This window comes from Stenotrophomonas sp. YJH_SMC_65, assembly GCF_059369475.1.
Genome location: NZ_JCAFSR010000011.1, coordinates 55951 through 110940 on the forward strand (window position 1 = coordinate 55951; position 54990 = coordinate 110940).

At 67.8% G+C, this 54990-nt stretch carries 52 protein-coding genes (2 of these 52 cut by a window edge); 27 read left to right on the top strand and 25 right to left on the bottom strand.

Translation table 11 applies throughout. From position 1 onward, the window contains the following. The 3 genes from AC5P7A_RS18225 to AC5P7A_RS18235 form a co-directional block, all read left to right on the top strand. On the top strand, positions 1-137 hold the 3' portion of the coding sequence (locus tag AC5P7A_RS18225; protein ID WP_495220431.1) for an ESPR-type extended signal peptide-containing protein. 5329 nt of this gene lie to the left of the window's left edge; only the last 137 of its 5466 coding nucleotides appear in the window; its start codon lies off the left edge, out of view; the stop codon is at positions 135-137. Between the two features lie 61 nt (positions 138-198). Continuing rightward, positions 199-1041, top strand: coding sequence for an outer membrane protein assembly factor BamE (locus AC5P7A_RS18230; RefSeq protein WP_495220432.1), 843 nt, complete (start codon positions 199-201; stop codon positions 1039-1041). Between the two features lie 148 nt (positions 1042-1189). Next, positions 1190-1453: a DUF6959 family protein gene (locus tag AC5P7A_RS18235; protein WP_223224455.1), complete on the top strand. Its 264-nt coding sequence runs from the start codon at positions 1190-1192 to the stop codon at positions 1451-1453. An 80-nt stretch (positions 1454-1533) separates the two neighbouring features. On the opposite strand, the gene AC5P7A_RS18240 is transcribed toward AC5P7A_RS18235, so the two are convergent. Continuing rightward, entirely contained in the window at positions 1534-2361 is an 828-nt protein-coding gene (locus AC5P7A_RS18240; RefSeq protein ID WP_495220433.1) for a class I SAM-dependent methyltransferase, read from the bottom strand. Positions 2362-2424: 63 nt separating this feature from the next. Between AC5P7A_RS18240 and AC5P7A_RS18245 the strand changes: the two genes are divergently transcribed. Then, positions 2425-2832 (top strand): MerR family transcriptional regulator, encoded by a 408-nt coding sequence (locus AC5P7A_RS18245; RefSeq protein WP_495220434.1) that lies wholly within the window; start codon positions 2425-2427, stop codon positions 2830-2832. A gap of 73 nt (positions 2833-2905) precedes the next feature. Here the strand turns inward: AC5P7A_RS18245 and AC5P7A_RS18250 are convergent, their stop codons facing one another. The 3 genes from AC5P7A_RS18250 to AC5P7A_RS18260 form a co-directional block, all read right to left on the bottom strand. Continuing rightward, positions 2906-3622, bottom strand: coding sequence for an MgtC/SapB family protein (locus AC5P7A_RS18250; RefSeq protein WP_014647448.1), 717 nt, complete (start codon positions 3620-3622; stop codon positions 2906-2908). Positions 3623-3723: 101 nt separating this feature from the next. After that, positions 3724-5496, bottom strand: a complete 1773-nt coding sequence (locus AC5P7A_RS18255) for a chloride channel protein (protein ID WP_227864338.1) — start codon at positions 5494-5496, stop codon at positions 3724-3726. Between the two features lie 62 nt (positions 5497-5558). After that, positions 5559-7640, bottom strand: coding sequence for a TonB-dependent receptor family protein (locus tag AC5P7A_RS18260; RefSeq protein WP_495220435.1), 2082 nt, complete (start codon positions 7638-7640; stop codon positions 5559-5561). Between the two features lie 131 nt (positions 7641-7771). Between AC5P7A_RS18260 and AC5P7A_RS18265 the strand changes: the two genes are divergently transcribed. After that, positions 7772-8692, top strand: coding sequence for a M14 family metallopeptidase (locus AC5P7A_RS18265; protein WP_495220436.1), 921 nt, complete (start codon positions 7772-7774; stop codon positions 8690-8692). An 87-nt stretch (positions 8693-8779) separates the two neighbouring features. On the opposite strand, the gene AC5P7A_RS18270 is transcribed toward AC5P7A_RS18265, so the two are convergent. After that, positions 8780-9631 (bottom strand): LysR family transcriptional regulator, encoded by an 852-nt coding sequence (locus tag AC5P7A_RS18270; protein WP_134808994.1) that lies wholly within the window; start codon positions 9629-9631, stop codon positions 8780-8782. A gap of 162 nt (positions 9632-9793) precedes the next feature. Here AC5P7A_RS18270 and AC5P7A_RS18275 point away from each other — a divergent pair, with 162 nt between their 5' ends. The 4 genes from AC5P7A_RS18275 (at position 9794) to betT (ending at position 13111) form a co-directional block, all read left to right on the top strand. Further along, on the top strand, positions 9794-10147 hold the full coding sequence (locus tag AC5P7A_RS18275; protein ID WP_010485170.1) for an SMR family transporter: 354 nt from the start codon (positions 9794-9796) through the stop codon (positions 10145-10147). Further along, the gene (locus AC5P7A_RS18280; protein WP_014647443.1) at positions 10147-10470 is read left to right on the top strand and encodes a DMT family transporter; all 324 of its coding nucleotides are present in this window, start codon (positions 10147-10149) and stop codon (positions 10468-10470) included. The genes AC5P7A_RS18275 and AC5P7A_RS18280 overlap by 1 nt, the downstream gene beginning before the upstream one ends. A 97-nt stretch (positions 10471-10567) precedes the next feature. Further along, positions 10568-10948: a VOC family protein gene (locus tag AC5P7A_RS18285; RefSeq protein WP_046431075.1), complete on the top strand. Its 381-nt coding sequence runs from the start codon at positions 10568-10570 to the stop codon at positions 10946-10948. Between the two features lie 183 nt (positions 10949-11131). Continuing rightward, a complete protein-coding gene (gene betT, locus AC5P7A_RS18290; RefSeq protein WP_049407437.1) occupies positions 11132-13111 on the top strand; it encodes a choline BCCT transporter BetT in 1980 nt (659 codons plus the stop codon). A gap of 110 nt (positions 13112-13221) precedes the next feature. Here the strand turns inward: betT and AC5P7A_RS18295 are convergent, their stop codons facing one another. The 3 genes from AC5P7A_RS18295 to AC5P7A_RS18305 all read right to left on the bottom strand — a co-directional run bounded on the left by AC5P7A_RS18295 (position 13222) and on the right by AC5P7A_RS18305 (position 17027). Beyond that, positions 13222-14466 (bottom strand): TonB-dependent receptor domain-containing protein, encoded by a 1245-nt coding sequence (locus tag AC5P7A_RS18295; protein WP_495220437.1) that lies wholly within the window; start codon positions 14464-14466, stop codon positions 13222-13224. Next, entirely contained in the window at positions 14409-15848 is a 1440-nt protein-coding gene (locus tag AC5P7A_RS18300; protein WP_495220438.1) for a TonB-dependent receptor plug domain-containing protein, read from the bottom strand. Before AC5P7A_RS18300 ends, AC5P7A_RS18295 begins: the two co-directional genes overlap by 58 nt. Positions 15849-16049: 201 nt before the next feature. Continuing rightward, positions 16050-17027 carry a zinc-binding dehydrogenase gene (locus tag AC5P7A_RS18305; RefSeq protein ID WP_075077108.1) on the bottom strand — a complete coding sequence of 326 codons (978 nt, stop codon included), beginning with the start codon at positions 17025-17027 and terminating at the stop codon, positions 16050-16052. Between the two features lie 433 nt (positions 17028-17460). On the opposite strand from AC5P7A_RS18305, the gene AC5P7A_RS18310 reads away from it, so the two are divergent. From AC5P7A_RS18310 to AC5P7A_RS18325, 4 genes are all read left to right on the top strand, one after another. Next, positions 17461-19824, top strand: coding sequence for a ribonucleoside-diphosphate reductase subunit alpha (locus AC5P7A_RS18310; RefSeq protein ID WP_111205558.1), 2364 nt, complete (start codon positions 17461-17463; stop codon positions 19822-19824). A gap of 110 nt (positions 19825-19934) precedes the next feature. Then, a complete protein-coding gene (locus AC5P7A_RS18315) occupies positions 19935-20975 on the top strand; it encodes a ribonucleotide-diphosphate reductase subunit beta (protein WP_008267116.1) in 1041 nt (346 codons plus the stop codon). Between the two features lie 13 nt (positions 20976-20988). Further along, complete coding sequence (locus AC5P7A_RS18320; RefSeq protein ID WP_041864216.1) at positions 20989-21468, top strand: flavodoxin; 480 nt, start codon at positions 20989-20991, stop codon at positions 21466-21468. After that, a complete protein-coding gene (locus tag AC5P7A_RS18325; RefSeq protein ID WP_005409967.1) occupies positions 21440-21766 on the top strand; it encodes a thioredoxin family protein in 327 nt (108 codons plus the stop codon). The genes AC5P7A_RS18320 and AC5P7A_RS18325 overlap by 29 nt, the downstream gene beginning before the upstream one ends. A 62-nt stretch (positions 21767-21828) precedes the next feature. Here the strand turns inward: AC5P7A_RS18325 and AC5P7A_RS18330 are convergent, their stop codons facing one another. Further along, positions 21829-23160 (bottom strand): Nramp family divalent metal transporter, encoded by a 1332-nt coding sequence (locus tag AC5P7A_RS18330; protein ID WP_495220439.1) that lies wholly within the window; start codon positions 23158-23160, stop codon positions 21829-21831. Between the two features lie 117 nt (positions 23161-23277). Here AC5P7A_RS18330 and mntR point away from each other — a divergent pair, with 117 nt between their 5' ends. Next, a complete protein-coding gene (gene mntR, locus AC5P7A_RS18335) occupies positions 23278-23748 on the top strand; it encodes a manganese-binding transcriptional regulator MntR (protein WP_014647435.1) in 471 nt (156 codons plus the stop codon). Between the two features lie 114 nt (positions 23749-23862). On the opposite strand, the gene AC5P7A_RS18340 is transcribed toward mntR, so the two are convergent. The 3 genes from AC5P7A_RS18340 to fabR form a co-directional block, all read right to left on the bottom strand. Beyond that, on the bottom strand, positions 23863-24411 hold the full coding sequence (locus AC5P7A_RS18340; protein ID WP_041863553.1) for a thioredoxin-like domain-containing protein: 549 nt from the start codon (positions 24409-24411) through the stop codon (positions 23863-23865). Next, the gene (locus tag AC5P7A_RS18345) at positions 24401-26560 is read right to left on the bottom strand and encodes a TonB-dependent receptor plug domain-containing protein (protein WP_495220440.1); all 2160 of its coding nucleotides are present in this window, start codon (positions 26558-26560) and stop codon (positions 24401-24403) included. Before AC5P7A_RS18345 ends, AC5P7A_RS18340 begins: the two co-directional genes overlap by 11 nt. A gap of 268 nt (positions 26561-26828) precedes the next feature. After that, a complete protein-coding gene (fabR, locus tag AC5P7A_RS18350; protein WP_014647432.1) occupies positions 26829-27485 on the bottom strand; it encodes an HTH-type transcriptional repressor FabR in 657 nt (218 codons plus the stop codon). Between the two features lie 92 nt (positions 27486-27577). Between fabR and AC5P7A_RS18355 the strand changes: the two genes are divergently transcribed. Then, positions 27578-28648: a ferredoxin reductase gene (locus tag AC5P7A_RS18355; protein WP_046431056.1), complete on the top strand. Its 1071-nt coding sequence runs from the start codon at positions 27578-27580 to the stop codon at positions 28646-28648. 11 nt (positions 28649-28659) lie between these two features. Next, positions 28660-29808 carry a fatty acid desaturase family protein gene (locus AC5P7A_RS18360; RefSeq protein WP_014647430.1) on the top strand — a complete coding sequence of 383 codons (1149 nt, stop codon included), beginning with the start codon at positions 28660-28662 and terminating at the stop codon, positions 29806-29808. A 5-nt stretch (positions 29809-29813) separates the two neighbouring features. Here AC5P7A_RS18360 and AC5P7A_RS18365 read toward each other — a convergent pair whose 3' ends face one another. From AC5P7A_RS18365 to AC5P7A_RS18385, 5 genes are all read right to left on the bottom strand, one after another. Then, entirely contained in the window at positions 29814-30149 is a 336-nt protein-coding gene (locus AC5P7A_RS18365) for a tetratricopeptide repeat protein (RefSeq protein WP_014647429.1), read from the bottom strand. Continuing rightward, entirely contained in the window at positions 30146-30712 is a 567-nt protein-coding gene (locus AC5P7A_RS18370; protein WP_495220441.1) for a flavin reductase family protein, read from the bottom strand. Before AC5P7A_RS18370 ends, AC5P7A_RS18365 begins: the two co-directional genes overlap by 4 nt. Next, positions 30709-31338 (bottom strand): superoxide dismutase, encoded by a 630-nt coding sequence (locus tag AC5P7A_RS18375; RefSeq protein ID WP_046431053.1) that lies wholly within the window; start codon positions 31336-31338, stop codon positions 30709-30711. Before AC5P7A_RS18375 ends, AC5P7A_RS18370 begins: the two co-directional genes overlap by 4 nt. Before the next feature lie 585 nt (positions 31339-31923). Then, complete coding sequence (locus AC5P7A_RS18380) at positions 31924-33444, bottom strand: thioredoxin family protein (RefSeq protein WP_041863549.1); 1521 nt, start codon at positions 33442-33444, stop codon at positions 31924-31926. Between the two features lie 97 nt (positions 33445-33541). After that, positions 33542-33991, bottom strand: a complete 450-nt coding sequence (locus tag AC5P7A_RS18385; RefSeq protein ID WP_049439384.1) for a GNAT family N-acetyltransferase — start codon at positions 33989-33991, stop codon at positions 33542-33544. A 59-nt stretch (positions 33992-34050) separates the two neighbouring features. Here AC5P7A_RS18385 and AC5P7A_RS18390 point away from each other — a divergent pair, with 59 nt between their 5' ends. The 10 genes from AC5P7A_RS18390 (at position 34051) to AC5P7A_RS18435 (ending at position 45720) form a co-directional block, all read left to right on the top strand. Further along, the gene (locus tag AC5P7A_RS18390) at positions 34051-34986 is read left to right on the top strand and encodes a TIGR03571 family LLM class oxidoreductase (RefSeq protein WP_495220442.1); all 936 of its coding nucleotides are present in this window, start codon (positions 34051-34053) and stop codon (positions 34984-34986) included. Positions 34987-35116: 130 nt separating this feature from the next. Beyond that, positions 35117-35428 carry a DUF3817 domain-containing protein gene (locus AC5P7A_RS18395; protein WP_495220451.1) on the top strand — a complete coding sequence of 104 codons (312 nt, stop codon included), beginning with the start codon at positions 35117-35119 and terminating at the stop codon, positions 35426-35428. 151 nt (positions 35429-35579) lie between these two features. Continuing rightward, on the top strand, positions 35580-36776 hold the full coding sequence (locus AC5P7A_RS18400; protein ID WP_014647422.1) for an MFS transporter: 1197 nt from the start codon (positions 35580-35582) through the stop codon (positions 36774-36776). Beyond that, positions 36773-37966, top strand: coding sequence for an isochorismate synthase (locus tag AC5P7A_RS18405; RefSeq protein ID WP_053494489.1), 1194 nt, complete (start codon positions 36773-36775; stop codon positions 37964-37966). Before AC5P7A_RS18400 ends, AC5P7A_RS18405 begins: the two co-directional genes overlap by 4 nt. After that, a complete protein-coding gene (locus AC5P7A_RS18410) occupies positions 37963-39615 on the top strand; it encodes a (2,3-dihydroxybenzoyl)adenylate synthase (RefSeq protein WP_495220443.1) in 1653 nt (550 codons plus the stop codon). The genes AC5P7A_RS18405 and AC5P7A_RS18410 overlap by 4 nt, the downstream gene beginning before the upstream one ends. Then, positions 39615-40247 carry an isochorismatase family protein gene (locus tag AC5P7A_RS18415; RefSeq protein ID WP_024958585.1) on the top strand — a complete coding sequence of 211 codons (633 nt, stop codon included), beginning with the start codon at positions 39615-39617 and terminating at the stop codon, positions 40245-40247. The genes AC5P7A_RS18410 and AC5P7A_RS18415 overlap by 1 nt, the downstream gene beginning before the upstream one ends. After that, positions 40247-40504 carry a phosphopantetheine-binding protein gene (locus AC5P7A_RS18420; RefSeq protein ID WP_014647418.1) on the top strand — a complete coding sequence of 86 codons (258 nt, stop codon included), beginning with the start codon at positions 40247-40249 and terminating at the stop codon, positions 40502-40504. Before AC5P7A_RS18415 ends, AC5P7A_RS18420 begins: the two co-directional genes overlap by 1 nt. After that, on the top strand, positions 40501-44391 hold the full coding sequence (locus AC5P7A_RS18425) for an enterobactin synthase subunit F (protein WP_495220444.1): 3891 nt from the start codon (positions 40501-40503) through the stop codon (positions 44389-44391). The genes AC5P7A_RS18420 and AC5P7A_RS18425 overlap by 4 nt, the downstream gene beginning before the upstream one ends. Further along, on the top strand, positions 44382-45140 hold the full coding sequence (locus AC5P7A_RS18430; RefSeq protein ID WP_169410426.1) for a 2,3-dihydro-2,3-dihydroxybenzoate dehydrogenase: 759 nt from the start codon (positions 44382-44384) through the stop codon (positions 45138-45140). Before AC5P7A_RS18425 ends, AC5P7A_RS18430 begins: the two co-directional genes overlap by 10 nt. A gap of 133 nt (positions 45141-45273) precedes the next feature. Beyond that, a complete protein-coding gene (locus AC5P7A_RS18435) occupies positions 45274-45720 on the top strand; it encodes an REP-associated tyrosine transposase (protein WP_164165835.1) in 447 nt (148 codons plus the stop codon). A gap of 250 nt (positions 45721-45970) precedes the next feature. Here the strand turns inward: AC5P7A_RS18435 and AC5P7A_RS18440 are convergent, their stop codons facing one another. Genes AC5P7A_RS18440 through AC5P7A_RS18455 form a run of 4 tightly spaced genes read right to left on the bottom strand, consistent with a single transcriptional unit; the run spans position 45971 to position 49907 of the window. Further along, complete coding sequence (locus tag AC5P7A_RS18440; protein ID WP_343229550.1) at positions 45971-46426, bottom strand: DUF2894 domain-containing protein; 456 nt, start codon at positions 46424-46426, stop codon at positions 45971-45973. Beyond that, positions 46344-46982, bottom strand: coding sequence for an OmpA family protein (locus AC5P7A_RS18445; RefSeq protein ID WP_014647413.1), 639 nt, complete (start codon positions 46980-46982; stop codon positions 46344-46346). Before AC5P7A_RS18445 ends, AC5P7A_RS18440 begins: the two co-directional genes overlap by 83 nt. Continuing rightward, entirely contained in the window at positions 46979-49243 is a 2265-nt protein-coding gene (locus AC5P7A_RS18450; RefSeq protein ID WP_346601202.1) for a DUF802 domain-containing protein, read from the bottom strand. The genes AC5P7A_RS18445 and AC5P7A_RS18450 overlap by 4 nt, the downstream gene beginning before the upstream one ends. Before the next feature lie 10 nt (positions 49244-49253). Continuing rightward, positions 49254-49907, bottom strand: a complete 654-nt coding sequence (locus AC5P7A_RS18455) for a DUF3348 family protein (RefSeq protein WP_014647411.1) — start codon at positions 49905-49907, stop codon at positions 49254-49256. A gap of 146 nt (positions 49908-50053) precedes the next feature. On the opposite strand from AC5P7A_RS18455, the gene AC5P7A_RS18460 reads away from it, so the two are divergent. After that, positions 50054-50974, top strand: a complete 921-nt coding sequence (locus AC5P7A_RS18460) for a M14 family metallopeptidase (RefSeq protein WP_495220445.1) — start codon at positions 50054-50056, stop codon at positions 50972-50974. Here the strand turns inward: AC5P7A_RS18460 and AC5P7A_RS18465 are convergent. The 4 genes from AC5P7A_RS18465 to AC5P7A_RS18480 form a co-directional block, all read right to left on the bottom strand. Continuing rightward, positions 50878-52686, bottom strand: coding sequence for a phosphoethanolamine transferase (locus AC5P7A_RS18465; protein WP_495220446.1), 1809 nt, complete (start codon positions 52684-52686; stop codon positions 50878-50880). The two genes, AC5P7A_RS18460 and AC5P7A_RS18465, sit on opposite strands and share 97 nt — an antisense overlap. Before the next feature lie 73 nt (positions 52687-52759). Continuing rightward, on the bottom strand, positions 52760-53146 hold the full coding sequence (locus AC5P7A_RS18470) for a diacylglycerol kinase (RefSeq protein ID WP_014647409.1): 387 nt from the start codon (positions 53144-53146) through the stop codon (positions 52760-52762). Between the two features lie 47 nt (positions 53147-53193). After that, positions 53194-54447 (bottom strand): HAMP domain-containing sensor histidine kinase, encoded by a 1254-nt coding sequence (locus tag AC5P7A_RS18475; RefSeq protein ID WP_495220447.1) that lies wholly within the window; start codon positions 54445-54447, stop codon positions 53194-53196. Continuing rightward, positions 54444-54990, bottom strand: partial view of a response regulator transcription factor gene (locus AC5P7A_RS18480; protein ID WP_014647407.1) — the 3' portion only. 128 nt of this gene lie beyond the right edge of the window; only the last 547 of its 675 coding nucleotides appear in the window; the start codon falls outside the window, past its right edge; its stop codon occupies positions 54444-54446. The genes AC5P7A_RS18475 and AC5P7A_RS18480 overlap by 4 nt, the downstream gene beginning before the upstream one ends.

A 54990-nucleotide genomic window follows, 5' to 3' on the forward strand; every position in this document is an offset into this window, starting at 1 on the left:
GCTACAACGGCGAATCGGGCGTGGCGCTGGGCATCTCCGGTGTCTCCGAAGGCGGGCGCTGGATCTACAAGTTCAGCGGTTCGACCAACAGCCGTGGCGAGGCCGGCGTGGCCGTCGGTGCCGGCATCCAGTGGTGATCCCCGCCGCCGGGCCGCACCCGCGGCCCGGCATCGCGGAAACGTCTACAGGGGGAATGACATGAAACAGCATCGCATCGCCCGCGCCGGCCAACATGCCGCTACGCTGGGCCTGATCCTGGGGATGGGCCTGCTGGCCGCCTGCCGCAGCCATGCGCCGGCCACCGACGGTCCCGTCGAAGCCACCGCCGTGCAGTTCCCGGAGGCCTCCAGGGCCTCGTTGAAGGAAGGCATCTATCCGGACGTCGCCGACCTGCGCCGCTTCGCGCCGGGCATGAGCAAGCGGCAGTTGTACACGCTGCTGGGCACGCCGCATTTCAATGAAGGCATGTGGGCTGTGCGCGAGTGGAACTACCTGTTCAACTTCCGCACCGCGCAAGGTGCGGAGTACTTCACCTGCCAGTTCCAGGTCCGCTTTGACAGCAAGGGCATTGCCCAGGCGGGGTACTGGAAGCCGGAATCGTGCGCGGCCGTGCTGGAGCCGCCGCGGCCACCGGTCCCGCCGGCACCGGCACCGGCACCGCTGCCGGAACAGCCGCTGCGGCTGTCGGCCGACGCGTTGTTCGGCTTCGACAGCGCGGTGCTGAGCGCGGAAGGGCAGCAGGCGGTGCAGGGCATCCTGGCGCAGGTACGCGAAGCCGCACAGGTGCAGTCGATCAGGGTGACCGGCTATACCGACCGTATCGGCAGCGCCAGCTACAACCAGGCGCTGTCGCAGCGCCGCGCCGAGGCCGTGCGCAGCGCGCTGGTGCAGGGCGGCGTGCCTGCGGCCAGCATCAGCGCCGAAGGACGCGGCGCGGCTGAGCCGATCGTGCAGTGCGGGCAGCGCAACCGGCGCGAGCTGATTGCCTGCCTGGCGCCGAACCGGCGCGTGCAGATCGCCGGGATGGCACAGCCACGTTGACCCTCCTGCGCCGGGGCTGTGCCCCGGCATCCCGAGTCCCCCCTGACCGCCGGCAGGCGTGGCAACGTCTCCCCCGTCGTCCACGCCTGCCTGCGGCTCAGGTCTTCAAACGGTGCACGCGATGAATGCCCAATTCCTGCCACTCTCCATGAAGACGGAAGCTACGCTCAGCGTGTACGGCCAGCTCGGCAACCATGCCGTGGTGCGCATCCCGGGCCGGCGCCTGCCCGGCCTGATCCTGCAGGCCGATACCGTGGCAGGGTTCCTGGCCCAACTGCAGGAAGCACAGGCCTGCCTGCGCAGCGGCCGCGCACAGCGCACCGACGCCGAGCTGGACATGCTGATCGACGTGCTGCAGCAGTGGTACGCCTTGATCGAATCGCGCCTGGCCGACGCCGGCGAGGCGCTGTAAAGAAAAAGGGGACGGAGGGGATTAAGTCGTTTCCTGCACACGCGGGGCAAGAACGACTTAATCCCCTCCGTCCCCTTTTCCTACGCGCGGGCGCGGACCAGCCAGCAGGCGGCATCCACGCGTACGCGGTCGCCTTCGATGAACGGCGCGAATGCAGCCAGCGCCTGGTGGCGAAGCACGGCGGCACGGGCTTCCGGCATTGAGCGCAGGGCCAGCCCCAACGGGCCCAGCTGGCCGACATAGGTGGGCAGGTCTTCGCAGGCGATCGAGCAGGGCAGGTCCACCGCAACCACCTCCACATCCTTCCAACCAGCGGCCCGCACAAGCCGCTGTACCTGCCCGCCGTCGGCAAAGGCGAACTGTCCCGGCGCGCCGGGTACCCGGGGCGGCAGATCCAGTGCATCGCCGATGGCGCGCTCGGCCGTGGTCATGAATGGATTCTCGTCGGCACTGCGCCAGGCGATGAAGCGCAGCCCAGCGCCGGGTGTCGCGGCACGATGCAGGTTGGCGAACGCGGCCTGGCTGTCCTCGAAGAACATCACGCCCAGCCGCGACTGGATCCAGTCGAAGTGCGCGGACGGCAGAGGATGGCGCTGCGCGTCTGCCACGATGAAGTCCGCGTCCAGTCCCGCAGCCTCGGCGCGCTGGCGGGCCAGCGCCAGCATCGGCGCGGAGATGTCCAGGCCGGTGCTGTGTGTCGCTGGGCGTGCGGCGGCTGATGCCAGCAGGCTGGCACCGGTACCGCAGCCTACATCCAGCAGTTGCGTGACGGTCTCCGGAAGTTCGGCCACCAGCAGGTCGGCCATGGGCTGGAACAGGCCATCGAGAATGGCCTGCTGCGCAACCCAGACCTGGCCGCCAGGACCGTTCCACAGGGCGCTCTGATCAACGGGGGGTGTACGGGTCATGGTCTTGTCTTGCAGGGAAGTCGCCCATAGGTTGGCGCTTGAAGGTCACTTGAGGTCAAGCCCGTGCATGAACTGGATATCGGCGAAGTGGTCAAGCGCAGTGGCGTGCCGGCCTCGACCCTGCGTTACTACGAACAGCTTGGGCTGCTGCAGGCAGTGGGCCGTCGCGGCCTGCGCCGGCAGTACGACGAGCAGGTGCTGGAGCGGCTGGCACTGGTCGGCCTGGGCCAGGCGGCCGGGCTGTCGCTGCAGCAGATCGGCGCATCGCTGCCGCCGCAGCGCGGATGCCTTACGCTGGATCGTGAGGCCCTGCTGGCGCAGGCTGATGTGCTGCAGCGGCAGATCATCCAGCTGCAACGGGTGCGCCGGCACCTGCAACGTGCGGCGGCCTGCCCGCAGGCAGAGGATGCCCGGAAGTGCGGCTCGTTCCGGAAGCTGCTGCGGGCACAGCAGCGCATGGCGGGTGGGTGAGAGAAGCGTATCCACGCATGGCGTGAATCCACTGCAGCACGACCTCGGCAGATCCACGCCCTGCGTGGATGAATCAATCGCGGGTGCTGACTTCCCACGTGGCATGCAGCACCCCCGGCACGTGCTCCATCCGTGCCAGCACCAGATCCAGCTCGTCGGCACTGACCGCGGTACTGACCAGCACCGCGATCACGTCGGTAGGCGCGTCGGCATGCTCGACCACCTGCACATCGCCCACCGGATACTGCGCGGCCTCCAGCGCATCGACCAGTCGCTCGCGCACCCGCGGTACGGCTTCGGCATCCACGCTCAGACGCACTTCGTAGGTGGCTTCGGTCGCCGCCTCGTTGATCGGGATGCGGTTGATCGCATTCACCAGCGGCCGCAGCAGCGTGTTGCCGGCGATGATCAGCACGGTCAGCAGCACGCCCTCGGCCAGCATGTCCGCGCCGGTGCAGCTGCCGACCGCCGCCGAGCACCACAGGGTGGCGGCGGTGTTCAGGCCGCGCACGTTCATGCCTTCCTTCATGATCACGCCGGCGCCGAGGAAGCCGACACCGGAGACCACGTAGGAGATCACCCGTACCGCCTCGGCGCTGCCGGCGATGCGCATGCCCAGGTCGACGAAGGCGGCGGCGCCCACTGCCACCAGCACGTTGGTGCGCAGGCCGGCGGTGCGTTGCCGGTACTGGCGCTCGGCGCCGATCAGCGTGCCCAGCACGAAGGCGGCCAGCAGGCTGACCACGGTGTCGGCGAAGGGACCGGCCTGGAAGGTCTCAATGAAGCGCATGGCCGGAGTCTACCCGGTCGAGGTGACAGTAGATCCACGCCATGCGCGGATTTCGAAAGCGTCAGAAACGACTTAATCCCCTCCGTCCCCTTTTTGCGGGGTCAGTCGGTGTCGTCGACGCGCTCGCCCATCAGTTCGCGCTGGCGCTTGTCCAGTTCCTCGGCGTAGCGCTTGCGGACGAAGGCTTCAGAGACCACGCCCAGGACCTGGCCGTCGGCGGCGACCACGGCCAGTTCATCGGCCTGGGTCTGGTCGAAGCGCTGCATCACGCTGACCACGTCCGCGGCCGGTGACAGTGACACGTCCCGGTTCTCGGCCAGCTCGCCGATCATGGTCTCCGGCTTCACGCCGTCGCCGTAGACGCGCGGAATCTGCACGATGCCTGCGTAATGGCCTTCGCTGTCGATCAGGATCACCCGGCTGCCCGAACCCAGCGGGAAGCGCTGGCGGAACGTGGTGGCATCGAGATCGGCCGGCGCGGTAGCCACGCCCTTGCGCATCAGCCGGCCGGCGTTGAGGTTCTGCACCCAGCCCACGTCGCGTGCGCTCTTGATGGTCTCGCCGCGCAGGTGCATGCGCCAGGTCGAGAACGAATAACCGAACCACTGCCGTACCAGCGTGCTGGAGACCAGCACCGCACTCATCACCACGCTGGTCAGCAGGAAGTCGTGGGTGCCTTCCAGCACCAGCATGGCCATGGTCATCGGTGCGCCGACCACGGCGGCGGCCAACGCTGCCATGCCAGCCAGCGCGGCGGACGTGGCATCGATCACCGGCACACCAGTGGCCATCGCCAGCAGGCCGGCGAACAGGGCGCCGACCAGGGTGCCCATGAACAACGAGGCGAAGAACAGGCCGCCGCGGAAACCAAACCCGAGCGAGATGCCCGAGGCCAGGCACTTCAGGGTCAGCAGGCCGCCGATCCAGATCAGCGGCAGGTGCGTGGTCAGGTCCAGGTGCAGCGCGCCATGGCCGGACGACAGCACCTGCGGGCTGGCCAGGGCCAGCGGAATCAGCAGCAGGCCGCCCACCACCGGCCGACCCCAGGCAGGCAGCGGGCTGCGCTTGACCGTGCCTTCGATCGAGGCGATCAGCCGCATCACCGCGATGCCGACCATCGCGCAGCAGCAGCCAAGCAGGCCGTAAATGGCGTAGTCGGCGGCGCGGACATCAATCGTCGAGGCAGCCGGCAGCAGGTAGGGCTCGATGCCGGCCTGGTCGGCCACGAATGCACCTGCCAGCGCGGCCACCGCCACTGGCGCCAGTGCGGCCGGGGTGTAGGCGCCGATGACGATCTCGAAGGCGTAGAACGCGCCGGCCAGTGGCGCCCCGAAGGCGGCCGCGATGGCACCGGCGGCACCGGCGCCGACCAGGATGCGCACGTCGTTGCGGCGCAGGCGCATCACCCGGCCCAGCTGCGAGCCGCTGCCCGCTCCCATCTGCGTATACGAAGCCTCCAGCCCGACCGAGGCGCCGCAGCCATTGGACAGCAGGGTCTGGGTCAGCACGATGAGGTTGTCGCGCATCGACATGCGCCCGCCATGCAGGGCATTGGCTTCGACCGCATCGAGCAGGGGCCGCTTGAGCCGGGTCGCGGCCAGGCTGACCAGGCCGACCAGCAGGCCACCCAGCGGCAGCACCAGCAGTGCGGTCCAGGTCAGCGCGGGCAAGGAGCTCAGGCGCATGCCGTCGTCCAGCCCGTACAGGGTGCCCTGCAGCCAGCGTGCGATGCCGGACTGCAGCAGGGTCAGGTAGCCGGCGATCAGGCCGACCAGCAGGGCAAGCGCGATGAACCACAGGTCGCTGCCGCGCAGGCGCAGGCGCAGGCCCTGGAAGGCCAGATGCAGGCGCGATGGCGAAACAGGCAGTGACATGGTGGCGGCATGATACGCCGCCACCGTGGTCGCCGCCGTCACTGCATCGGGCGGTTACCGCGTCAGAAGCGGTAGCGGCCCTGCACGTAGAAGGTGCGTGGCGCAGCCACCATGCGGCCGGCGTTGCCATCGACGTTGCGGGTGTACCAGCGCTTGTCGGCCAGGTTGTTCACGCCCAGCGCGATCTCGCTGTCGTCCAGCCCCGGCACCTGCCAGGCCACCTGCGCGTTCCACAGGCGCACGCCCGGCACGCGGCCCACGCGCGCGTCAGCGGTTTCTTCCCAGGTGTTGGCGGCATCGGAGAACTGGCCGCTCTGGTGGGTGCTGGAGACATTGAAGGTCCAGCCGGCCAGTGCGTAGCGGGCGCCGACGCTGTCGGTGTCGCGCGAGTAGAAGGGCACGTCCAGGCCGCGGTTGTCACCGGACTGCTGGATCGCCTGGGTCCAGGTGTAGTTGGCGTACAGCTCCAGCCCGGCCAGCGCACTGTCTTGGGCGAAGTGGTACTCCAGCGCGCTCTCCACACCCTTGTGGTCGGTGGCACCGATGTTCTGGAAGGTCGGTGGGGTGATCCCCGGCACCTGCAGGATCTGGTTGTCGAAGCGCATCTTGAACACGGTCACTTCCGCGCGCAGTGCACCGTCCTGCCAGCGCGCGCCCAGTTCGGTGGTCTTGGCGATTTCCGGGTTCAGCGGGTTGCTGGCCGTCTGCGAATTGAGCTGGATGTTCTGCACCGGCCCGAACGAGGTGGTGTAGTTGCCGAACACAGTCAGCCGTGGCGTCAGCAGGTAGGCGATGTTGAGCGAGGGCAGGGCCTTGTCGTTGCGGCTGCTGAAGGTCGCCGTGCCACCGGCCTGGCGGCGGTCCATGTCGATCCATTCCATGCGCACGCCCGGGGTGATCCGCCATTGGCCGATCGCGATGCGGTCGTCGATGTAGAACGCATGGGCATCGGTCGCGTTGTCGAAACGGGTGGTGGCACTGGCCACGCCGGTGCGACGGCTGACGGTGTAGCTGCGGTCGTTGCCCCGTTCGCGCAGGAAGCGGTAGCCGGCGGTGATGTCGTGCACCGTGCTGCCCCAATGCAGGCGCTGGGTATAGCGCGGCTCGATGCCAAGCACGCGGTAATCGCGCGGCTGCACGGTCAACTGGGTATTGGCCGCGTTGATCAGCGAGCTGGCGCGGCTGCTTTCGTTGTAATAGGCCAGCACCTCGAATTCGCTGTTGGCCGACAGCGTGTTGGTGTAGCCCAGGTCGATGCCGGTGCGGTGGCCCTTCCAGAAATCGGTGGAGCGGGTGTTCTGGAACGGGTCGGCCTCGTATTGCGCGCTGGTCAGGCCGCCCGGGGTCAGCGAGCGCACATCGTAGTACGACAGCTTGGCACGCAGTTCCTGCTGCGCGTCGATGGCATAGGCGAACTTCAGCGCCAGGTCGTTGAAGCGGTCATCGCTGCCCTGGCGCCAGCCACGCCCGTCCTGGCCGGAGTACAGCAGGGCGGCGCCCAGCCCGTTGTCGCCGGTACCGCCGAGGAAGGCGTTGTACTGGGTGCTGTCACCGCCGCCATGGTCGTAGGCGGTGTAGCGCACGCCCGCTTCGCCGTGCAGGCCTGCCTCGGTGGGAACGGCGCGGGTGCTGAAGTTGATGATGCCGCCCACGTTCTGCGGGCCGTAGCGCACCGCGCCGCCGCCGCGCACCACGTCGATCGATTCGATGTTGGACAGGCTGGTCGGTGCGAACGACAGCTGCGGCTGGCCATACGGCGCTACCGCCAGCGGCACGCCGTCCAGCAGTACGGTCGAGCGTGGCGAGTAGCGCCCGGTCAGGCCGCGCACGCCGATGTTCAGCGAGACCGAGCTGCCGGCCGTACCGGAGTTGTCGGTGACCTGCACGCCGGGGATGCGGCGCATGGCATCGCCGATGCTGGCCGCGCCGCTGGCCTCGATGCGCTGGCGGTCGACCACCGTGCGCGCGCCGGCGAAGCGCTTCACGCTGTCATGCAGGCCGGTACCCAGCCAGCTGCCAGAGACCTGGATGCTGTCGAGCGTGGTAGCGCCGTCCTGGGCGAAGACGCTGGCGGCCGGAAGCAGGCACAGGGTGAGGGCGGCGGCCAGGGGCAGGCGGGCCGGTTGCAGGGCGTGGATGGGCATCGGCGCAGGTTGTGGAAGGTCGTAAATGAGAATTATTGCTGATTCCATTCGCCAATGGAATGCGCGTCGGGTTCATGCCGTTGCCCCGGTGGTAGAGTGGGCGATTGCTTCCTGACTCGCCGAGATCCGCCATGTCCCAAGCCGCCTTCTACCCCGTCGGAACCCCTGGCCAGCCGTGGGGAGCGGCGGAACGGGAGCTGTGGCGTGGTCGCCAGCAGCGCCTGCGTCGCTATGACCAGGAGGTGCTGCCGCGCATCGAAGCGCTGGCCTCGCGTTTCGACAAGGTGGCCTATGGCCAGCTCGACTACGCTGGCGAGACCTATACGTTGTTCGCCCTGCGCAGCCGCGACTGGAACCCGGCGCTGCCCGCCGCGCTGGTTACCGGTGGCGTGCACGGCTATGAGACCAGTGGCGTGATGGGCGCGCTGGAGTTCCTCGAAAAGCACGCCGCCGACTATGCCGGCAAGGCCAATCTGCTGGTGGCGCCGTGCGTGAATCCGTGGGGCTTCGAGCGCATCAACCGCTGGAACTTCGATGCGATCGACCCGAACCGCAACTTCCGCGCCGGTGGCCCGGCCCGCGAGTCGACCGCGCTGATCGAGCTGGTTGCACCGATCAAGGGCCAGTTCGTGCTGCACATCGACCTGCACGAGACCACCGACAGTGATGAAAGCGAGTTCCGCCCGGCGCTGGCCGCGCGTGACGGCAAGCCGTTCGAGCCGGGCCTGATTCCGGATGGCTTCTACCTGGTGGATGACAGCGAGGCCCCGCAGCCGGCCTTCCAGCAGGCGGTCATTGCCGCCGTGGAGAAGGTCACCCATATCGCCCCCGCCGACGACAAGGGCGAGATCATCGGTTCGCCGGTGATCGCCCACGGCGTGATCGAGTATCCGCTGGTGAAGCTGGGCCTGTGCGCCGGCATTACCGGCGCGAAGTACACCACCACCACCGAGGTCTACCCGGACAGCCCGCGGGCAACCCCGCAGCAGTGCAACGACGCACAGGTGGCAGCGGTGTGCGCGGCACTGGATTACGCGCTCGCCCATCGCTGACAGATAAAAAGGGGACGGAGGGGATTAAGTCGTTTGTGCCCCAGTACCGCCGGGGCACAAACGACTTAATCCCCTCCGTCCCCTTTTTCACCCCAACGCGTCGGCCCACCAGAGTGCGGCTGGGCCTGGCGGCGTGTCGCGTCGCCACAGCAGGTCGCTGTGGATGCGCCGCGGCCAGCCCGGCAGCACCAGTTCCACCAGCCGCCCACGGTCATAGCGCTGCACCAGCGCCCGCGGCAGTTCGGCCCAGCCGATGCCGTCCTCGGCCATCTCCATCACCATCAGGTAATCGGTGGCGGTCCACGCGAGGCCGGTGACCAAGCGGGTCTGATCGACTTCCGCGCTCAGGCGCACCTGCCGATGCCGTGCCAGTTGTGCGGCGGCGCGACGCCCGGCGCTGGCCAGCGGGTGTCCGCGCGCCACGTACACCGACAGTTCGCTGTGGTGCGCCAGCGGCCGCGCCACCAGCCCATCGGGATAACGCTCCTGCCTGGGCAGCAGGCCCAGCCCGGCGCGACCACTGCCGACCAGCTCCAGCACGTCCTCGCCTTCGGCATCCAGCCACTCCAGCTCGATCTCCGGGAACGCTTCGGCGAAGCGCTGCAGGATCCGCTGCTCCGGATCCAGCTGGTAGACATCGGAAAACACCACGGTCAGGCGCGGCTCGACCGGCGCGGACAGGCGCACGCTCAACTGCTGCAGGCGGGCATCGGCGGCCAGGATCTCCTGTGCGTGGCCCAGCACCTGGCGCCCGGCCTCGGTCAGCCGCGGGTAGCGCCCGCGGCGGTCGAACAGGCTCACGCCGAGGTCGGCTTCCAGGTGGGCAATGGCGGTGCTGACCGTCGACTGGGTCTTGCCCAGCCGCCGTGCCGCGGCCGAGAACGAGCCCAGCGCGGCGGCTTCCACGAAGGCCTGTAGGGATTCAGGGGAATAGGGCATTGATCCATCGCTCCTGTCGATGGAATCCATTTTGATACCACCGTAAAAGGCGATGATACTAACCCCCGTCGCCCCTGTCTGCGAGGGGCGTTCCGGACCCTCCACGCGCGGCGTGGATCCATTGATGAGGCGGCGCGGTCCCCGTCCTGCAAGGAGTTTCACATGTCCCGTACTGTTCCCGCCCGTGGCGCGCTGGTCGCCTGGGCCTGCCTGACCGTGGCGATCGTCGCCGAAGTGGTCGGCACCTCGTTCATGGCCCACGCCGCCCGCGATGGCGGCTGGACCGGTTATCTGATCATGGCCGGTGCGCTGGCGCTGTCCTACTTCTTCCTGGCGCAGTCGGTGCGTCGCATCGCGGTGGGCGTGGCCTACGCGGTGTGGGAAGGCCTGGGCCTGACCCTGCTGACCGTGGTCGGCCTCACCGTGTTCGGCGAGAGCCTGTCACTGCAGCAGCTGGCCGGCCTGGTGCTGGCGGTGGTGGGCATCGTCTGCGTCACCCTCGGGGAGGCACACTGATGAATACCCTGGCTCTGTTTTTCGTGATCTGTTCGGCGCTGATCGATGTCGCCGCGAACATGATGGTGGCCAAGTCGGAAGGCTTCCGCCGCTGGCGCTGGGGTGTCGCTGCGATCGTCATGGTCTGGATCGCCTTCGCCCTGCTGGGCCAGGCGGTGCGTTACATGGACCTGGCCACCGCCTATGCGATGTGGGGTGCGATCGGCGTGATCGGAACCGCCACCTGCGGACGCCTGTTGTTCGGCAACCGCCTGCGTCCGATCGGTTGGATCGGCATCGGTCTGGTCACTGCGGCGGTGCTGCTGCTCAGCACCGCCAAGTAGCAACGGGTCTTTTCGCGGGCGTGGCGGCACCGGTGCGGGCGATTTGCGAAGTCGCCCGCGCTCGCCGACACTGCGGCTTTCCACAAGGAGTGCCCGCATGTTCAGCCACATCACCGTTGGAACGAACGACATGGACGTTGCGCATCGCTTCTACGATGCCCTGTTCGCCGCGATGGGGGCACGTCCGGGTGTGTTCGACGAAAAGGGTCGGCTGCTGTACTTCAAGGATGGGCGGATGTTCGGCGTGACCGCGCCGATCGATGGGCAGCCAGCGTGCCATGCCAACGGCGGCACCATCGGTTTCAGTCTGGGCAGTGCAGAGGCCGTGCGTGCCTGGCAGGAAGCTGGCGTGGCTCACGGTGGTACCGCAATCGAAGATCCGCCCGGCGTCCGCAACATGTCCGGTCGGCAGGTGTTTCTGGCCTATCTGCGTGACCCGGATGGCAACAAGCTGTGTGCGGTGCATGTAATGTCGTGATCGGACAGGATGCGCGTGGCCGCGCCGCAGCCCGCGCGGGCAAGGTTGCGCTCCGGCGCGCGCGTGATAACACGGAATGGTGGGCCGGGCCTGTGACCACAGGCCGCAACTTCATGCTCTGTCCACTGCGGTTCAGCCAGAATCGGTCGGCTAACCCTTTGATCTACTGGAGAACGCCGCCCCATGGATGTACTGGAGCCGCAACAATCCCCGGTGCGCACCCTTCGGCCTGTGTTCGCCTTCGCGGCGATCGTTGTCGTGGCGTTCGCGCTGTTCGTCAGCCTGTTTCCGCTCGGTGCGGGCCGCCTGCTGGTCAAGGCGCAGGACTGGGCCGCACTCAATGTCGGCTGGTACTACCTGCTGGCGATGACCCTGTACCTGGTGTTCGTGGTCGGTGTGGCGCTGTCCAAGTATGGTGGCATCAAGCTCGGCGCCGACCATGATGAGCCGGAGTTCAGCTATCTTTCCTGGGCCGGCATGCTGTTCGCCGCCGGCATCAGCATCACCCTGTTCTTCTTCTGCGTCTCCGAACCGCTGACCCACTACCTGCAGCCGCCGCAGGGCGAACCGGCGGCGGGCGAGGCCGGGGCGCGCCAGGCCATGCAGCTGCTCTTCCTGCACTGGGGCCTGCATGGCTGGGGCGTGTTCGCACTCGCAGCGATGGCGATGGCCTACTTCGCCTATCGCCACAACCTGCCGCTGGCGCTGCGCTCGGCGCTGTATCCGCTGATCGGCAAGCGCATCAACGGGCCGATCGGCTACACCGTGGACGCGCTGGGCATTGTCGCCACCGTATTCGGCATCGGCGCCGACATGGGCTTCGGCGTGCTGCACCTCAACGCGGGCCTGTCGCACCTGTTCAACATCCCGCACTCCAACCTGGTGCAGATCATCCTGGTGGTCAGCATGATGGGCGCGGCGGTGGCCGTCGCGGTTTCAGGCGTGGAGAAGGGCGTGCGCTGGATGGCCAACATCAACATGCTGCTGGCGATCGCGCTGGTGCTGTTCATGCTGTGCGCCGGCCCCACCCAGTACCTGCTGAGTACGCTGATGCAGAACCTGGGCGACTACCTGGGCAGCGTGGTCGGCAAGAGTTTCGATGTGTACGCCTATGGCGGCCGGCCGGAATGGCTGGGCGGTTGGACGGTGTTCTACTGGGCCTGGTGGATCGGCTGGGCGCCGTTCGTCGGCCTGTTCATCGCGCGCATCTCGCGTGGCCGCACCATCCGCGAATTCGTGTTCGGCGTGCTGCTGATCCCGCTGGGCTTCACCCTGGCCTGGCTGTCGATCTTCGGCAACAGCGCGCTGGACCAGGTGCTGCACCACGGCCAGCAGCAGCTGGCGCAGCTGGCGGTGGATGACCCACCGACCGTGCTGTATGCACTGCTGGATGGCTACCCGTGGAGCCGCACGGTGATCGCGGTGACCGTGCTGGTCAGCTTCATCTTCTTCGTGACGTCGGCTGATTCGGGGGCGGTGGTGTTGTCCACGCTGTCCTCGCACGGCGGCGCGCCGGAGGATGATGGTCCGCGCTGGCTGCGCGTGTTCTGGGGCACGGTGATCGCGGTGCTGACCGCCGGGCTGCTGCTGGCCGGCAGCATCGATGCACTGAAATCGGCGGTGGTATTGGCCTCGCTGCCGTTCTCGGCGGTGCTGCTGCTGATGATGTGGGGCCTGACCCGCGCCTTCAGTGACGAATCGCACCGCAAGCGCGCGCTGCAGTACCGGCCCTCGCCGCTGATCGGTGACGATCGCCACCATCAGGGCTGGCGCCAGCGCCTGAGCCAGGCCATGCACTTCCCGGTGCGCGACCAGGTCTACCGCTTCATGGATGACACGGTGAAGCCGGCGATGGAAGCGGTGGCCGAACAGCTGCGCGGGCAGGGCTGGGACGTGGCCACGCGCTTCGAGGCCGGCGACATGGAGCTGACGGTGAACCATGGCGAGCAGCAGGATTTCCTGTACCGGGTGATCCTGAGTGGCTACCTGACCCCGTCGTTCGCCGCGCAGCAGCTGCGCAACCAGCGCTACTACCGCGCGGAAGTGCATCTGTTCGAAGGCAGCCAGGACTACGACCTGGTCGGCTACAGCCGCAAGCAGATCATCAACGACATCATCAGCCAGTACGAACGGCACCTGCAGTTCCTGCACCTGAGCCGGTGATGCGGTGGGTGCGGACCGTTGGTCCGCACACCCCAGCAGAGCCGAGCCCATGCTCGGCTTCCTGTTGCCGAAGAGCAGCCGAGCACGGGCTCGGCTCTACAGGTGGCGCATCAGAACCGGTAGCGCGCGCCCAGCGAAACGAACTGCCCGCGCAGGTTGTACTGGCTGATGTCGAAACCGTTGGAGCCGCCGGCCGGGTCGAACGGCGGGTCCTTGTCGGTCAGGTTCAGCACCGACAGCGACAGCGTGGTGTTGGGAATGCCTTCGTAGGCCACGTACAGATCCAGCTGCTGATACGGCTTGACGCGGTCGCGCAGGCCCGGATTGCTGGTGGCCGTCGCCACGCGCTGGTCGTAGCCGCTCACGTACTGCAGGCTCAGCGTGCTGCTCCAGTCGCCCACCGCCCAGTTCAGCGAGGTGGTGCCGCGCGTACGCGGCAACGCGCCGTGGCGATTGTTGCCAGCCCCCTCATACGGCGCCTGACCGGCTATCAGCGGTTGCTTGAAGCTCAGCAGGTGGGTCCAGCTGCCGGCCACGGTGAAGTTGCCCCAGCCCTCGGTGCGGAAGGTGTGGTTGGCGTCCAGGTCCAGCCCGGAGGTGGTCAGTTCGCCCTGGTTGGCGTACTGGTTGGTGATGAACTGGATGCGCCCCTGCGCATCACGCTGTACACGGCCGGGGAACAGCGTCGGGTTGTCGACGATGAACTGCGCGCTGTCCGGCTTGACCAGGTTGTCCTGCTCGATGCGGTACCAGTCCAGGCCGATGCTGGTATCGCCATCCGGCGACCACACCGCGCCCACGTTGAAGTTGCGCGAGCGTTCGGCCTTCAGGTCCGGGTTGCCGGTGCGGATGTTGGTCACGCCACGGCTGCCACCGGGCTGCAGCGGATCCAGCGGATCGATCACCGAGCCGTAGCTGACGGTCTGGCCTGGCGCGATTTCCGGCAGCGAGGGGGCGCGGAAGCCGCGCGAGAACGAACCGCGCAGCAGCAGGCTGTCCAACGGCTGCCAGCGCAGCGCCAGCTTCGGCGAGAACGCCTTGCCGAAATCATCGTAGTGGTCGCCGCGACCAGCCACCTGCAGCTCAAGCGTGCGGTGCAGCGGCACGCTCAGTTCGGCGTAGGCGGCGCTGACCTGGCGCTCGCCGTTGACCACGTTGATGGCCGGGCGCAGTTCGGTGCCCGACAGCACCTGTGCACTGGTGCGCGCATCCAGTGACTCCTTGCGGAACTCGGCACCCCAGGCGAAGCCGACCGCACCGGCCGGGAGGTCCCACAGCGAGGTCGAGGCCTTGACGTTCAACGCGTGCAGCTTGTACCAGCCTGGCCGCTTGGTCTGCAGGCGCAGTGCATCCAACGCGCCCGGCGTGCTGGACGGATTGAGGAAGTGTAGCTGCCATCGCGCAGGATCTGTTCGAACGCGTAGCGGTTGACGAAATTGTCGACGTACTCGCGCTGCGCGCTCTGCGAGGTCAGCGCCGCCGCTTCCCAGTCCCAGCGCTCGCCACTGCCACGCACGCCGGCCAGGGCACGGTAGAACACCTGGGTGTTGTCCTTCAGGCGCGGGCCGAGGTCGAAGAAGGTGTACTCGAACGGCAGCGGCGTGCTGCCCGGGTTGTTCGGGTGGCCCACCGGCAGCACCGCCGGCACGTCGATAAGCGTGCCGGTGGCCGGGTTGTAGGCACGCAGGCCAGGGCCCACGGTGAGCGGCGCGCTGAAGATCTGGTCGGCCTTGTTGTGGCTGTACAGCACATCGGCGAAGGCTTCGACGCTGTCGTTGAAGCGGTAGGTCGCGCTCAACGACGCCTGCAGGCGCTCGGCGCCGGGCTGCAGGGTCTTGAACGGCTGCGCGTTGAAGGCGCAGGCCTGGCCGGGCAGGGTGCTGCCGAAATCGCTGTAGGGGCGCAGCTGGCTGCCCTCGGGGCAACTGGCGAACGGTTGCGGCGCGCGCGGGTTGGACAGCCAGTTGCCACCGGCAGTGGACCAGCCGGCCAGGCGGCCGCCGGGCCTGTCGCGGAAATCGCCGCTGCGGGTAAAGGCGCGCTGGTCTGCATCGAGCCGATCGCGCTTGAGCAGGTCCAGCCCGAACAGCACGTTCCAGCCCTGCTGTTCGAGGTCACCGAAGCCGGCCAGCAGGTTGGCCTTGCGTTCGTCCAGGCCGCCCTGGGTGGCGGTACCGAAGCCGCCGCCGACTTCCACGCCCTGGAAGTTCTTTCGCAGGATGATGTTGATGACGCCGGCGATGGCATCGGAACCGTACACCGCCGAGGCACCGTCCTTCAGCACTTCGATGCGTTCCACTGCGCTGATCGGCAGCGCGTTGAGGTCAACGAAGGTGTCCTGCGTGTTGAGCGCGAAGCCGAAGTTGGACACGCGATAGCCGTTGACCAGCACCAGCGTGTTCTTCGGCGACAGGCCGCGCAGGCCGATCGATGCAGAACCGGCGGCGAAGCTGCCGGTGTACTGCTCGTCGAAACTGTTGCCGGCATTGGCCGACAGGTTGCGCAGCACGTCGGTGAGGGTGGAGCGACCGGTCTGCTCGATCTGTTCGCGGCTGACGATCTGCACCGGGTTCGGCCCGGCGGTGTCGCTGCGCTTGATGTTGGAGCCGGTCACCAGCACGGTGCCCAGGGTGGTGCTGTCCTTGCCGGCATCGGCGGTTTCAGCGGCGCCGGCAGCGCCGGCGGTGAGGCCCAGCGCGATCGCGCCGGCAAGCAGGTTCAGGGTGGTGCGGTACATGGAAGCGACAACGCCGAACGGGGGAGGAGCCGTCAGTACCGCATGCAGGCAAGTACGCCTTCCAATGACGAAAGCGCATTCAGTTATACATCACAGGTTCTTAACGAACTGACTCGGTGGGTGCGGACCGTTGGTCCGCACTCCTCCTGGGGGTCAGATCCCTTTCCAGCGGAAAGGGATCTGACCCCGGTTGTCCTACCCTCAAGGCCGCAGCAACACCTTGCCGTTGCGGCCCGAACCGGCGCCCGCCTTCGCCGCCTGGGCGATGTCGTCCAGTGCGAAGATCTTCTCCACCGGCAGGGTCAGTTCGCCGCTGGCCGCACGCTTCAGCAGCTCGCCGACCAGCCGGCGCTTGTCCTCCACCGCCATCGCCTGGCTCACTTTGCTGCCCCAGAAGCCCTTCACCGTGGCCTCCTTGTAGATCAGGCCACCGGCGGGAATGCGCATCGGCTCGCCGCTCATCACCCCGAACGACACCAGCGTGCCGTGGTGGCCAAGCAGGTCGACCAGGTCACCGCTGGCGTCGCCGCCGATGGAATCCACCGCGGCCGCGGCCTGTGCTTCGCCGGTCGCTTCACGCACGCGATCCTTCCAACCCTCCACCGAGGTGTCGAACACATGATCGATGCCCAGCGCCTGCAACTGCGCGACCGCATCGGCATTGCGCACCAGGTTGGCCACATGCACGCCACGCGCCCGCGCCAGCATCGCCAGCGACTTGCCCACCGCGCCGTTGGCGGTGTTCTGAACGATCCACTGGCCTGCTTCGACGTGCAGGAATTCCAGCAGCATCAGCGCGCTCAGCGGCATGGCGATCAGCTGCGCGGCCATTTCGTCGGGGATCGCCTCGGGCATCGGAATCACCATGCGTGCCGGTGCAATGAACGCTTCGGCCCAGGTGCCATGCACGGAGGCGGCGGCAACCCGCTGGCCGATCTGCAGGCCGTCGACGCCTTCGCCGAGTGCATCGACCACGCCCAATGCTTCACTGCCACCGATCGCCGGCAGTGTCGGCTTGTAGCCGTAGAGGCCGCGCACGGTCAGCAGGTCGTGATTGTGGATCGAGGCCAGCACGGTGCGGATGCGCACCTCGCCCGGGCCGGGCTCGGGGAGGGTGGCATCGGCAATGGCGAGGACGTCGGCCGGGTTGCCGAAGGAAGGGTACTGGGCAGCGCGCATGGGCGGTGTTCCGCGGAAAGTTGATGTTGTACCGAACTGGGGACGCAGGCGCTGTCGACAAGGCGCCGCAGGTGCAACACGGCATCCTGCGACTGATCGTCGCGGCATGTCGTGATTGCCGCATCTTGTGTTGACGGTTCCGATTATCCCCACTATGTTGTGGTCGTCACTCCCGGTCAGCCGCCGCCGCCGGACACGCAGCAAACGTCCCGCGGCCCGCCCCTGAAGGCTTGCCGTGTCGACGCGGCCGCCATCGTGCGGACCCAGATCGCCCCCACGGCCCGGATACCGGCCGCAGGCGCAGGCTGTTGCCGACGATCTGGTGTTCCCGCGCTTTGGCATCCCACCCCGACCGCCCCGTGCGCCGGTATCGCGTGCAGGGCCGCCATGGCATCGACCGCCAACGCGCGTGCGAGCCTGGAGCTTCACCACCATGACCGACAGTACCTTCCGCGTGGCCGATCTGGCCGGCGCTGGCGACGCCTTGCGCGCCGGTGGCGAGCGCGTGCCGACCTGGGTCACCAAGGAGGCCGGCAACCGCCGCCTGCCATTCGACGCCGAGCGCCTGCAGCGCAGCATCGATGCGGTGCACGCCGAGTTCCCGCAGCTGGATGTGAGCGACTACCGCCGCGTGGTGCAGGCAATGGTCGAGCGCAAGCCCAGCATCAGCGCCGATGACCTTGTCGATCTGCTGATCCGCGAGGCCGAATCGCGCGTGGACCTCGTCGCGCCGGAGTGGGAGCAGTTTGCCGCGCGCATCTACCTGCGCCGCCTGTACAAGCGTGCCAGCCGCAACCGCTTCTACGATGTCGGCCTGAAGTACGGCTCCTACGTGGGCCTGCAGGAAAGCCTGGCTGACCGCGGCATCTACAGCAACGACATCCTGCGCTGCTACTCGAAGGAAGAACTGCAGCAGGCCGGCGGGATGATCGACCCGGAACGCGACCGCCTGTTCGCCTACAACGGCCTGTACCTGCTGGCCACGCGCTATCTGGCCAGCGACCGCAGCCGCGAGGTCTATGAGCTGCCGCAGGAGCGTTGGCTGACCATCGCGCTGTACCTCATGCAGGAAGAAAAGCCGCGCGAGCGGCGCATGCAGCTGGTCGGCGAGGCGTACTGGGCGCTGTCCAACCTGTACATGACGGTGGCCACGCCGACCCTGGCCAACGCCGGCAAGGTCGGGGGGCAACTGTCCAGCTGCTTCATCGACACGGTGGACGACAGCCTGCAGGGCATCTATGACTCCAATACCGACATCGCCCGCGTGTCCAAGCACGGCGGCGGCGTGGGTGCCTATCTGGGCTATGTGCGCAGCAGCGGCGCGCCGATACGGGGCGTGCCCAATTCCTCCGGCGGCGTGGTGCCGTGGATCAAGCAGCTCAACAACACCGCAGTGTCGGTCGACCAGCTTGGCCAGCGCAAGGGCGCGGTGGCGGTGTACCTGGACATCTGGCACCGCGACATCGAAGCCTTCATGGACCTGCGCCTCAACAACGGCGACCAGCGCCTGCGCGCGCATGATGTGTTCACCTCGGTGTGCGTGCCGGACCTGTTCATGGAAGCAGTCGAACGCCGTGCCGACTGGTACCTGTTCGACCCGCACGAGGTGAAGCAGGCCAAGGGCTGGTACCTGCAGGACTTCTACGACGAGAAGCGCGGCGCGGGCAGCTTCCGCGACCGCTACGCCGAACTGGTGGCCGACGAGCGCATCAGCCGGCGCACGGTGAAGGCGATCGATCTGTTCAAGCGGATCATGCTCAGCCAGCTGGAGACCGGCAACCCGTTCCTGTTCTACCGCGACGAGGTCAACCGCCGTAACCCGAACAAGCACGCCGGCATGATCTATTCCAGCAACCTGTGCACCGAGATCCTGCAGAACATGAGCCCGACGCGGATGATCCAGGAGATCGTCAGCGGCGACCAGATCGTCACCACACGCCGCGCCGGCGACTTCGTGGTCTGCAACCTGTCTTCGATCAACCTCGGCCGCGCGATCCGTGCGCCGGATGACCTGCTGGCCACCGATGTGCTGGAGCGCCTGATCCCGATCCAGGTGCGCATGCTGGACAACGTGATCGACCTCAACGCACTGCCGGTGCCGCAGGCCACGATCACCAACCGCAAGTACCGCGCCATCGGACTGGGCACGTTCGGTTGGCACCACCTGCTGGCGCAGCAGGCGATCCAGTGGGATTCACCGGATGCCGAACAGCTGGCCGACCGCCTGTATGAGCGCATCAATTTCCTGACCATCCAGGCCAGCGCGCAACTCGCGAAGGAAAAGGGCAGCTATCCGATGTTCACCGGCAGCGATTGGCACAACGGGCGTTACTTCCGTGACCGCGACTACACTGGCGCCGCATGGGACAGCCTGGCGCGCGAGGTCGCCACGCACGGCCTGCGCAACGGCTGGTTGCTGGCGGTGGCGCCGAACATGAGCACCGCGCAGATCGCCGGTTCCACCGCATCGATCGACCCGATCTACAGCGCGTTCTACTACGAGGAAAAAAAGGACTTCCGGCGGCCGGTGGCAGCGCCGGGGTTGTCGCTGGAAACCTGGCCGTACTACGAGAAGGGGGCGTACAAGGTCGACCAGTTCGCCAGCGTGCGCCAGAACGCGCGTCGCCAGCGCCATGTTGATCAGTCGATCAGCTTCAACCTGTACGTGCCCAGCACGATCCGCGCCAGCACCCTGCTGGAGCTGCACCTGAGCGCCTGGCGTGAAGGCCTGAAGACCACGTACTACGTGCGCTCCAACGACATCGACATCAGCGAATGCGAGTGGTGCGCCAGCTGACCGCTGCGGCCCCTGTAGCGCCGAGCCCACGCTCGGCTCCGACGCGAAGAGCAGCCGAGCATGGGCTCGGTTCTACATCTGCAACGCACGTAATACGAAGGTAGACGACCATGGCAACCCCCCTCGACCGCATCAAGATCCTCGAACCGCGCCATCCCAACCGCAGCACCGGCATCATCAACGGCCGCACCAGCGGGATCCTGAACTGGAATGACATCCCGTACCCGTCGTTCTATCGGGCCTACAAGGAGCTGTCGACCAACTTCTGGATCCCCGACGAGGTCGACATGAAAGCCGATGCGCGCCAGTACGGCGAGCTGTCCGGGCGCGAAAAGAACGCCTACGACTCGATCATCGGCCTGCTGGCCACGCTCGACTCACCGCAGACGCGCTTCATCTACAACGTGGCCGAGTACATCACCGACCCGGCCGCGCATGCCAATGCCGCGATCATCGGCCAGCAGGAAGTGATCCACAACGAGAGTTACAGCTATGTGCTGGCCTCGATCACCGACCTGCCGAACCAGAACCGCGTATTTGAACTGGCGCGCACCCATCCGACCATCATCAAGCGCAACGCGCCGATCATGGGCGCGTATGACGACTTCATGCGCGAGAAGACCGCCGAGACCCTGTTGAAGTCGTTGATCCAGTCCTCGATCCTGGAGGGCATCAACTTCTATTCCGGATTTGCGTACTTCTACAACATGGTGCGGCAGAACCGCATGACCGGCACCGGCAAGATCATCAGTTTCATCAACCGCGACGAACTGGCCCATACCAAGTTCATCAGCGAGCTGATCCGCGCCATCATCGGCGAAAACCCGGAGCTGCAGACCAACGAGCTGACCGCCTATGTGCACCAGGCGTTCGAGCACGCCATCGAACTGGAAACCCAGTGGTCATCGGAAGTACTGGACGGCATCGATGGCATCGATGTGGAGGAAATGACGCGCTACGTGAAGTACCGCGCCAACAAGATGGCCGGCATGCTCGGCATCGAGCGCCTGTACAGCGACACCACCGACAACGTGATGCCGTGGATCAAGGCCTACGCTGACAACTTCACCGAGACCAAGACCGACTTCTTCGAGATGCGCAATGCAAGTTACAAGAAGACCAACGTCGACAACGGCTTCGACGACCTCTGAGTCCGGCACGGCGCTGAGCATCCTGCTGGTGGTGGCCTCACTGAGCGGCAACACCCGCGAGCTTGGCCGGCAGATTGCCGAGCGTTGCCGCGCTGCAGGCCATGCCGTGCACTGGCAGGAGGCCGACGACCTGCAGCAGGCGCCGTCCCTGGCGGCCGACGAGGCCGACCTGGTGCTGCTGGGCTGCTGGACCGACAACGCCGGCCGCACGCCTTCGGAGATGAAGGCATGGGTGGCTGGCATCGCCGAGCGCGGCGAGCGGCCGCGGCAGCTGGCGGTGTTCGGTACCGGTGAGACACAGTGGGGGCAGGAGTACTACTGCGGTGCTGTGCACCGGCTGATCCGCTACTTCCACAGCGACTATCCGCCGCTGGAGATCGAACAGATGCCGCATGGCGAGCGCCATGCCGCGGCCATCGAGGCTTGGACCGATGCGGTCCTGGCCCATTACTGGAGCAACAGCGATGCAGATCATCGACGCCACCACGCCTGAGCAGTTCCAGCAGCTGCTGGCCGAACACCCGCGCGTACTGGTGGACTTCCACAAGGACCAGTGCCCGGGGTGCCGGATGCTGGAGATGTCGCTGCACCGGGTGGCCAACAGCGTCGCGGGGCAGGGCACCACGCTGCTGCGCGTGCAGCTGGAGGTGCTGGGCGAGGCGTTCTTCAGGGAACTGGGGCTGCGGCAGACGCCGACGCTCTCGCTGTTCCGTGACGGGGACGAACGTACCCGCCTGGCAGGGTTCCAGTCGCCGCAGCAGATCGAGGCCGCGATTGCGTTGCATCTGTAGCATGGAGATGGCGGGGTCGGAGCCCTTGCCTGCGGCAGGGAGTCCGACCCCAGGGATGCGGTTTACGCCCCGGCGAAGGTGTCCACCAGCAGCTTCACGTTCAACACCACGATCACCAGCGCGATCACCCAGGCGATCGCGCCCAGCCAGCGCGGTGCGACCAGCGCGCCCATCGTCACCTTGTCGGTCACGATCCGTACCAGCGGGATGATCGCGAACGGCAACTGCATCGACAGCACCACCTGGCTCAGCACCAGCAGCTTCACCGCGCCCTGGTCGCCGAACAGCAGGATCACCACCACCACCGGGATGATGGCCAGCGCACGCGTGATCAGCCGACGCAGCCACGGCGGCATTCGCAGGTGCAGGAAGCCTTCCATCACGATCTGGCCGGCCAGCGTGGCGGTCACCGTCGAATTCAGGCCCGAGGCCAGCAGGGCCACCGCGAACAACGTCGCCGCCGCGCCCACACCCAGCATCGGTGCCAGCAGCTGGTGCGCCTGCTCGATGTCTTCCACATCAAATCGGCCATTGGCATGGAACACCGCCGCCGCCAGGATCAGGATGCTGGCGTTGATGAACAGCGCCAGGGTCAGCGCGAGGGTGCTGTCGGTCACCGCCCAGCGCAGCGCACTGCGGCGGCCTTCATCGGTACGTGGGTAGGCGCGGGTCTGCACGATGGACGAATGCAGGTACAGGTTGTGCGGCATCACGGTGGCACCAATGATGCCGATCGCGATGTACAGCGCGTGCGGATCGGCCACCACCTGCGCGCGCGGAATGAAGCCGCCCAGCACCGCCATCACCGGCGGCGCAGCCATCGCGATCTGCACCACGAAGCAGGCGAAGATCACCATCAGCAGCGCGATCACGAACGCTTCCAGCGCACGGAAGCCGCGGTTCATCAGCAGCAGCACCAGCAGCGTGTCCAGCGCGGTGATCACCGCACCCCACAGCAGTGGCAGATCGAACAGCAGTTTCAGTGCGATGGCGGTGCCGATCACCTCGGCCAGGTCGCAGGCGATGATCGCCGCCTCGCACAGCGCCCACAACGCCAGGTTCACCGGCTTGGGGTAACGCGCGCGGCAGGCCTGCGCCAGGTCCATGCCGGTGGCGATGCCGAGCCGCGCCGACAGCGCCTGCAGGATCACCGCCATCAGGTTGGAGATGAGGATGACCGACAGCAGCAGGTAGCCGAAGCGCGAACCGCCGGCGAGGTCAGTGGCCCAGTTGCCAGGGTCCATGTAGCCGACCGAGATCATGTAGCCCGGGCCGAGGAAGGCCAGCAGGCGGAGCCACCAATGGCCCTTGTCGGGCACCGCGACCGAGGCGTTGAGCGCACCCAGGCTGGCCGGAGTGGAGGCCGAAGGGTCGCGGGGCGCCAGGGTGTTCATGGGTCCGAATATAGCTCCTGCTATAGTCATTAGCAATGTAAAACAATCGTCTTTATCGTGTGACTGGTCCAGAATTCAGGTTCAACACCGGATTGCACCGGAAGGACAGGCGCAGGCGTGGGCAAGACCGACGATTCGACATCGCTGAAAAGCACCCCCTTGATCGAGGCCGAGCGCCAGGTCGAGAGCTTCCGGCAAGTGCGCGAGGCGCACCGGATGGAACTGGTGGAGGACTATGTCGAGCTGATTTCGGACCTGCTGGCCGACGGCGGCGAGGCCCGCCAGGTCGACATCGCCACCCGACTGGGCGTGGCCCAGCCCACCGTGGCGAAGATGCTGCGGCGCCTGGCCCGTGATGGCTGGGTGGTACAGCGGCCGTACCGTGGCGTGTTCCTGACCCCGGAAGGCGAGGCGCTGGCCCACGCCAGCCGCCAGCGCCACCAGACCGTGGAGCGTTTCCTGCTGGCGCTGGGCGTGGACGCGGATACCGCGCGGCGCGATGCCGAGGGCATCGAGCACCATGTGAGCGAGCAGACGCTGGCCTTGTTCGAAGCCTTCGTGCGCAAGGCCGAGGGCGAGGCGCCGTAACGGTAGCACCGGGCCATGGCCTCCGGCCGTTCGCGCGATCCCGGTTTTTGTAGAGCCGAGCCATGCTCGGCTGCCGTTCGCACGGTGATCGAATGCGTCGAGCGTGGCTCGACTCTACAGATCGGGCGGGCAGCGCGCCTGCTGCTGCGCACACGCCCGTTTCATCCATTCCTTCAACACCGGCTGCAGGCCTTCATAGCGCCGGCCTTGCCAGCCGTTGGCCAGCACCGTGCCGTCGGCATCGATCAGTACCAGGTTCGGCGGTGCCAGCCCGGCCAATGCCTGCAGCGCCGGCATGCGCGCGGCGCGGCGCGGGTCCAGCACCGGCCACGGCATGTCCTGCGCGTGCATGTAGCGGCGCAGCGCGCTCTCGCTCTCATCCAGGCTGACGTACACCACTTCGGTATCGGCGCCGGCTTCGCGCAATGCGTCGCGCACGCTGCGCAGCGTGGGGACGAACGCATGGCACGGTGCGCACCAGTCGGCACCGAAGTACAGCGCGACCAGCTTCGGCGGCGGCGACCACTGCATCGGCCGCAGCGAGCGCTGCTCCGGCCGCATCAACGAGGCCGAGACCTGCGCGTGCAGGTCCGCAGCCACCGTCGGTGCGGCCGGCAGCACGGCACAGGCCAGCACCAACGCTCGCAGCGCTTCAGAACGCATAGCGCAGGTTGACATACCACGAGCGCGCGAAGCGCGGCCCGTAGACATAGTCGCTGTCACGCAGCGCGCCCACTTCCAGATCCTTCTGGCGCTGATCGAACACGTTCTTGACGCCCGCGGCTACCGACACTTCCTGCTGCGCCTGTGCGCCCAGGTGACGGTGCCAGCGCGCCCCGAGATCGGTGACCAGGAACGAACGCGTGCGGTGCAGTTCGCCCAACCGGTTGTTCAGCACCGACATCGGCCCGGTATGGCGCAGCGCGACGAAGGTTTCCCACGGTTCGGCCGGCATCCAGCTGAGCTGGGCCAGGCCGGTCCAGCGCGGAGTCTTCAGGTAGTCGCGGCTTTCGATCACGGTGTCGCCACCGTCGCCGCTGTCGTCGAAGATGCGCTGCGGCTCGCGGAAGCGCGAGCGGTACCACGAGGCACCGGCGGTCAGGCGCCACTGCGGCGACGGCTGCCAGCCGAGGTTGGTTTCCGCACCCAGCACGTTCGAGCCGGAGGCGTTGTAACGCAGCTGGCTCAGCTGGCCGTCATCGCCGCGCTGGATCTCGCCCAGCGCGAAGGTATCGCGGATGCGTGCATAGGAGGCGGTAGCATCCCAGCTCCACACCGGATTGGCCGGGTCCGAGCGCCAGTCGAAGCCGAACAGGGTGGTCAACGCGCGCTCTTCCTTCAGGCCATCGGTATTGCGTACGCGTACCTGCTCGCCGCCGAGCGTATCGACGTGCACATCCTCAACGAAGATCTCCGGAGCACGGAAGCCGGTGGCAATGCCCGCCCGCCATTTCAGGTTCGGTGTAGCCTGCCAGGCCAGCGCGATGCGCGGCGAGAACACCGCGCTGTCCAGTTCCGAGCTCTTGTCCACGCGTGCACCCAGCACCAGGTCGACGTTGTCGCGCAGGCTCCATTCGTCCTGGATGAACGCGCCCAGGTTGTGGAAGGTCGTATCCTCCAGCACCGCAAGACGCTGCCCGTCACCGGTGCGGTTGTCGTCGCGCAGCGCCTCGTGCTTGTACTGCACGCCGAAGGCCAGCGCATGCGCGCCCAGCCGCCAGTTCAACTGGCTGTCGATGTAGTGCAGCGGGTTGTGGGTGCGGCCGTACTGGCGCCACGAACGCGAGGCCGCGCTGCCGGCCACGTTGCGGTCCAGCTGCGACGGGTCATAGCCGGGTGCGGACGGATCGGTGACTACGTCGCCGAGACCGCCGTAGAAGCTGTCGCGGTCGATGTCGGCGAAGGCGTAGGCCAGGCGGAAATCGACGTCGGCAGTGATCTCCTGGTCCCACGACACACTGCCGCGCCGGTATTTCGTATCCAGCGATTCGGCGATGTTGGCCAGGTATTCGGGCTGGTCCAGGCGGTTGCCGCCGCGGCGGGTTTCATCGGTCACCTGCAGGTCCAGGCGCAGCCGCGTGCCCGGCGTGGGCGCGTACCAGGCCTGCAGCCCGCCGACCTTGAGGTTCTTGCGGGTGATCTCGGTGTAGCCGTCACCGTTGTAGTCGATGCCGTTGTTCCAGTTGCGCTGGGCAATCACGGACAGGCCGGCGTCTGCGTCCCTGGCCACCAGGTCCAGCCGCAGGTCGGCGTTCTTCTGCGGCGTACCTTTCAGGACATCCACGCCGGCCTGCACATGGCCACCACTGCGCGCCGGCAGCGGCGGAATCAGGTTGATCACACCGGCAACCGCACCCGGGCCGTACAGCGCCGAGCCACCGCCCTTGACCACTTCGATGCGGTCGACGAACCCGGCCGGGATCTGTTCCAGGCCGTACACGCTGCCCAGCGTGGACAGCAGCGGGATGCCATCGAACAGCAGCTGGTTGTAGGCACCGGGCAGGCCCAGCAGCTGCACTTCGCTGGTGTTGCAGTTCTGGCAGTTGCTCTCCACGCGCAGGCCGTTGATCAGCTCGGCGGCGCGCGAGAAGTCGGTGGCCGCGCGCAGCGCGATGTCTTCCTTGCGCAGCACTTCGGTGCGGATCGGCACGTCCGACAGCAGGCGCTCGCTGCGGGTGGCGGTGCTCACCTTGACCTGCACACGGTCCAGTTCGGTCGGTTTCGGAGTGTCGGCCAGTGCAGGCAGCGGCAGGGTCAGGGCAATGGCGGCGGCCAGGGGCAGCCGATCGAAGAGGGGCGTGGCAACGGGCATGAGGGCGTCGTCCTTGGGGAAAGAAAGGCGGCGAGGGCGACCTGGCTGACGCATATGAAAGCAGTGGCTTATCAATATAGCAAGTGCTATATAATGACGCCGCAGTCATTCCGAGCGGAACGCCGACCGAGCCAGATCATGGCCGTGTTATAACATTACATTTGGCAGCCGCAACCCTGCCTGTGGTCATGCACGGAGGTTGGTGTTGCTGTGTGGTTGGGGTCAGAGCCCTTTCCCCTGGAAAGGGATCCGACCCCGGGGGCGATCGTCAGCCGCGGCGGAACGCGGCGGGCGTGCGGGCGCCGACGATGATCATGCGGATCATCGTGGAGATCTCTTCGATCAGCTCCGGGTCCTTCTCCGGCGGCAGGTCCATGGCGGTGGCACCCATCGCGAACACCAGCCGGGTGATGGCCTTGGCCACCAGTTCCGGGGCATGCAGCACGGCGCCGTCCAGCGCGGCCAGACGCACCAGGTCGTGCTGCAGCTCTTCCTCGAAATAGTGCAGCTCACGTTCGACCGCGTGCTTGAAGTCGTCCGAACCCACCGCGCCTTCGCGCAGCAGTACGTGCAGCAGCTTGTCGTCGGCGCGCAGCTGTTCCATGAAGGTCTCCACCGAAACCCGCACCACGCTGGTGGCGGTGGAGGTGGCACGCTGGCGGGCCTCGCCGATGATGGTCCGCAGCGAACGGCCGGCGGCGTCGATCAGCGCCACGGCCAGTTCGTCCATGTCGCGGAACTGCCGGTAGAAGCTGTTCGGCGCGATGCCGGCCTCACGTGCCACTTCGCGCAGGCTGAGCGTGGACAGGCTGCGGTGCGGCCCGATCAGTTTCAGGGCGGCGGCCAGCAGGTCCTCGCGGCTCACCGTACGGCGGGCCGGGCTGTTGGCATCTTCAGGCGTCGACAAGGCGGTGGCGGCGGCCATGGGGGTTCCGGTGGGGCGAGGCTGAATCATACCCAATCCGGTTCAATATACACATGTATACACAGGTGTATGTGCGCCCGTATAGTTCGCCCATGAGCGCTGTCGTCCGTCCGTCCCTGTTCTCTCCGTACCGCTGGGTCTCGCCGTCGCTGTTCGATTTCTGGGCGGGCCAGCTCAATCCCCTGTGGACCCTGCGCGAGCCGGTGGCCCGCCTGGTCCGGCGAGAGCCGGCCGGCGAGGGCGCGGCGACCCTGGTCCTGCGCACCAACCGGCACTGGGCCGGCATGCGCGCCGGCCAGCACGTCACCCTGGGCGTGGAGATTGAAGGGCGCCTGTGGCAGCGCAGCTACAGCCCCACCGCACTGGGACGGCGCGAGCTGGCGATCACCGTCAAGGCGATCGACGGCGGCCTCGTCAGCCAGCACCTGGTCAACCACGCGCAGCCGGGCGAACTGTTCCGCCTCGATGCCGCCTTCGGCGAGTTCCACATGCCGGCTGCGGCGCCGGTGTTGCTGCTGGCTGCCGGCAGTGGCATCACGCCGATGCGCAGCCTGTTGCGCGACGCCTGCCAGCGCCCGCTGGCAGCGCCGGTGGACCTGTTCTACTGGGAACGCAGCGCCGCCCACCTGCAGTTCCGTGATGAGCTGCAGGCGTTGGCCGCCAGCCAGCCGAACCTGCGTGTGCATCTGCTGACCACCCGCGAAGGGGATGTGCCCGCCGCACGTATCGATGCCCACGACCTGCAGGTGGCGGGCGATGACACCCCGTTGGCGCAGCGCCATGTGCTGGCCTGCGGCCCGGACGGCTTCGTTGCCGCCGCCCGCGAACGCCTGGCGCACCAGGTTGCCGGTTTCCAGGCGGAAGCGTTCACTCCTCCCGCACCGCTGCGTGACGCCAGCAGTGAAGGGGAGGTCGTGCTGACGCTGGCGCGCAGTGGCCGCCAACTGAGCGTGCCGCGTGGCAGCTCGTTGCTGGAAAGCCTGGAAGCCCATGGCATCAAGCCCAGGCATGGCTGCCGCATGGGCATCTGCAACACCTGCAGTTGTGACCGCGTCAGTGGCGCCACCCGCCACCTGCGCACCGGCGACCTGCAGTCCGAATCGGCGCAGCCGGTACGGATCTGCGTGAGCGCACCGACCACCGACCTGACCCTGGATCTCTGAGGACGCCTGCCATGACCCGCGCTACCGACCGTGCCCTGAGTACTGCCGAGATGCATGCCTTCGGTGAGGAACTCGACGCGATCCGCGACCGTGTGATCGGCAGCCTCGGCGCCTCCGATACCCGCTACATCCGCCGCGTGGCCGCCGCCGTGCGCTGGTTTGGCGTGGGGGGCCGTGGCCTGCTGTTCCTGGCGGCGTTCTCGCCACTGTTCTGGATGCCGCTGCTGTGGCCGGCCGCGATCACCGGCACGCTGCTGCTGGCGCTGTCGAAGATCCTGGAGAACATGGAGCTGGGCCACAACGTCATGCACGGCCAGTTCGACTGGACCGGCGACCCCAAGCTCAACGGCAATACCTATGAGTGGGACATCGTTGCCACTGCCGACAACTGGCGCAAGACCCACAATTTCCGCCACCACACCTATACCAACGTGCGTGGCATGGACGATGACATCGGTTATGGCCTGCTGCGCATCTTCCCGGAGCAGCGCTGGAAGCCGTTCTACCTGCTGCAGCCGATCATCGCGCCGATCTTCGCGCTGCTGTTCCAGTGGGGCGTGGCCGCGCAGGACCTGCGCCTGGGCCGCTGGCTGAAGGGCCGTATCAGCGGCCGTGCGATGTGGCTGCAGACCCGCCCGGTGGCGCGGAAAATGGCCCGCCAGGTGCTGAAGGACTACGTGTTCTTCCCGCTGCTGGCCGGCCCGTTCTTCCTCACCGTGATGCTGGGCAACATGGTGGCCAACGGACTGCGCAACATCTGGACCTACGTGATCATCTTCTGCGGCCACTTCACCGCCGAATCGGAAACCTTCCCGAAGGAATGCCTGCGCAATGAATCGCGCGGCCACTGGTACCTGCGCCAGCTGCGCGGTTCATCCAACATCAGCGGCGGCTTCCTGATCAACGTGCTGTCGGGCAACCTCAGCCACCAGATCGAGCACCACTTCTACCCGGATCTGCCAGCCAACCGCTACGCGGCCATTGCCAAGGAAGTGAAGGACATCTGCCGTCGCTACGGCCAGCACTACAACAACGGCTCGCTGCCGCGCCAGTTTGGCCAGGTGGTCTGGCGCATCCTGCGCCACGCATTCCCGAGCAAGCCGCGCCGCCTGCCGATGTCGGACATCATGTCCGCACCGGCATCGGCCAACGCGGGCTGATCAACTCAGCCCGCCTTCGCCGGCTCCGCCTGCTCGCGGTCCAGGCGGCGCAGGAACACCTGCATTTCCTTGCGTGCCTGCTGGTCGCCCTTGCTGCCGGCCACGCTCAATCCGCGCTGCCAGGCTTCGCGCGCCGCCTGCGGCTGGCCACTGGCCAGCCAGGCCTTGCCCAGCAGCTTCCACGCCGCCGAGTACTGCGGATCAAGCACCACGCAACGGCCCAGATGGGTGGCCGCGCGCACCGGGTTGCCGGCATCCAGCCAGCCCTTGCCCAGGCCGAAGCGCAGCAGCGCGCCATCCTTGCCGGCGGCGAGCATGCATTCCAGAGCTTCGATGTTCATCCGCGCACCTCCACCAGCAGTTCGGCGAAGCGGCCGCGATGGAACAGCAGCGGCGCGCCGCCGTTCTCGTGCACGTCGATGATGCGGCCGGCCAGCAGCAGGTGATCGCCCACCGGCCACTGTGCGTGGCGGGTACAGGTGAGATGGGCGACCGCACCGGCGATGCGGGGTGGGGCGTCCTCGTCGTCATCCAGCAATGCCAGGCCGTCGAAGCGATTGCGGACCTGCGGATCGGCGAAGCGCCGGGCCAGCGCTTCCTGGTCGGCCGCCAGCACGCTGATTGCAAAGCGGGTGGCGCGCTGGAAGGTGGACAGGCTCTGCGCGTGCAACGCCAGGTTCCACAGCACCAGCGGTGGCTGCAGCGAGACCGGTACGAACGAGTTGATGGTCAGGCCGACCGGCTTGCCCTGTGCATCGCGCGCGCAGACGATGGCCACGCCGGTCGGGAAATGGCCGAGCAGCCGCCGCAGGGCACGCGGCGGCATCTCGACCGACGGCACCGGCGCCGGTGCGGGGAAGACCCCCGCCCACGGCCCGGCGTACGGCACTGTCTCGCCGCTCATGAGGCCCGGGCCTGGCGGTAGCGCCGGCCGACCTCGGCCCAGTTGATGATGTTGAAGAACGCACCGATGTAGTCCGGGCGACGGTTCTGGTAGTGCAGGTAGTAGGCGTGTTCCCAGACGTCCAGCGCGAGGATCGGGGTATTGCCTGACAGGCCCACGGTTGCACCCATCAGCGGGCTGTCCTGGTTGGCGCTGCTTTCGACCTGCAGGCGGCCATCGCGATCACTGGTCAGCCAGGCCCAGCCGCTGCCGAAACGGGTCTGCGCGGCCTTGCTGAAGGCGTCCTTGAAGGCATCGAAGCTGCCCAGGTCACGGTCGATGGCGGTGGCCAGTTCCTCATCGGGTGCACCACCGTCGGCGCTGAGCACGGTCCAGAACAGGCTGTGATTGGCGTGGCCACCGCCGTTGTTGCGGACCGCGCCACGCTGCGCCTCGGGCACGGCACCGAGGTTGGCGATCAGCGCCTCGACCGGCTGTTCGGCGATGCCGGCCTGTTCGATGGCGGCATTGAGGTTGTTGACGTAGGCCTGGTGGTGCTTGCTGTGATGGATCTCCATCGTGCGCGCATCGAAGTGCGGCTCAAGGGCGTCGTAGGCGTAGGGGAGCGGGGGAAGCGAGTACGACATCGAAGCAATCTCCGTGGGGAAGGCCAGAGGGCTGGCCGTGGGGAGACCGTTATCGCACCTCAACATTGGTTGAGGTCAAGGGGCGGGATTGAAATGCGTGCGCGTTCGTCGCCTTGATTCTTCCTGGCAGGCAGGGGCTGATGGGTCAGCGCAGGACACGCCGTGAACCCATCCATGGGGGCTCGATGGCGCCATCCGTGGCGCCAACGGTCCTGCGCTGACCCATCGCCCCTGCAGGACAGCTCCCTGCGCTGGCGCGGAGACGGAGTCAAAGGCAGGAGCAGGAGCGGCATGGTAGTGCCGGCCGCTGGCCGGCAATCAGCGAAGGTCGGGTTGCCGGCCAGCGGCCGGCACTACCAGAACCCGCTTTTCGAACCTCACCGGCGCGCTGTTGCGCTGCCCGCGCTCGCAGGAAACCGTCGGGTGGCGGGGGAAGGGGCTGGCCGGGACCGTTGGCGCCATGGATGGCGCCATCGAGCCCCCAAGGATGGGTTTACGGCGTGTCCCGGCCGGCCCCTTCCCCCGTCACAGCCGATATCAACAAAAGCGCCGGCAGGCGAACCAGCCGCCAGCGCCTTCATCAACTCAACTCAACCAATCCTTGCACGCACCATCAACCTGTTCCCCGCACGCCTGCTGCATCCGCTGCTGCAGCCGCGCCAGTGTTTCGGCGCCCTGGTGCTTGCCGCTCCACGTCTTCAACTGCCCGGCCAGGCGCTCGAAACGCTGGCGGGTACGCTGGTGGTAGCCCGACGGCTGCGCTTCCAGTTCGGCGATCAGCGAGGCGGTGGCCTGCTCGATGCGTGGTGCATCGTCCGGCGCCAGCTTCAACAGGCCCTCCACGTACAGCACGCCCCACTGTACGCGGGTGGCCGGGCCCTGCGCGCCATCGTAGGCGCGCTTCAGCCACTCCAGTGCGCCGGCGGTGTCGCCGCGCTGCTCGGCCAGTTCGGCCAGCTCGGGCATGTAGTAGTACGGCTGCTCGCTGCGCTTCAGCTCGGCCAGCAACAGCGCCTCGGCGCCCGCGTCGTCGCCGACCTGGCGCAGTGCGTAGACCGCGCTGCTGATCGTGGCCTGGCGTGCATGCGCATCGGTGGCGGCGGCATCGGCAGCGGCCACGCGCTGCTTGACCCGCTCAACCAGGGCCGCGGGCAGTGCGCCGTTGGGCTGCTGCTGACGGGCCAGCGACACTTCGGTCAGCGCACGCGACAGCGCGTCGTCGGCACGGTTGCCGCGCTCGGCATCTGCGCGCTCCAGTGCGACCAGCAGCTGCTGTCCCAGCGTGTTGCTGGTGGCCGGCCCCGCACTGGCCTGCTTGACCAGCGTCGCGCCCGCGTAGCCCAGCAGTTCGCGGTTACGACGGACTTCGGCAGGTTGCGCCAGCACTGCCTGCAGCAGCTCACGCACCTCGGTGGGCGAGCTGGCGGGCGTGTCGGCGGTGGCCAGGGCCAGCAGGGCGAAGCGGCGTTGCAGCGCCGCGTCGGGTGCGGCCTTGGACAGCTGGCGCAGCACATCCTGGCTCCTGCGCTCGCCGGCCAGGCGGTTGGCGTCGACTTCCCAGCCGTAGTCGCCCAGCACCTGCCAGTCTTCGGCGGCCAGCCTGTCCGGCGTGGCCAGTGCCGTCGCCAGGGTGGCGGCGATGGCGCTGCGGCGCCCGGCCGCGACGGTCAGCGCACGGGTCAGTTCGGCCGCGTCGTTGCCGCCGGCCACGCGGGTGAGCTCAGTGCGTTGTGGGTCCAGCACGATCAGGGTCGGATAGCCGCGCACCCCGAAGCGTTCGCCCCAGGCCTGTGCCCCTTCCTCGTCGCCATCCAGGTAGACCGGCACGAACTTGCCGGTCAACGCGATGAACGCCGGGTCCTTGAACAGGCCGGCCTTGAGCTGGTTGCACGGCGGGCACCAGACCGCGCCCCAGTACAGCAGCACCGGCTTTCCGCTGTCGGCGGCCTCGGCGAAGGCATCGTCCACATCGCCCTGGCGCCAGGCGATGGCGGACGCCGGCGCGGGCGCCTCGGCGGAGCTGGCGGTGGACACCGGGGCCGGGGTGCAGGCGCTCAGCGCCGAAGCCAGCAGCAACACGGAAAGCGCGACGCGCATCGGCGGCATCTCGAAGGGGGGACAGTCCATTGTAGGAATGGCCGGGGAGTGTGCTGATTCAGTTTGCTTATATCGGCCGTGCAGCGGGGCATGACACCCGCTGCCCTCAGGCGGCTGCCCGCACCATCTGCTGGTACACCAGCCCGTTGAACTCGCCGACATCACCGTCCAGCACGAAGCCATAGCGCAGGTAGGTAGGCACTGCGTTGAGCGAGGCGCGCACGGTCAGCACCGGTGTGCGCAGGTGCGGCAGCACGGCTTCGAACAGGGCATGGCCGATGCCCTGGCCCTGGCAGGCGGGATCGACGAACAGCATCGCCAGGTGGCGGCCTTCCTTCAGCTCTACCACGCCGAGGATGCGGCCATCCTGCTCGGCCACCAGGATTTGGTTGTCACCCTGCAGGCGTGCAGCGAACGCATCGGCGGCGGCGACACTGCCGAACGTAGCAATGCCGGCCGCGCTGAGCGAGGGCGCGACGGCTGCAGTGAATGCGGCCAGGCATACCGCGCTCATCGCGGGCATGTCATCGATGTGGGCGGGGCGGATCCTCGGCATGCAGCGATCTTCCTGTGGCGTGTGATCGTCGCCGGTTGCCTGCACGCTAAGCTGGTCCCATGAGTGAATTCAATCCCGCCTACGCTTCGTTGTTTCCGCAACAGGGACTGAGCCTGGGCCTGATGACGCCCGTTGCGGCGCATGGGCTGGCCGATCCGGGCGCGGCGCGGCGCATTGCGTGGCTGGCCGACGATCTTGGTTTCGCCGCGTTGTGGGCGCGCGATGTACCGCTGATGGTGCCGCAGGGTCCGGACGCGACGGCGAGCGCGCTGGACGACCCCTTCCTGTGGCTGGGCATGCTGGCCGCCGCGACCACGCGCATCGTGGTCGGTACCGCCGCCATCGTGTTGCCGTTGCGCCAGCCGTTGCAGGTGGCGAAGTCGGCCTTGAGCCTGGACCGGATCAGTGCAGGGCGGTTCGTGCTGGGCCTGGGTTCGGGTGACCGCCCGGAAGAATTCGCCGCCTTCGGCGAGGATCTGGAGGGCAGGGCGGCGACCTTCCGTGAGCGCTGGACGTTGCTGCGCGCGGCATTGTCACCGGAGGCCGATGCGCGGATCGCCGTACTGCAGGCCACGGGTGGCTTCGACGTGCTGCCGGCGCCGGCAACCCGCATCCCGATGCTGGTGGTGGGTACCGCACGGCAGAGCCTGCAGTGGATCGCGCGCGAGGCCGAAGGCTGGGCCACCTATCATCGTGAGGAGGCCGCGCAGGAGGGGCGCATCGGCCTGTGGCAGCAGGCGCTGGTGCAGCGCGGTGGGCCGGGCAAGCCATTCGTGCAGTCGATGCTTCTGGATCTGCAGGCAGATCCGCAGGCGCCAGCCGAGCCGCTGCCGCTGGGCCTGAAGGTCGGCCGCGATGGCCTGCGTGACTATCTGCTGCGCGTGCATGGGCAGGGCGTGGCGCACGTGATGTTCAATCTGGTCGACAACGGGCGGCCGATGGACGCGGTGTTGCGTGAGATCGGGGAGCAGGTTCTGCCATACACGCTCCGGTAGGTGTCCACCTGGGTGGACGCGCTTCATCGTTGCCAACGCTGCGCTCGCCTGTGTGCTGGAAGTCCGCATCTGCGTATCATTCGCATTTGATACCCCGCTGCCGGAGCCCCGCGTGACCCAACCTTCCCCCATGCACCCGAGCGGACGCCTGTTCGCCGCGGTCGCTTTCATCGAGGCTGTGACCTGGGCCGGCCTGCTCACCGGCATGTGGATGAAGTACGGCCCCATGGCCAACGTGGCGCTGGTGAAGCTGTTCGGACCCCTGCATGGCGTGGCGTTCCTGCTCTATGTGGCGGTGACGCTGTTCGCGACGCTGCGCCTGCGCTGGCCGTGGTGGGCCAGTGCGCTGGCGCTACTGGCAGCCATCCCGCCGCTGGTGACGCTGCCATTGGAATGGTGGTTCAAGCGCCGTGGCCTGTTGGTCCTGCGCGCGGTGCGCTGAAGTCGCTGTTGCGTGCCCGTTCAAGAGAATGGGTATCAAATGCAAATACGAGCCGTTATCATTTGAGGATGGCGTCCGGTCCTGAGCAGGGCCGGCGCCGGGCGGGGCGCAGGTGCGCCCGGCGATCCCTTCCTGTTACGGCTGGTGTTCCATGCACGCACGTCCCGTCGTTCCCGGCTTGCCGGCGCTGGTAGTGGCCGCCCTGATCGGCACCATGGCGATGATGTCCTTCGTCGCCGTGATCGGTCCGGTGGTCCGCATGCTCGGGCTGTCCGAGTGGCATGCCGGACTGTCGGTCACCGCCGCGGGCGCGTTGTGGATGCTGGCCGCTCGCCCATGGGGCCAGCTCAGCGACCGCATCGGCCGCAAGCGCGTGCTGATGCTGGCGATGAGCGCCTACACCGTGGTCTACATCGCGCTGGCAGTGTTCATCGACGTTGCCCTGCAGGCGGTGCCGCCGGTACTGGTATCGGTGCTGGTGCTGGTCGGTGCGCGAGGCCTGATCGGCCTGTTCTACGCGGCGGTGCCGCCCACCGCAGCCGCGATCATCGCCGACAAGGCACCGACCGGCCAACGTGCGAAATTCCTCGCCCGACTGGGCAGCGCCAATGCGCTGGGCATGGTGCTCGGGCCGGCCGCTGCCGGCTGGCTTGCCTATACCAACCTTTCGCTGGCGCTGTACGTGGCCGCGTTGCTGCCGCTGCTGGCACTGGCATTGCTGGCCTGGCGGCTGCCGGCTACACCGCCGGTGGTTGGCGCGTCCGCACAGCGCCGCGCGCCGATGAGCCGCCTCGACCCGCGCCTGCGCCTGCCGCAGCTGGCGGCGCTCATCGCCATGGTCTCGGTGACCATCGCGCAGGTGACGGTGGGCTTTTTCGCGATTGATCGCCTGGGCCTGGATGCTGCCGCTGGTGCACGCATGGCCGGCATCGCGCTGACCGCGGTCGGCATCGGCCTGATCCTGGCGCAGGCGCTGGTGATGAAGCTGGAGGTGCATCCGCGCCGCTGGATCATCCTCGGCGCGCTGATTTCCGGCATTGGCTTTGCTTCGGTGGCGGGCGTGCAGCAGGGCTGGCAGTTGCCGGCGGCATACGCGCTGGCCGCGTTCGGCATGGGCTTCGTATTCCCCTCGTTCCAGGCGCTGGCCGCCGACGCGGTGGAAGCGCACGAGCAGGGTGCCGCGGCGGGCACGGTCGCTGCCGCGCAGGGGCTGGGCATGGTGGCCGGGCCGATGCTCGGCACGCTGTTGTATCGCGGCGGGCCCAGCCTGCCATATCTGCTGGTCGGCGCGCTGCTGCTGTTGCTGTGCGCGCTGGCTGCAGCGCATCGGATGAAGGAGACCCCATGAACGATTCCCTGATGCAGGGCGCGTGGCCGGAGGCTGCGCCCGCGCCGCTGGAGAGCACTGACGACGCGTCGCTGTTCCTGCTGCAGCATGCCGGCCAGCATGTGCACGCACGCGGTTGCCGCCTCGCGCTGCCGGGTGGCGCGCTGGCAACCCTGGCGGAGCGCGTTGCGGCCTTCTTCGCCCAGCAGCGTGGCGGTCCGGGCCTGCTGGTCGGTGCGGTGCCATTCGAACCGCGTGCCGACGACGCGTTGTACCAGCCCGAGCGCCTGCTGCCGGCCCTGCCGTTGCAACCACGGGCGGCGCCGGCGCTGCAGGGCCCGCTGCAGGCGGAGCCCGCAGCGCAGGACTATGCAGCCGCGGTTGCCGCGGCAGTGAAGGCGCTGCGCGCGCCCGACCAGGACCTGCACAAGGTGGTGCTGGCGCGCAGCCTGCTGGCGCACAGCCGCCATGCGCTGTCTCCAGAGGTGCTGCTGGCGCGGTTGGGCGCGGATCCCTCGGTGGCGACCTATGCGGTGCCGCTTCCGGTTGAACCGGGGCACGCACCGGCTTGGCTGGTCGGCGCAACACCGGAGCTGCTGCTGCGCAAGCGTGGCGCCGAGCTGTTGTCGCACCCGCTGGCCGGGTCCGCGCGCCGCAGTGCCGATGCCGCCGAGGACGAGCGCGCCGCGCAGGCGCTGCTGGCTTCGAACAAGGACCATGACGAGCACCGCCACGTGGTCGAGGCCATCATCGAGGGCCTGGCGCCGTACTGCAGCCACATCGATGCGCAGCCGCGCCCGGTGCTGCATGCCACCGCCAGCATGTGGCATCTCGGCACCCGCATCCACGCCACCCTGAAGGATCCGCAGACATCGGCGGCCGAGCTGCTGGCGCAGTTGCATCCAACGCCGGCGGTCTGCGGTACACCCCGGCTGGCGGCACTGCAGCGTATCCGCGAGCTTGAGCCGGTGCCGCGTGGCTTCTATGCCGGTGCGGTCGGCTGGCTGGATGCGCAAGGGGATGGTGACTGGTATGTGGCGATCCGCTGCGCACGCCTGCAGGGCACGCAGCTGCGCCTGTACGCCGGCGCCGGCATCGTTGCCCAGTCGCAGCCCGAGGCCGAGGTCGCCGAAACCGCGGCGAAGTTTGCCGCCCTGTTGAACGCGTTGGGCGTCCACGACGCCGCGCCCGTCATCGAGCCTGCTGCATGAACACGCCCACTGTTTCTTCCCGCCTGCCACTGCAGCAGGCATGGCCCGATGCGCTGGTGGCGCGCTATCGCGAGGCGGGCTACTGGCGCGGCGAGACCTTCCCGGCGTTCCTGCGTGAGCGTGCGGAACGCTACGCTGATGACATCGCCGTGGTCGCTGGCGATGTGCGCCTGAGCTACGCGCAGCTGTGGCACGAGGCCGGTCGCATCGGTGCCGGACTGCTGGCACTCGGCCTGCAACCCGGTGAGCGGGTGCTGGTACAGCTGGGCAACACCGCCGGGTTCATCGCCACCGTATGCGGGCTGTTCCGCGCCGGCCTGGTGCCGGTGTACGCGCTGCCGGCGCACCGCATCACCGAGCTGGTGCACTTCGCCAACAAGGCCGAAGCCAGTGCCTACATCACTGCCGACCTGCACGATGGCTTTGATCATCGCGGGCTGGCGCGGGCGCTGCAGGCCGAGGTGCCGGCACTGCGCAACGTGGTCATCGATGGCGACGCAGCAGAGTTCACCACGCTCGAGGCGCTGCAGGGAGACCGCAACCAGCTGCCGGCCGACCCGGACCCGCAGTCGGTGGCGTTCCTGCAGATCTCCGGTGGCAGCACCGGGCTGTCCAAGCTGATTCCACGCACCCACGACGACTACATCTACTCGTTCCGTGCCAGCAATGACCTCTGCGGCATCGACCGCGACAGCGTGTACCTGGTCGCGCTGCCGGCCGCGCACAACTTCCCGATGAGCTCGCCCGGTTTCTTCGGCGCGCTGTATGCAGGTGCCCGCGTAGTGCTCAGCCCCGGTCCGGGGCCGGACGTGGCCTTCCCGCTAATCGCGCGTGAGCAAGTGACCTGCTGTGGGCTGGTGCCGCCGCTGGCGCTGTTGTGGGCACAGGCCGCCGCCACCAGCAAGCACGACCTGTCCAGCCTGCAGGTACTGCAGGTAGGCGGGGCCAAACTGGTGCCGGAAGCCGCACGGCGGGTGATTGACGGTCTTGGCTGCACGCTGCAGCAGGTGTTCGGCATGGCCGAAGGCCTGGTGAACTACACACGGCTGGATGATCCGGAAGAACTGATCGTAGCCTGCCAGGGTCGGCCGATCAGCCCGGACGACGAGGTGCGCGTGGTCGATGACCATGACCAGCCGGTGGCCAATGGCGAGGTAGGGCATCTGCTGACCCGCGGCCCTTACACCATCCGTGGCTACCACAACGATGCGGTGGCCAATGCGCGTTCGTTCACCGACGACGGCTTCTACCGCACCGGCGACCGCGTGCAGCAGCTGCCCGGAGGCTACCTGGTGGTGCAGGGCCGTGCCGGTGACCACATCAACCGGGCGGGCGAGAAAATCTCCGCCGAGGAGATCGAAGATCACCTTCTGGCCCACCCCGGCGTGTTCGACGCCGCCGTGGTCTCCATTCCTGACGAGTATCTCGGTGAGCGCAGCTGCGCGTTCGTGATTGCGCAGGGCGAGCCGTTCAAGGCGCCGGCACTGAAGGCCTGGATGCGCGGGCGCGGCCTGGCCGCGTTCAAGGTGCCGGACCAGGTCGTGTTCGTCGACAGCTTCGATACCACCGCGGTCGGCAAGATCAGCCGCCGCGAACTGCGCGCGCAGCTGCGTGCGCGTCATCTGCAACAGACAGGAGGAACGCGCTGATGGCGCTGCCCCGTATCACCGATTACCCCTTGCCGACTGCCGCCGAACTGCCGCAGGCGCGCGGCCCGTGGCGCCCGCAGCGCGATCGTGTCGCGCTGCTGGTGCACGACATGCAGCGCTATTTCCTGGCCGCATTCGACGCCGGCAACGCACCGCTGCGGCCGGCAGTGGACAACATCGCACGGCTGCTGGCGCATTGCCGCGCGCACGGCATTCCGGTGTTCTACACCGCCCAGCATGGCGACCAGGACCGCCGTGACCGTGGCCTGCAGGCCGACCTGTGGGGACCAGGCATGCGTCGCAGCGCCGACCATGAACCAATCATCGAGGCACTGGCACCGCAGCCTGGCGAGCACGTGCTGGTGAAGCACCGCTACAGCGCGTTCCAGCGCAGCAACCTGGAGACGCTGATGCGGGTGCGTGGACGCGACCAGCTGCTGGTGACCGGCGTGTACGCGCATATCGGCTGCACCGCGACCGTGGTCGAAGCGTTCCAGCGTGATATCGAGGCCTTCATCGCCGCCGATGCCGTGGCGGACTTCTCGCGCGCCGATCATGATCAGGCGCTGCACTGGATTGCGCGCACCAGCGGGGTGCCGATGACCACCGACCAGCTGCTGGAGGTGCTGTGATGGCTGCCACGGGTGAGGTGCTGGATCTGGAGCGGATGCGTGCCGACGTGGCGCGCGTGCTGGAATGTGCCCCGGCCGAGATCGGTGACGACGACAACCTGATCGACCTGGACCTGGACTCGATGCGCATGCTCGGCCTGGTCCTGGCCTGGGGCAACACCGGCCTGCCCATTGAGTTCTCGCAGCTGGCCGAGCACACCACGCTGCGCCAGTGGTGGGCTGTGGTGCAGCAACTGCAGGCCGCGCAGAACGCATGAACGCCGCTGCGCTGGCCACACCGGTGGCATTGACCGAGGCCCAGGCCGGACTGTGGTTCGCACAGCGGCTGGCACCGGACAATCCGTCATTCAATACCGCGCACGCGGTGTGGATCGACGGCCCGTTGGACGTGGCCGCGTTCATTGCAGCGGCAGACCAGGCTGCAGGCGAGGCCCAGGCCTTCGCATTGCGCTTTGCCGAAGGGGCCGATGGCCAGCCGCTGCAGTGGCATGACCCGGCACACGTGCCGCTGCTTTCGGTGCGCGATGTTTCCACCGCGGCGGATCCCGCCGCTGCGGCACGCAACCTGATGCACACCGACCGTCTGAGCCCGGTCGATCCCACCCGTGACCGGATCAGTCAGCAGGTGTTGTTTGACCTGGGCGGGCAGCGCTGGGTCTGGTACCTGCGCGTGCATCATCTGGCCGCCGATGGCTACGGCATGGCGCTGTTCACCGATCGCGTGTGCGCGTTGCATGCCGGTCGCATGGCTGAACCGCTGCCAGGGCTGGCGGGCGTGCTGGCGGATGACGCCGCCTATCGTGCCGACCCGCGTCGTGCGCAGGCCGGGCGCTGGTGGCGCGAGCAGTTGCAGGGGGCGCCGGCGGGCGTGGGCCTGGCGGGTACCGTGGCGGCCAGCGACGATGCGCTGCGCTGGGTGCAGCCGCTCGATGCGGCCTTCCGTGAGCAGCTGCTGCAGGCCTCGGCACGTTGGCTGCAGCCCTGGCCGGATGTGCTGGCCGCGCTGGCGGGCGAGTACCTGCGGCGGATGAGCGCCGCCGATGAAGTGGTGCTGGGCGTGCCCTACATGGGCCGGCTCGGCAACGCGTCGGCGCGGGTGCCGGCGATGGCGATGAACGTGTTGCCGCTGCGCGTAGCGGCCGGCGAGGGCAGCGTCGAGGCCTTCACCCGCGGCCTGGGCCGGCAGCTCAGCCAGGGTCGCAAGCACGGCCGTTACCGCAGTGAGCAGCTGCGCCGGGACCTGGGGCTGGTCGGCGCGCAGCAGCGCCTGCACGGTCCGCTGGTGAATGTGCAGCCGTTCTACAAGCCGCTGGCGCTGGCCGGCGTGCAGGCGACGCTGGAGGTGCTGTGCACCGGGCCGGTGGATGATCTGACACTGGGCTTCCGTGGCGATGGCCAGCACCTTCTCGATCTGGAGATCGAGGCCAATCCCGCGCTGTACAGTCGCGAGGATGTCGAGGCGCATGCAGCGCGGTTGCTGCATTTCGTGTCGGCAGCATTGCAGGCTGACGATATCGCAGCCGTGCCTTTGGCGACGCTTGAGGAGGCGCAGCAGGTGCTGCACGGTTTCAATGCCACCGCGCACGCTCTTCCCGAGACTACCCTGGTTGAACTGCTGCAGCAGGGCATGGATCGGGATCCGCACGCGCCGGCGCTGGTGTTCGGCGACACTACGCTCGACTATGCAACGCTGGAAGCGCGCAGTTTCGCGCTTGCCGCACAACTGCGCGGGATGGGCGTCGGCCCGGGCAGCGTAGTCGCGGTGGCATTGCCGCGCTCGCTGGAACTGGTGCTCGCGCTGGTCGCGGTGCTGCGCGCAGGCGCGGCCTATCTTCCGCTGGACCTTGCCCATCCTGACGAGCGGTTGGCACGTATTCTTGCGTCGGCGCAGCCGGTGTGCGTACTGGCTGCGCCAGACGTATCGGTGCGCATGGCCGGTGTGCCGGTGCTCGCGCCGGAGCAGTGGACCGCGCTGAGTTTTGCGGCGCCATGGGCGGATCCTGCGCCCAGCGATGCCGCCTATGTGATCTATACCTCCGGTTCGACCGGCGAGCCCAAGGGCGTGGTCGTCGAACACCGCGCGATCGTCAATCGCCTGCTGTGGATGCGCGAGCACTACGACATCGGCGCCGATGACCGCGTGCTGCAGAAGACCCCGGCCACCTTCGATGTCTCGGTCTGGGAATTCTTCCTGCCGCTGCTGTGCGGGGCAACGCTGGTGGTTGCCAGGCCCGATGCGCATCGCGATCCCACTGAACTGGCGCGCTTGATCCGGGGCCATGGCATCACCACCGCGCATTTCGTGCCGTCGATGCTCGACGCCTTCCTCGCTGCGCCGGCCTCCGAAGGTTTGCAGCTGCGCCGCGTATTCACCAGTGGCGAGGCGCTGGACGCTGCGTTGCGCGACCGCTTCCATGCGCGCGTGCGCGCAGAACTGCACAACCTGTACGGCCCGACCGAGGCCGCAGTAGATGTCAGCTATTGGCCGGCGTCAGCGCAGGATTGCTCGCGGCCGGTGCCGATCGGCTTCCCGGTCTGGAACACCCGCCTGTACGTGCTGGACGCCCGGATGCAGCCGGTGCCGGTCGGTGTGGCCGGTGACCTGTACCTGGGCGGCGTGCAGCTGGCACGCGGCTATCTCGGTCGCGACGATCTGACCGCCGAACGCTTCCTTGCCGATCCTTTCCTGGCGGGCGAGCGCATCTACCGCACCGGCGACGTGGCGCGCTGGCGCCGCGATGGTGCGGTGGAGTACCTGGGCCGCAGCGACCATCAGGTGAAACTGCGCGGCCTGCGCATCGAACTGGGCGAGATCGAGGCGGCTTTGCGCGAACTGCCGGGCATGGAGCGGGTGGAAGTGCTGCTACGCCAGGATGCTCCCGGCGAAGCGCGTCTGGTGGCCTATGTGCCGACCGCGCTTGCCGATGCCGTAATGCTGCGCAGCCACCTCGCCACGCGTGTGCCGGACTACATGGTGCCCTCGGCCATCGTTGGTGTGGACCACTGGCCGGTGACCGCCAACGGCAAGCTCGACCGCAATGCGTTGCCGAAGCCACCGCAACGTGAAGTTGCCGGCTTGGCGCCGCGCACGCCGTTGGAACAGGAGCTGGCGTTGCTGTTCGCACAGGCGCTTGGGCGTGAGGCGCCGGTGGCGGTGGATGCGGACTTCTTCAGTCTCGGCGGTGACTCGCTGTCGGCGGTGCACCTGCTGCTGGCGATCGAGCAGCGCTGGCGCTGCGATCTGGGTTTGGGCGCCTTGTTTGCCCAGCCCACCGTGGCCGCGCTGGCGGTTCGTATTGCCGCGCCACCCGCGCTGGCCGATCACGCGCTGGGGCCGGTGATCGCGCTGGCCGCAACCGACGCTGCCGGGCCCACGCCGCTGTTCGTGCTGCACCCGGCCGGTGGCATCGCCTGGAACTACCGCACGCTCGCCCGGGCACTGCAACCAGCCCGCCCGGTGTATGGCCTGCAGTCGCCGGCACTGGACGCGCGGCTGCCACTGCCGAGCAGCATCGAGGCGATGGCCAACGACTACGTACAGCGCGTGGTCGCACTGCAGCCGAAGGGGCCGGTGCATCTGCTGGGCTGGTCGGTGGGCGGCATCCTGGCCCAGGCGATGGCGGTGCGGCTGCATGAGATCGGCCGCGACGTTGGAGAGCTGGTGCTGCTGGACGCCTATCCCAGCGAGTGCTGGCGGGCCGAGCCTGAACCGGACGCCGTCGCCGCACTGCGGGCACTACTGGCGATTGCCGGCCATGACCCGGATGCGCATCCGGAACTGGACAGCCGGGAACGCATACTCGCGTTCCTGCGTCGCGGCGGGAGTGCACTGGGCAGCCTGCCGGATGTGGTGCTTGACGGCGTGGTGCGCGCGGTGACCGGTACCAATCGGCTGATCCGTGAACATATCCACCGGCCGTTCGAGGGCACGCTGGTGCACGTCCGCGCTGGCCGGGATCACCAGGCGCGGCCACAGCTGCAGTCGGCGTTGTGGCGGAGCCACGCGCGCAAGGTGCAGGCACTGGAACTGCCGTTCCTGCACGCCGAACTGACCGGCCGCGATGCGGTGGCGCAGCTGGCACCGTGGTTGTCGGCGCGGTTGCGCCACTGGGACGAGCAACAGGAGACCGCAACATGCAATTGACCGGTTTTGAAGGTCGTGTGGCGCTGGTGACCGGTGCCGCCGGGGGCATCGGTGAGGCACTGGTACGGCTGTTGGCCGCGGCCGGTTGCATCGTGGTGGCGACTGATCGCGAAGCACCCATGTTCGCGGATGCACGTGTGCAGGCGTTTGCTCTTGACGTGACCGACAGTGCGGCCGTCGACGCCTTGGTGGATCGGGTCGAGTCCAGCATCGGACCGATCATGCTGGCCGCCAGCGTGGCCGGTGTGCTGCATGTGGGCGGCGTGACCGAGACCGGCGATGACGACTGGCGCCGGGTGTTCGCGGTGAACACCGACGGCGTGTTCCATGTCGGGCGTGCTCTGGCGCGGGTGATGTCGCCCCGCGGGCAGGGCGCGATGGTTACCGTCAGCTCGAATGCGGCCGGTGTGCCGCGACACGGGATGGCCGCCTATGCGGCATCCAAGGCCGCCGCCACCATGTTCACCCGCTGCCTCGGGCTGGAGCTGGCGCCGTTGGGCATCCGCTGCAACATCGTCGCCCCGGGATCGACGTTGACCCCGATGCAGACCGGCATGTGGCAGGACGAGCACGGTGCCGAGCGGGTGATCGCCGGCAACCTGGAGACCTACAAGGCCGGCATTCCATTGCGCAAACTCGCCACCCCGGAGGACATCGCGCACTCGGTGATGTTCCTGCTCTCCGATCAGGCCGGGCACGTGGCCATGAGCGACCTGTACGTCGACGGCGGCGCCACCCTGCGCGGCTGAGCCCCGACGGCCGCCTGCCGGCTGTGGTCGTGCCGGCCGCTGGCCGGCAACCTCATTCACCTTCAGACATCTCCCAACCCCCGTCGAGCCATGGCCCGACAGCCAACGCGCAATGATCGACCCACCATGGCGCATGAGCAGCCATCGCCTCCGCCTGGGCCGTCACTCGATCATCGGCCAGGTCTACGTTCTGACAACTACCACGCATCAGCGCCGCCGGCTCTTTGAAAGCGAAGCTGCAGCAGCATGTGTGATCGACCAGTTCGATTACATCGAGCAGCGCGGGCTCGTACGGTCACACGCATGGGTCGTCATGCCGGATCACGTCCACTGGATGTTCGAGCTGCGCGCAGCCCACCTTCCAGACATCGCACGCCGGATGAAATCGTCGAGCGCGCTTGCCCTGAATCGCTTGGCGGGCCGTCGAAGTACGGTGTGGCAGCCCGGCTACTTCGATCATGCCGTGAGGGCCGAGGAGTCGATGGCGCGGCAAGCGCTGTACATCCTGGGGAATCCGGTACGCGCCGGTCTTGCTGGGCAGATTGGCGAGTATCCGCATGCGTGGTCGGTCTGGGTGTGATGCCGGCCAGCGGCCGGCACTACCAGTCAATGTTCAGCGCGGCCATTCGCTGTTCAGCGCCGCTTGAGTGCGCTTCGGCCGTGTTCGGTCCGGTCTGATGCCGGCCAGCGGCCGGCAGTACCACGGCAGAACCGAAGCGCAGCGCAGATCGTGTTCCGGCGCACAGAGCACCCGCGATGGTAGTGCCGGCCGCTGGCCGGCAACCCCATGACCCGCGCGGAGATGCGTAGCTGCCGGCCAGCGGCCGGCGCTACTCCTTCGGCGTTTGGCGCGGCTTGCGCGTGCGCTTCGGCTTTGCGCTATCCGCACCGCTGGCGGCGCCATCCTGCAGTGCCTGCAGCCAGGACAAGGTGTCCACGTAGTCGATGAAGTGGCGCAGGTAGCCGGGGCTGGTGGCCTGCATCGTGTCCAGCATGCGCTGCACCAGCACCGCCGAGTTCAGCGGGCCGCCGTCAGCCGGGGCCTCGGCGCGCAGGGAGCGGCGCACCTGCAGCTCGCTGCGCAGCTCCGACCACTCGCGCTGCACCTGCTGCAGCATCGGCACCTGCGGGTAATGCGGCAGCGAGCGCGACCCTGCATCAAGGTCGCGCACCAGTGCGCGCAGGCCTTCGAGCGCTGGCGACTTACTTGGCATCCGGGGCCTTGGGCTTGGGAATCGGCGCGATCTCGACGCGACGGTTGCGTGCGCGGCCTTCCTCATCGGCATTGGAACTGACCGGCTGCTCGCTGCCGAACGCAGCGGCGAACACGGCGTCAGCCGGTACGCCATCGGCGATCAGGGTGCGGGTCACGGTCAGCGAGCGCTGCGCCGACAGCTCCCAGTTGTCGGCGAAACGCCGGTTGCCTTCGCGTACCGGCGCGTCATCGGTGAAGCCGCTGACCATCAGGATCTCTTCGCGGCTGCCCAGGTAGGCGGCCAGCGGTGCGGCCAGGCTGCGCAGCAGCTCCTGGCCTTCGGGCTGCAGCTGGTCGGAGTTCAGCGCGAACAGCACGCTGCCGCTGATGCCGATGCGGCCATCCACCAGCGTCACGCGGCCGGCCGCCAGCGGTCCAGCCAACGCTTGCTCCAGCGTCTGCAGGCGCTTGGCTTCGGCCTGGCGCTGTTTCACTTCCTGGTCCAGTCGCTGCGACAGCTCCAGCTGCACGGCGACCACACCGACCAGTATCAGCACGAACGCGCCCAGCAGCACCGACATCAGGTCGCCGAAGGCTGCCCAGATCGGGGCATGCGAACCGCCGTCGACCTCCAGCTCGTCGCTCATGCGCTGCCGGCCTTGCCGCGGCGCGCGGCCAGCTGCTGCAGTTCTTCCATCACCTGCTTCTGCGACAGCAGGCTGAGGTCGACCACCTCGCGCGCCTGGGCTACGTAGTAGGCCAGCTGCTCGTCGCTGCGGGCCAGCGAGGCATCCAGTGCGCAGCCGATCTGTTCCAGGCGGCCGGACAGCTCGGTGGCGGCACTGCCGAACTGCGCGACCGCTTCGCCGAACGTGCCGGCCAGCTGGCCCACTTCGGCAGCGCTGCCGTTGAGCGCTGCGGCAATGCCATCCAGCTTGCCGGTCTCTGCGGCGATATGGTCGGTGAAGCGATTGCCAACCCGCTCCAGCAGCTCGGCCGAGCCACCGACCAGTGCGTCCACAGCGGTGCGCTGCTCGTGCGAAGCGTGATTGATCGCATCCAGCAGGGTCTGCACGGTGGCCAGCAGGCGGCCGCGCTCTTCCAGCATCGCGTTGTCACGCACCAGGCTCTCGGACAGCGTGCTGCGCAGCTCGTTGATGACGTCGGCAGCAGCCTTGGGCGCGGCCGCGGCGGTCTGCAGCAGGGTAGACACTTCAGCCAGCGTGGCGCTGGCCTGCGCGCGACCGTTCTCGCCGATCTGCTGTGCGGTGGCCGCCAGGGTGTCGCAGACCTGCTGCTGCTGCGCAGCCAGGTGTTCGCCGTTGGCCTGCAGGCGCTCGGCCAGGTCGCTGGAAACGTGCTGCAAGGCTTCGCTCCAGCGCTGCAGGCGCTGTTCGTCGCCGGCCTGCAGCTGCGCCTGCAGCGCGGCGTGGGCCTGCTGCAGCTCGGCGCTGATCGCGTCCCAGCGCGCCTGGCGCTGCTGCTCGCGGCTGTCCAGGCCAGCCTGCAGTTCGGCGTGCGCGGCCGCGGCAGCGGCCTGCGCGGCCTGCCACTGCTGCGAACGCTGCAGTTCGTGGTCCTGCAGCAGCGCCTGGCTGGTGCTGTGGTGCTGCTCCAGCGCCTGTAGCAGCGCCTGCGCGCGCGCGTCCAGATGCTCGCTGGAGGCCAGCAACGCCTGCTGCTGGCGTTCGACCAGCGCGCTGTTGAGTGCCTGCTGCTGTTCGGCGGCGGCGCGCCATGCCTCGGCATTGCCGCGGGCATCGGCCTGCAGGCGCTCGCCGATACGCGCGACCAATGCTTCGGCGTGCGTGCCCTGGCCATCGCTGAAGGCCTGCAGGTGCTGGCGCAGATCACTGACCAGCGCCTGTTGTGCCTGGGTCTGCTCGCTCACCACCTTGGCCCAGCTGGCCTCGGTGGCGACGCGGCTGCGCTCGAAACCCTCGCTCAGGCCGGCCAGCTGCTGCTGCACGGCCTGCTCGACGCGGGCATGCAGTGCTTCGCCGTGATGGGCCAGGCCAGCCAGGGTGGTTTCGGCCATCGGCTGCAGCGCACCACCGATGGCGGCGGCGCTGGCTTCGGCACCTTCGCGCAGCGACTGCTGCAGCGAGACGGCCAGGCGTTCCTGCAGGGCCTGGCTCTGGGTCAGGAACTCGGCCTGGCCGGCCAGCAGGCGCTCATTGGCGGCCGCACTGTGCTGTTCAAAAGTGCTGGTCATCGCCTGCAGGCGGTCGACCAGCGCCGGCAGCGCCGCAGACTGTGCCTGCAGCAGGCGCAGCGATTCGGCGCGCTGCCAGGCCTGCGAGTACGGATGCAGGTCGCCGGCAATGGCGCGGTCCAGCTGCTGCACGGCCTGCAGGCGGTCACGACGCAGCAATGCCGCCAGCAGGCCGAGCATGGCCGAGCTGGCCACACCGGCGATCGAGGTACCGAATGCCACCGCCAGGCCCTGCACCGGCGAGGCCAGCGAGCCGCGGATCGCGGCCATGTCGGTCGCACTCTGCAGCGCCAGGCCGGTGCCACGCAGCGTGTCCATCATGCCCAGCAGGGTGCCGAGCATGCCCAGCAGCACCAGCAGGCCAACCAGGTATGGGGTCAGCACCGGTGCGGGCAGGGCGGTGCGCTCGCCTTCCACGCGCAGGCGCACGGCGTTGCGCAGGCCCAGCGGCACGCGTTCCAGCCAGGCGGCGAGGCTTTCCTTCGCGCTGGACAGGTCGTTCAGCGCGCTGCGCAGGCCGTTGCTGGCCTGGCGGTAGCGATACAGCTCCACGCCACCGGCGACGTAGCAGGCCGCGATGATCGCCGCCACCGCTGCACCCAGCGGATGCACCGAAACGTAGCCAATGCCGATCCAGCACACGGCCAGCAGGCCGACAAGGAAAACAACGACATGGAAAACAGTTCTGGACATGGTGTTCCGGTCAGTGGGAGCGCAGGGCGTCTTGCAGCCCTTCGATCGGGTGGAAGCGCAGCTGCAGCTCGGCGAGCAGCAGGGTGCGCATGTCATGGCGGAAGGCCGCGCGCCAGCCGGGCTGGCCGTGCACGCGTTCAAAACGGGCGCCGAGCACCGCCGGCGCCGTGGCCAGCAGGCTGTGCTCGCGCGGGGTGAGGGTCTGTTCCATCACCGCATCGACCTCGGCCAGCCGCGCCAGCTCGGGTGAAACCTGCACCAGCTGGTCGCGCAGGCGGCCGCGCAGGCGCCCGGTGGCCGTCTGGATGGCCTGCTGCAGCACCCGATAGCGCTGGCGCAGCGAGGCGAAGTTGGGTACAGCGGCGGCTTCGGCCAGGTCCAGCAGGCGCTCGGCTTCGGCATCCTCACTGATCGAGGCCAGCAGGCTGGCGTGCGCCTGCGCGCAGTCGGCCAGCACATCCTCGAGCGCTTCGGCGGCTTCACCGGGCTCGGGCAGGCGTCCGCCGAGCGCCCCGGACAGGGCCACGGCGCGGCTCCAGTCCACCCACTGGCCGAGGCGATCGGTCAGGGCGGGACTGGTGGCCGGCATCGCGCCGTCGCTGAGACGGGCGAGCAGGCGGAGGAACTCCGGTCCACCCAGGACCGGCTGCGCTGCGTTCGCCATCAAGGGGTGAGGGGCCAAAAACCGTTGATTTTACAACCAGATGACCCGGCCTGGATGAAGGCGGGGCCGGGGGGAGGGGCCCCGCAGGCGCGACAAGGCTTAGAATGTCCGGCTGCACCCATCCGTTCGACCCCTGGAGTTCCCCAATGACTGTTGCGCAGTTCTACCCGATCGGCACCCCCGGACAGCCCTGGGGCGACGCGGAACGCGCACAGTGGCGGGCCCGCCAGCAGCGCCAGCGCAGCTACCACGACGATGTGGTGGCCGCGCTTGAACGCCTGGACGACAGCTTCGATGTGATCCAGTACGGTCAGCTGGACTACGCGCCGGACCATTACCCGCTGTTCGCCGTGGTCAACCACGACTGGAACCCGGCGCTGCCGACCGCGCTGATCACCGGCGGCGTGCACGGCTATGAGACCAGTGGCGTGCATGGCGCCCTGCAGTTCCTGGAACAGCAGGCCGGGCGCTACCTGGGCCGGCTGAACCTGATCGTGGCGCCGTGCGTCAGCCCATGGGGCTACGAGCGCATCCAGCGCTGGAACCCGGATGCCATCGACCCGAACCGCAGCTTCCGTGACGGCGGCCAGATCGAGGAAGCCGCCGCGCTGATGCGCTGGGTGGCCGAGCGCAAGTCGAACCTGCTGGTGCACCTGGACCTGCACGAGACCACCGACAGCGACCTGCACGAGTTCGATCCGGCCCGCTGCGCCCGCGACGGCAAGCCGTTCGAGCGCGACACCATTCCGGACGGCTTCTACGTGATCGGCAACAGCGAGGATCCGCAGGCCGAGTTCCAGAAGGCCCTGATCGCCGCCGTCGCCCCGGTCACCCATATCGCCCCGGCCGACGCCGAGGGCAACCTGGTCGGCCTGCCGTTGCAGTCGCCGGGCGTGGTCTGGGGCGAATCGCGTTCGATTGGTGCCTGCGCCGGCTTCACCGATGCACGCTTTGCCACCACCACCGAGGTCTACCCGGACAGCCCGCGCACCAACCCGCAGGAATGCAACGACGCCCAGGTGGCGGCGGTATGCGCCGGCCTGGATTTCGCCCTGGCCGCACAGTAGCGTGCCACGTTCCGGGCGGTGACCGGCATCAGCCGGTGCCGCTTGGCCGGCGCGGTGGCGAGCGGCGCGCCGGTCGTCGCCCGGCAGCCGGCGAAGACATCCAGATCGCGCTGGTACACGCTGCTGCTGACACCGAACAGGCCCAGCAGGGAATGGAAGACATTGTCGTGGCTGTAGGCGCGGTGCAGCGCATTCCCACGCAGGCAGGCCATGTCCAGGCCCGCGTTGCGGCTGAACTCCGTTGAGAACCACATCACCATCGGCACCTGGGTCTGTTCGCGCGGGGCGATGAAGTAGGGCGTGCCGTGAAGGTACATGCCGCGTTCGCCGAGCGACTCACCATGGTCGGAGACATAGATCAGCGCAACGTCGCGGTGGTCCGAATAGCCCTGCAGCAGGTCGATGGTCTCCGCCAGCACCTGGTCGGTATGCACCAGGGTGTTGTCATAGGTGTTGACCAGTGCCTCGTTGCTGCAGTGCTGGATCTGGTTGCTGTCGCAGGTCGGGCTGAAGGCCCGCGACGCTGCGGGATACCGTTCAAAGTAGGTCGGCCCATGGCTGCCGAGTTGATGCAGCACGACCAGGGCATCGCCGTGGATGGCGTCGATGCGTGCGCCGAGCTGATGCAGCAGCACGTCGTCGTAGCAGGTGCCGTCGGCGTTGACGCACCGGCCGGCCACCTTGAGTGCGGGCATGTCCTCGGTCGGCACGCGCTCGCACACGCCCTTGCAGCCGCCATTGTTGTTGTTGCGCCAGAGCACGCCGACGCCGGTACGCTGCAGGATGTCGAGCACGTTCTCCTCGGTCGCCGCGCGGACGTCGTCGTATTGCTGGCGGGTCATCTGCGAGAACATGCACGGTACCGAAATCGCCGTTGCGGTTCCGCATGAGGAAACATCACTGAAGCTGATGACGCCATCCTTGCGCGAGAGCCGGGGATTGGTCGCGCGTGGGTAGCCGTTGAGCTGGAAGTTCTGTGAACGCGCGGTCTCGCCGACGACCATGACCACCAGCTTCGGGCGCGGGCCCGGAACGCGCCGCGCGTCCGTGCCGATTGGGCGCAACGGTTGCTGGCGGGTGCTGTAGAGGCTCTTCAGGTAGCCGTGGGTATGGCGCACCACGTTCAACGGCAGTACCTGGTCGCGGATGTAGCGGTTGTTGCGCAGCAGCGAGGAGTAGTCCTTGTAGAACGAAAAGCCGATCACCAGCAGCACCACAAGCGACGCCAGGACGTTGGCCGGCCACACCAGCAGCGAACGTATCGAACCGGCCCCGCTGGTGGTGTGCACCAGGGCGAGCCCGGCAGCGGGCAGCACGCCCAGCGCCAGCAGGGTCAACAGCAGCGGCAGCGACAGATAGGCGTTCAGTTCGGCCTGATTGGTCTCGAACACGTTCTGCACCATGCTGCGATCGATCAGCACGTTGTAGTGCAGCATGAAGTAGCTGCACGCGGCGCTGACGACAACGAGCAGCACCAGCAGCGGCCTGCGCAGGAATGGCAGTGCCAGCAGTGGCGTCAGCAGCAGGTTGAACAGGCAGAACAGCAGCGGCGGCAGGCTGGCCAGGAACAGCATGCTGCGCAGGCTGTTGAGATCGATCAGCCCCCAGAGCGTCTTCCAGAGGGCAATGTTTCCAATCGTGGCGAAGAACAGTGCGGCGGCCCAGACCAGAACGATTGGATGGGACCGCGGGAAACGGAGGCATTGACGCACGAGCAGGTTCCGCGGAACAGGAGTGCGCGCAGTATCGAAACGGCCTTATCAGGAAGTTGTCAGGATTGCCGGGCTAGCCCAGCAGGATCACGCCCCACACCGCACCCACCATCAACAACGCGGTGGTCTGCGCGGCGCTGCCCATGTCCTTGGCGTTCTTGGACAGCGGATGCTTCTCCAGCGAGATGCGATCAACCACGGCTTCAATCGCCGAGTTGAGCAGTTCCACCAGCAGGCTGATGAAGCAGACCGCCAGCACCAGTGCCCGCTCGACCGTGCTGATGTCCAGCACGAACGCAGCCGCCATCAGCAGCGCGTGCAGCAGCAACAACTGGCGGAACGCCGCCTCGCCGCGAAAGGTGGCGATGAAGCCATCGCGCGAATGGATGAGGGTGTGGAAGATGCGGCTCAATCCGGTCTTGCCGTGCGGGTACTTGCCGCTGTCCTTGGGGTGCTGCATGCCGTCTCCAGAGCGGGGGAGCAGCCCGGAGCATGTGCAGCCCGATGTCAGGAATCCGTCAGATGCGGGGGGCGGGGCCAGCGCAGGGTGAACCGGCACCCCTGCCCGGAGGATTGCACGGTCATCGTCCAGCCCAGGTGCTCGACGATGCGCTGCACGATCGACAACCCCAGCCCCTCGCCGCTGTGCGCGCCACCGGGCACGAAGCGCTGGAACTGCCGTGGGTCGATGCTGGACGGCAGGCCGGGTCCGGTGTCAGCGACGATGAGTGCGGTGTCGTGGAGGGTGATCCGCACTTCGCCGCTTTCGGTGTACTGACAGGCATTGCGCAGCAGATTCCAGATGATGCTGTGCGCCAGATCCGCGTTGGTAACCAGCACGGCGTCATGCCGGGCATCAAACGCAACGGTCACCGGCTTGCCGGAAAGCCAGGGCTGGCAGCGCTCCATGCAGGATTCGAGCAGCGGACGCAGGGCCACCGCGTTGCGCGGCACGGCGCCGGGGGCACGCGAGAGCAGCAGCAGGCAGGTCAGCTGGCGCTGCATCTCCTGGGTGGTGCGCAGGATGCGTGCCGCGCTGGGAACCAGGTGGCTGTCGGCCGGAAGCTGGCAGGCCAGCGTTTCGGCAGCACCGCCGATGATGGCCAAGGGCGTGCGCAGCTCGTGGCTGGCATCGCCGCTGAAGCACTGCTCGCGATGCAGGAACCGTTCGAGCTCGTCACTATGGCGGGCAAAGGCGCGCGCGAGCACGCCGATCTCGTCGCGTGCGTCCTGGTAGGGAAAGGGCTTGTGGCCGTCCTGCACCGCATCGGCCAATCGTGTGATGGGCGCGATGACGTGGGTAGCGACCTTGCGGCCGATGAGGAAGGCGCCGAGCACGCAGACCGAAATGACCAGTGCCGCAAAGGCATTGATCAGGTGTTCCAGATAGCCATAGGGTGCGGCGTCCTGCAGCAGGTAGTAGCGTTGGCCACCACTGTCGAACACACGCAGGTGCCACTCGTTGGGCGCCTCTTCGCCGTGGTAGCCCGGGCCGTATTGGCGCAGCACGACAGGCACGTCCTGGGCATCGAACAGCTGGGTCCCTGGTGGCAGGGCGGGGCGTTGGCCACGATCCAGCGCGGCCTGCAGCCTTTGCACTTCGCCGTGCTGGGTCCGTGCGACGACAGCAGTCCGGACCTGGTCGTAGTCGACCTGTTCGGCCAGTACGATGAAGCCCATGGCACCGGCCATCAACAGCACGAACGAGATCGTGATGCGGGTGCGCAGGCTCAGGCGGCGGTAGAGGGAGGCAGGGCTCACGCCTGCATGCGCCAGCCGACGCTGTGCACCGTGGTGATCAGCGCGGTGTCGAAGCTGCGGTCCACCTGCAGGCGCAGCTCATGGATGTGGGTTCGCAGCGCGCCGCTGTCCGGTGGCTCGTCGCCCCAGACCAGGTATTCCATCTCCTGCTTGCGCACCACGGCGGGAGCTGCACGCACCAGGCACATCAGCAGCTTGTGCGACGTGGGCGTCAGCGCAATGCAGCGGCCTTGCCGCCAGGCCTGTGGCGAGCGCGTGTCCACCTGCAGGTCCTTCCACGCCAGCACGCTCTGGACCTGGCGCCCCTGTGCCCTTCGTACGAGGGCCTTGATCCGTGCATCCAGTTCCACCAGCGAAAACGGTTTGACCAGGTAGTCATCCGCGCCCAGGGCCAGGCCCTGCACACGGTCTTCGACCGGATCGCGCGCGGTCAGCATCAGGATCGGCACCGGGTTCTGGAACTCCTGGCGCAGCTTCTGGCACAGCGTCATGCCGTCCAGGCGCGGCAGCATCAGGTCCAGCAGGATGGCGTCGTAGTCGTGC

Excerpts from the sequence above, each read along its gene's own strand:
- AC5P7A_RS18230 (WP_495220432.1), top strand. The coding sequence starts at position 199 with ATGAAACAGCATCGCATCGCCCGCGCCGGCCAACATGCCGCTACGCTG.
- AC5P7A_RS18235 (WP_223224455.1), top strand. The coding sequence starts at position 1,190 with ATGAAGACGGAAGCTACGCTCAGCGTGTACGGCCAGCTCGGCAACCAT.
- AC5P7A_RS18240 (WP_495220433.1), bottom strand. The coding sequence starts at position 2,361 with ATGACCCGTACACCCCCCGTTGATCAGAGCGCCCTGTGGAACGGTCCT.
- AC5P7A_RS18250 (WP_014647448.1), bottom strand. The coding sequence starts at position 3,622 with ATGCGCTTCATTGAGACCTTCCAGGCCGGTCCCTTCGCCGACACCGTG.
- AC5P7A_RS18255 (WP_227864338.1), bottom strand. The coding sequence starts at position 5,496 with ATGTCACTGCCTGTTTCGCCATCGCGCCTGCATCTGGCCTTCCAGGGC.
- AC5P7A_RS18260 (WP_495220435.1), bottom strand. The coding sequence starts at position 7,640 with ATGCCCATCCACGCCCTGCAACCGGCCCGCCTGCCCCTGGCCGCCGCC.
- AC5P7A_RS18265 (WP_495220436.1), top strand. The coding sequence starts at position 7,772 with ATGTCCCAAGCCGCCTTCTACCCCGTCGGAACCCCTGGCCAGCCGTGG.
- AC5P7A_RS18270 (WP_134808994.1), bottom strand. The coding sequence starts at position 9,631 with ATGCCCTATTCCCCTGAATCCCTACAGGCCTTCGTGGAAGCCGCCGCG.
- AC5P7A_RS18275 (WP_010485170.1), top strand. The coding sequence starts at position 9,794 with ATGTCCCGTACTGTTCCCGCCCGTGGCGCGCTGGTCGCCTGGGCCTGC.
- AC5P7A_RS18280 (WP_014647443.1), top strand. The coding sequence starts at position 10,147 with ATGAATACCCTGGCTCTGTTTTTCGTGATCTGTTCGGCGCTGATCGAT.
- AC5P7A_RS18285 (WP_046431075.1), top strand. The coding sequence starts at position 10,568 with ATGTTCAGCCACATCACCGTTGGAACGAACGACATGGACGTTGCGCAT.
- betT (WP_049407437.1), top strand. The coding sequence starts at position 11,132 with ATGGATGTACTGGAGCCGCAACAATCCCCGGTGCGCACCCTTCGGCCT.
- AC5P7A_RS18300 (WP_495220438.1), bottom strand. The coding sequence starts at position 15,848 with ATGTACCGCACCACCCTGAACCTGCTTGCCGGCGCGATCGCGCTGGGC.
- AC5P7A_RS18305 (WP_075077108.1), bottom strand. The coding sequence starts at position 17,027 with ATGCGCGCTGCCCAGTACCCTTCCTTCGGCAACCCGGCCGACGTCCTC.
- AC5P7A_RS18310 (WP_111205558.1), top strand. The coding sequence starts at position 17,461 with ATGACCGACAGTACCTTCCGCGTGGCCGATCTGGCCGGCGCTGGCGAC.
- AC5P7A_RS18315 (WP_008267116.1), top strand. The coding sequence starts at position 19,935 with ATGGCAACCCCCCTCGACCGCATCAAGATCCTCGAACCGCGCCATCCC.
- AC5P7A_RS18325 (WP_005409967.1), top strand. The coding sequence starts at position 21,440 with ATGCAGATCATCGACGCCACCACGCCTGAGCAGTTCCAGCAGCTGCTG.
- AC5P7A_RS18330 (WP_495220439.1), bottom strand. The coding sequence starts at position 23,160 with ATGAACACCCTGGCGCCCCGCGACCCTTCGGCCTCCACTCCGGCCAGC.
- AC5P7A_RS18340 (WP_041863553.1), bottom strand. The coding sequence starts at position 24,411 with ATGCGTTCTGAAGCGCTGCGAGCGTTGGTGCTGGCCTGTGCCGTGCTG.
- AC5P7A_RS18345 (WP_495220440.1), bottom strand. The coding sequence starts at position 26,560 with ATGCCCGTTGCCACGCCCCTCTTCGATCGGCTGCCCCTGGCCGCCGCC.
- fabR (WP_014647432.1), bottom strand. The coding sequence starts at position 27,485 with ATGGCCGCCGCCACCGCCTTGTCGACGCCTGAAGATGCCAACAGCCCG.
- AC5P7A_RS18355 (WP_046431056.1), top strand. The coding sequence starts at position 27,578 with ATGAGCGCTGTCGTCCGTCCGTCCCTGTTCTCTCCGTACCGCTGGGTC.
- AC5P7A_RS18360 (WP_014647430.1), top strand. The coding sequence starts at position 28,660 with ATGACCCGCGCTACCGACCGTGCCCTGAGTACTGCCGAGATGCATGCC.
- AC5P7A_RS18365 (WP_014647429.1), bottom strand. The coding sequence starts at position 30,149 with ATGAACATCGAAGCTCTGGAATGCATGCTCGCCGCCGGCAAGGATGGC.
- AC5P7A_RS18370 (WP_495220441.1), bottom strand. The coding sequence starts at position 30,712 with ATGAGCGGCGAGACAGTGCCGTACGCCGGGCCGTGGGCGGGGGTCTTC.
- AC5P7A_RS18375 (WP_046431053.1), bottom strand. The coding sequence starts at position 31,338 with ATGTCGTACTCGCTTCCCCCGCTCCCCTACGCCTACGACGCCCTTGAG.
- AC5P7A_RS18380 (WP_041863549.1), bottom strand. The coding sequence starts at position 33,444 with ATGCCGCCGATGCGCGTCGCGCTTTCCGTGTTGCTGCTGGCTTCGGCG.
- AC5P7A_RS18385 (WP_049439384.1), bottom strand. The coding sequence starts at position 33,991 with ATGCCGAGGATCCGCCCCGCCCACATCGATGACATGCCCGCGATGAGC.
- AC5P7A_RS18390 (WP_495220442.1), top strand. The coding sequence starts at position 34,051 with ATGAGTGAATTCAATCCCGCCTACGCTTCGTTGTTTCCGCAACAGGGA.
- AC5P7A_RS18395 (WP_495220451.1), top strand. The coding sequence starts at position 35,117 with ATGCACCCGAGCGGACGCCTGTTCGCCGCGGTCGCTTTCATCGAGGCT.
- AC5P7A_RS18400 (WP_014647422.1), top strand. The coding sequence starts at position 35,580 with ATGCACGCACGTCCCGTCGTTCCCGGCTTGCCGGCGCTGGTAGTGGCC.
- AC5P7A_RS18405 (WP_053494489.1), top strand. The coding sequence starts at position 36,773 with ATGAACGATTCCCTGATGCAGGGCGCGTGGCCGGAGGCTGCGCCCGCG.
- AC5P7A_RS18410 (WP_495220443.1), top strand. The coding sequence starts at position 37,963 with ATGAACACGCCCACTGTTTCTTCCCGCCTGCCACTGCAGCAGGCATGG.
- AC5P7A_RS18415 (WP_024958585.1), top strand. The coding sequence starts at position 39,615 with ATGGCGCTGCCCCGTATCACCGATTACCCCTTGCCGACTGCCGCCGAA.
- AC5P7A_RS18420 (WP_014647418.1), top strand. The coding sequence starts at position 40,247 with ATGGCTGCCACGGGTGAGGTGCTGGATCTGGAGCGGATGCGTGCCGAC.
- AC5P7A_RS18425 (WP_495220444.1), top strand. The coding sequence starts at position 40,501 with ATGAACGCCGCTGCGCTGGCCACACCGGTGGCATTGACCGAGGCCCAG.
- AC5P7A_RS18430 (WP_169410426.1), top strand. The coding sequence starts at position 44,382 with ATGCAATTGACCGGTTTTGAAGGTCGTGTGGCGCTGGTGACCGGTGCC.
- AC5P7A_RS18435 (WP_164165835.1), top strand. The coding sequence starts at position 45,274 with ATGAGCAGCCATCGCCTCCGCCTGGGCCGTCACTCGATCATCGGCCAG.
- AC5P7A_RS18440 (WP_343229550.1), bottom strand. The coding sequence starts at position 46,426 with ATGCCGATGAGGAAGGCCGCGCACGCAACCGTCGCGTCGAGATCGCGC.
- AC5P7A_RS18445 (WP_014647413.1), bottom strand. The coding sequence starts at position 46,982 with ATGAGCGACGAGCTGGAGGTCGACGGCGGTTCGCATGCCCCGATCTGG.
- AC5P7A_RS18450 (WP_346601202.1), bottom strand. The coding sequence starts at position 49,243 with ATGTCCAGAACTGTTTTCCATGTCGTTGTTTTCCTTGTCGGCCTGCTG.
- AC5P7A_RS18455 (WP_014647411.1), bottom strand. The coding sequence starts at position 49,907 with ATGGCGAACGCAGCGCAGCCGGTCCTGGGTGGACCGGAGTTCCTCCGC.
- AC5P7A_RS18460 (WP_495220445.1), top strand. The coding sequence starts at position 50,054 with ATGACTGTTGCGCAGTTCTACCCGATCGGCACCCCCGGACAGCCCTGG.
- AC5P7A_RS18470 (WP_014647409.1), bottom strand. The coding sequence starts at position 53,146 with ATGCAGCACCCCAAGGACAGCGGCAAGTACCCGCACGGCAAGACCGGA.